Raw genomic sequence first — 57,069 nt, forward strand, 5'->3', positions numbered from 1 at the left:
ACACTCTGAATTCATTGGACATCCTCCGGTCACCATCCTTTCCATGACAAACTGTATTTCATCCATTTATATGACTAAAGGGTATTTTACCGTTTCTACTTATGAATATCAAGAGGGCTGAATGATGTGAAAAATGACGTAATTAATCAAAAAACTAGTATCCTTTTAACCTTTTTGTATAAAAAATCCATATTTTGTCCAAAATGCTAGTAGAACACTCCATAAATCACTGCCACACGATATTTTATATAGTTATTTATTTTAAAAGTTACCAGAAAGGGAGTATGTAGAAATGAAGGTTCGTCAAGACGCCTGGACAGAAGAAGATGATTTGCTTTTGGCAGAAACGGTGTTGCGCCATGTGCGGGAAGGCAGCACTCAGCTTAATGCTTTTGAAGAGGTAGGAGATAAGTTGAATCGCACTTCTGCAGCGTGCGGATTCCGCTGGAATGCAGTTGTCCGCCATAATTATGATAAAGCGCTATCCCTTGCCAAGAAACAGCGTAAGCAGCGGCAAAGGATCCTTGGAAAAGATCAAGGAGGAAAAAAACGGCTTCTTTATACACCGCCGTCCCCAACGATTTCCGACATAATGGTTCCCCATGTGCAAGAAGAGGAACTAGAGTTGAAATCCGAAGTCGATACTACCAATTATGAAGCAGCAGAGGAATTCGTTGTGGCAGAAGCCCTCGCTCCTAGGTCACAGCACACACCAGTTATTTTGGAAACGGCCATGAGCCTTGATACCGTCATCGCCTATTTAGAATCCATGAACGGCCGCATGCTTCAAGCCGAAGTATTAAAAACCGAAAATGAAAGATTGAAGCTTGAAATTAAAGGGCTGAAAAAGCGAAACGAAGAATTGGAGAATAAAATCAGCCACCTAGAACAAAACAGCGGCTTGATGCAGGAAGATTATGAAACTTTGATGAATATCATGAATCGGGCAAGAAAACTGGTCTTGTTAGAGGAAGAGGAACGTCCGGCAACTAAGTTCAAGATGGACCGGAATGGCAATTTGGAAAAAATGGCCGAGTAATAAGATAATGTGGGGTTCTGTTATATAGTTCAACCACATGCCAGGGGCCGTTTCATCCCTATTTATCCGAAAAAGGGAGCCAACAAGGCTCTTTTTTTCATTGTTTCAAGAAAGAAGGAATACTATCTCCGCCTATCATACAGTCCTTTTACAGTTTCAGTGAATGCTAAAGTCGTATTAAATATTAAATGAAAGAAGCCATTCCTGACTTAATGGAACGGCTTCTTTCAGATCAATCCTTTAATGCATCGAATACTTTATCATTGCGTTCGACCACTCTCGTCAAGTACGCCTCATACAACGGCCATTCCTCAGCGGAAAGTGTGTCAGAGAATATCCTTTCGCTATGTTCCTTCAATACTTGAAGGAATCTGAGCATCACGTCTTGAACACGCAATTGCACACCCAACAATTCGGTTAGGGATGCCATTACCGAAGGGACGATATCAGGATAAGCGAATTTGGTTTCTGCATTTCCTTTAGCTGCATCATAAAAACCCTTCACGAGACTGGCACGTTCAGCCCCGCTTCCATTGACACACAAATAGATTTGCACCGCTACGCCATTGCGGATCCTGCGTTGGGATATACCGGCAAACTTTTGCCCATTTATACTTAAATCATAACTGCCGGGACAATAGGAACCGACGATTTCCCGCGCCTCCATCTTGACTGGGAAATCGGAAAACATCAATTGGACAAGCTTCCACATCGCATCATATCCACGATTGATTTCAATTTTCTGCTCGTTTTCAGGAAAAATGAGCGAAAAATTAAGGACCCCCTCATCCAGGACGACTGCAAGCCCTCCGGAATTCCTCACGATGGCCCGGAAACCATGTTCCTCCAAATGTTCCAAGCCCTTTTTAAGAAAAGGCAACTTCGTATCCTGTATACCCATAACGATGGTTCGGTGGTGTACCCACGCCCTGGCTACGGCCGCTGATTTACCTGACCCAACGGAAGCGCAAAATGTATCATCCATCGCAAAGGAATCCAGAGCAGGAAACTGAGGCCCAACGGAAGATTGATCAATAATCCTCCACTCTTGCTGCATTAATAATGAATCTGTCTCACCCATACGAATCTCCCTCTACATTTAATCCTCAAGCTGCCTATTGATACTGCGCCACAAATCCCTGTGCCGCTGTAATGACAGCCAGTTTATATACATCCTCTTCACTGCATCCCCTCGAAAGATCGTTCACCGGACGATTCAGCCCCTGAAGGATCGGACCGACCGCTTCGAAGCCACCCAAGCGCTGCACCATCTTATAGCTAATGTTCCCAGCTTCGAGACTTGGGAAAATAAAAACATTGGCATCCCCCTGAATAAGGGAATCCGGTGCTTTCTTCCTTGCCACAGAAGGAACGAAGGCTGCGTCAAACTGAAATTCCCCATCAAGAATGACTTCAGGGTCCATTTCTTTTGCCAAATCGACGGCATCAACCACTTTTAAGGTCTCGGGGGATGTTGCCGAACCCTTTGTCGAAAAGCTCAGCATCGCCACGCGCGGTTCGATATCGAACATTAATGCAGTCTTCGCACTTTCTATAGCAATTTCAGCCAGGTCCTGGGAACTTGGGTTTATATTGATCGCACAATCCGCGAATACATATTTCTCTTCCTCCCGGACCATGATGAACACTCCCGAGGTTTTTTGGACGCCTGGCTTTGTTTTAATGATCTTTAAGGCTGGACGAACCGTATCGGCAGTCGAATGCGTTGCGCCACTAACCATTCCATGTGCCAGTTTCATATGGACGAGCATGGTTCCAAAATAGTTCTCATCCATTAAGGTTTCACGTGCTTGTACATCGGTCGCTTTACCATCACGGACCTTCACAAACGCTTCAACCATTTCATCCATCATGATATAATTCTTCGGATCATATATTTCGATTGCATCAAGGGAGATCTTTAAGTCTTTTGCCTTCTCTTGAATCAACCCGATATCCCCGATCAATACCGGTGTCACCAGTTTAGCTTGGGCAAGCCTGCCTGCTGCTCCCAAAATCCGTTCATCCAACCCTTCCGGAAAAACGATCTTTAAATTATGCCCCATAATTTTCGATTCCAATATTTCAAATAAATCACTCATTGGCTCTTCCTCCTTTTTAGATACGTTTCCCCCATTTTTTCTATATTTAACCATCCGGTAAAATCCATTGTCGTCTTCTTTTAAGAATACTCCAGCAGTCAGGTAAATTCCAGCCCTCCGCAAATTTGAAAATTACAGAAACACCGAAAAACAGTGATGGTGTTTGCGGGTTGATATAAATTTCCTTATACTGAAACTATGCTATATTAAAAGTTATAATAAGACTTAGGAGTGATTGTAATGAGTGAAGCAGCACAAACACTGGACGGCTGGTATTGTTTACATGATTTCCGCCTGATCGACTGGGCTTCTTGGAAAACGTTATCAAGTGACGAACGCCAATTGGCCATCTCGGAATTCCAAGGTTTACTGGATAAATGGAATATGACTCAAAGCGACAATGAAGGCAGCCATGCCCTATATTCCATCGTTGGTCAGAAAGCGGACTTCATGCTCATGTTTGCCCGTCCGACCATGGAAGAATTGAATGCAATCGAAAACGAATTCAACAAAACGAAGCTTGCCGAATATACAATTCCCGCTTATTCATACGTTTCGGTCGTGGAATTAAGCAATTACTTAGCTGGCGGAGATGGTGAGGACCCATACCAGAACCCTCATGTTCGTTCCAGACTTTATCCGATACTGCCAAAAGCGAAACATGTATGCTTCTATCCAATGGACAAGCGTCGTGATGGCGATGATAACTGGTATATGCTTTCCATGGAAGAGCGCAAAGGCTTAATGCGTTCCCACGGCTTGATTGGCCGCAGTTATGCGGGTAAAGTAAAACAAATCATTTCAGGTTCTGTCGGTTTTGACGATTATGAATGGGGCGTGACTCTATTCGCAGATGATGTCCTTCAATTCAAAAAATTAATCTATGAAATGCGTTTTGATGAAGTGAGTGCACGCTACGCTGCATTTGGCTCTTTCTTTGTAGGCAATATCCTGCCTGAAGAAAATGTATCTTCATTCCTATACGTTTAAGACGAAGGGCTTCCGGTTTCCGGAGGCTTTTTTTCCGTCCGCCCCTTTTTATTTTTTCCCCGGCTGTGGAATAAATCCAATCCCCATCCCATACATTTTCAATAGTGATGAATTTATTTTTTCACAGTCCCATTCAGCTTCAGGAAAATTGATCAAGGCAATTCCTGACTCCAGCGAGGTGAAGGAACGTTACTTCTATTCATTAGCCGGCAAGAGGATATGGCTTTTATCATGAACGGCAGCCGTTATGTATCGCTTAACATTCATTGTGGTTTTTTAAGCCACCCGGGGATTGTCCAGAAAACATATACAATACTACCGGTCGCTATAAATCGCACTGTTTCTCCCAGTCCACACTCTCGGATTATCCAAATTCCACAGCATCAACTAAACCTTGAATTCAGGAGGGAATGCAATGTCACAAAATAATCCTTATGGTAATTACCCGTACGGAGGAAGCCCTTATTACCCCTATGAAAGTAATGAGCCTGAACTAAGGCAGCAGAATCCTAACCAGCAGCAGGGTTACCCGCAGCAAGGATACCAACAACCGCCATACCAGCCACAACAGCCCACTATGGCCGGCACGCCACAACAAATGCCGATGCAGGTGAGTCCAGCCACTTCCGGACCGCAGATACCTGGCATGCTTCCGGTCGAACAATCATACATCGAGAACATCTTGCGTTTGAATAAAGGGAAATTAGCCACTGTTTATACAACGTTTGAAAACAACAAGGAATGGAATGCCAAGATCTTCAAAGGAATCATCGAGGCTGCAGGACGCGATCACTTAATCATAAGCGATCCTCAAACGGGAAAACGATACTTAATCCCGATGGTATACTTAGATTATATAACGTTTGATGAGGAAATCGAATATGAATATCCATTCGGGGGCGCTGGGCTTACCACCTATTCCCCAAGGTGAAGGAAATTCAATAAAGAAGAGCCTCGGAATCCATTTGATTCCGAGGCTCTTCTTATATTGGCATGACTTTTTCCAAAAAGATCGATCAGCTCAGTTTGTAGAGGTTCGGAAAACATTCCACCTTCAACTCATCAGGTATGGTTTCTATCTATATGTAATAACAAAGTTGATTGGAGAAAAAGGTGCGAGCCCGCCTCTGGATAAGCGAGTGCCTGCAGCGGTAATGTCCGTGCAAATTGTACAATCCATAAAAAAAACTGCAGGCAAACTCGATTTCTTCGAATTTGTCTACAGCCTCAGCTGACCTTACAAGTATTTATACGCAGCAATGATCATTAAGACCCAAGCAACCAAGAAAGAAACTCCGCCAAGCGGTGTGATGGCACCAAGGACTTTGATTTGCGTAACGCTTAGAACGAATAGGCTTCCGGAAAATAGGATAATTCCTATTAGCATAAGCCAGCCGGACCAGTTGATCAGCGGACTATCAATTTTCCCAGCCAATAAACCGAGCACCAATAAACCCACCGCGTGGAACATTTGATATTGAACAGCGGTTTGCCAAGTTTCCAAATATTTATCAGGAATTTTCCCTTCCAGTCCGTGCGCACCGAATGCACCAAGTGCCACTGCAATAAACCCATTCAATGCACCTAATATGATGAACAGTTTCAATTATTTCGCTCCCCTTCCCTAATTTAAAAATCGAACAAGGACTCCCCATTGGCCTCATCCATTTTAACCGGTTCTACATTCGGTGTAGCCGACATGACGGGCTGGGTCAATGTGATTGGCTTCTGTATGCTGATGTTCGCAGCTTTTTCATCAACCATCACTTCACAAAGGGACTTAATGGCCATAACATACCCTTGCACCTTATCCTCTGAATTTGCCTGTTTCGCTTTTAAAACAAGCTCTTCGATTTTATCCAACATTTGTCTTGATGAAATATCCAACTTTACCACCTCGTCTATATACAGGTCAAAACTATCATAACTAGCATAGCAAAAATCAGAGAAGAAAACACCTTGCATATTTCCTACCTTTTAATTGGCTTTGCTTGGAATTTCAAGCATGGCTCTCCTGAAGAACGAAAGACATCAAGAGAAGGCTGGTTTGATGTTTTGAATTGAAAAGCACGGCAGCCTTTTGGAAAACTCAGATCCCAAGTTATATAGAAATGACGGCACGCCATACAATTCACCCGTTTCGTTCTATTGCCGATATCATCGGTTCGGGATTTTCCAATCAATTGGAGATTCCCCCATTTCCATCAGCAATTGATTTGTTTTGGAAAATGGTTTGGTGCCAAAGAAACCACGGGATGCCGACAGCGGACTCGGATGTACGGACTTAATGATTTTGTGGCGGGCTTCATCAATCAAAGGGATTTTGGTTTGAGCAGGTTTCCCCCACAGGATGAATACAACCGGTTTCGGGCGGTCATTCAATAGGCGGATAATTTGATTCGTAAAGATTTCCCATCCTTTTCCGCGGTGTGAGTGCGCCTCTCCCTCACGGACAGTCAAGACGGTATTCAATAGAAGCACTCCCTGTTTTGCCCATTCGACCAGGTAACCATTATCCGGTACATCATAGCCAAGATCGGTGTGTAATTCTTTAAAGATATTTCTTAATGAGGGCGGGATGCGCACCTCCGGCTTAACTGAAAAACTAAGGCCATGTGCCTGACCCTCGCCATGGTAAGGGTCCTGTCCAAGGATGACAACCTTTACATCTTCAAAAGGAGTATAGTGAAGCGCATTGAAAATATCGTCCTGATCCGGATGAATGACTTGCTGACTGTACTCTTGCTTTATGAATTCCCATAGCTCCTGGTAATATTCTTTTTTGAACTCCTCTTTCAATAGAGGCCACCAATCATTTGTTAAAAACTGCTTTGCCATCTGCCACAGCCCCTCTCCGCTTTTTGAAACTATATTATATCAAACTTCATCGCCTTGCCTTTTTCCATAGATTACGATTTATGTTTCTATATACCCCAAAAAGGGGAAAATAGAAAGTTAGCAAGCAAATTAACCATGTTGGAGGCTTTCCTATGAAAAAGTGGTACAAAAGAAAACGATTTTATCTGCTTGTCAGCTTTTTGACCGTCATTGCAATCGTCATTGCCTATAACAGCTACAAGCCGCTTCCCGATGGCATTTCTTATGAAGGGAAAGTTCATCATGTCGAGGATATCGATTTCATCTATGACCTTTCCTATCACGATGAACAAGGGAATCTGCAACATGAGCAGCGAATTTTCCAAACCATAAATCAAGCCATAGAAGAGGCTGATTCTTATATCGTAATCGATATGTTTTTGTTTAATGCTTTTTATGATGAAAAGATAAACTTCCCGAAGTTAACCGAGACGCTGGGGATAATCTGGTTGAACAGAAGAAAAAGAAACCTGACCTCCAGATTATATTCATTACTGATGAAGTGAATACTTCCTATAATGCCTACCAGTTAGAGGCATTGGAAACGATGAAGAAAAATGGAATTGATGTCATTGTTACCAACTTGGACCGCCTCCGGGATCCGAATCCTCTCTATTCAGGTGTGTATCGGACCTTTTTCCAATGGTTCGGTGAAAACGGGAAAGGCTGGATCGTCAATCCAATGGCTAAAAGCGCACCAAAGGTCACCTTGCGTTCTTATCTTAGACTGATGAATATCAAAGCCAATCACAGAAAAGTGGTCGCGACTGAAAAAACGGCCATCATCTCATCTGCCAATCCTCATGACGCAAGTGGATTCCATTCCAATATTGCCTTCCAGATGGACGGGAATATAATCGGCGATTTCGTTAAAGCCGAGGAAGCCGCTTCGAAATTCTCGGGAGGACCAAGGTCATTTCCTGATTTCAAGGAGAAATCAGCAGATAAAGGGCCAATATCGGTACAACTGCTAACGGAAGGAAAAATCAATAAACATGTCCTAAAGGCAATTAAGGATGCCGAAAATGGTGACAAGATCCATCTTGCCATGTTCTACATTGCCGATCGCGAGGTTGTCGAGGCATTAACGGATGCAGCTAAACGGGGTGTGAAGATTGAAATGATATTGGATCCGAATCAAAACGCATTCGGAAGCGAAAAAATCGGGCTGCCCAATCTTCCGGTTGCCGCCGAATTCGAAAAACTGGGGGATGAAAACATCTCGATCCGCTGGTATAAAACAGCTAAAGAACAGTTCCATACAAAATTGATGATGATCCAAAAAGCTAATGAAACGGTCATTCTTGGAGGATCGGCTAATTATACTTCACGAAATCTAGATGACTATAACCTTGAAGCGAATGTTGAAATCCATGCTCCAAATGATGGGGACGTTTCCAAGGATGTCGACAGCTATTTCCATAGACTTTGGACAAATCAAAACGGAACATACACGGTGGATTACAGTGAATACCAAAAGAAACTGCCTGTCTTCAAATACTTGACCTACCGCATACAGAAGGTATTCCGCTTCACCACTTACTAAATATTTTCTGATATAAATGTTTAACAGGGCCCAATTGAGGTTATATACTACTATAGCCAATCAACAACTGTAATAAGCAAGATTCCATTTACCTATATTCAAGAAAATCTTAATAAAATTCAAGGAGGAGTTTATATGTATCAAGTACATGTAGTAGAAAACGGTTTACAAGCAAAGGAAAAAATCGATGAATTAGTTACGTCAGGTTATACGAAAGACGATGTATATTTGTTTGCCCATGATAAAACCCGTTCTAAACACCTTACCGAGAATACAAATACAGAAGATGTAGGCATGAAGGAACAAGGTTTCCTTGATACCGTCGGAAATCTCTTTAAATCTCGCGGAGATGAACTTCGTAATCGAATGAGCAACCTTGGCCTTAGTGATATGGAGGCAGAACGTTACGAGGAAGTACTTGACGAAGGAAAAGTAGTCATCGTTGCTTCCAAACAAGATAACAAAGACGGGGTCACACACTAAAACCCGTACCATTACCCTATATGGATTCATAAAAAAGCGAGGACCCAAAACCTGGGGCCTCGTTTTTTTATGATCATTATCCCAGGATGCTTTGGTACGCGGCCTTTGCATGGACCATATCCTTCGTACCGTGAATCAACGCCCGGCCATCCTTGAAAATGACGATACGTTCCCCAGCTTTTTCACAGGAGAGAAGAAATGGATTGAATTTCACCAAATAACCGCTGCCGTCCAGATCTTTGGCTAATTTTTCGAGTTGCAGTTCCAGAGGTTTTGGCGGTCTTACCTGTACAGTGTCCCTCCCGCAAAGAACAGCCGTTTTCGTTGCATTTTCCATTGTTAAAAAGGGGTATGTCCTTTGCTCTCCGCATGAGAGACAATCTCTCTTTTTCGCTTTTGTCAATTTAACGGTTTGGTATTGATTTCTCCACAGATCAAAAGAAACAAGTGCAGGCCGTACCGATTCCCAATCTTCAACAAGGATTTTCAAAGCCTCGGCAGTTTGGTGTGCCACTACCATCGTAACAGCCGGTGATATGATCCCTCCTGTGTCACAGGTCATTCCTTGAATCGGGATCGCTTTAAGCAAACAGTGCAAACATGGAGTCTGCCCGGGAAGGATCGTCAAAGTCATGCCCACGCTCCCCACACAAGCTCCATAAATCCACGGAATATGAAGCTTTTGTGATAAATCATTAATAATCATCCGTGTCTCAAAGTTGTCGGTTGCATCCAATATCAAATCAACATCACCAAGCAGCTGTTCGAGATTCTGGGCAGTTGCGTCCATGATGATCGCATTCACCTCAACTTCATGATTGATATCCAATAAATGACGCTTTGCCGCCTCTGCTTTTGGCAGTTTCTCCGCGACATCCCGTTCCGTATACATTTGTTGGCGCTGTAAATTACTGGTCTCGACATAATCCCTGTCGACAATGGTAAGCTTCCCTACTCCTGCACGAGTAAGGGCCTCGGCATTAGCAGATCCCAAAGCCCCTGCACCAAGAAGCAAGACATGCTTGTTCATAATCTTCAATTGGCCCCCTTCACCAACGGGTGCGAATAAAGTCTGCCTTGAATATCGCTCTTTCACCGTGATCCCTCCCTTCCGGATCCTTCACCCTCCACTTACTGGCGGAATGAAAGCAACTGTATCTCCATCAGATAAAATCGTGTCATCATCGGCAAATTCCTCATTGACCGCTGTCATCACGGTTTCAAGACCTTCCAATTTAAAATCCACCTTCATCTTTGCTTTTAGCTGGGCAACACTCACTCCATTTCCTTCTATTGAAACAGTCTCTTTGCCTAGCTCATCTTTCAAATGGGCAAATAAAAGTACATTAATCATCAATATCCCCCTCTTCCGGTTTCCCTGATGGATATGGAACGGTTTCCAACTGGTTTCCTACCCATGTCTCCCCATCTTCCCAGTGTTCTTTTTTCCAAATCGGGACGATTTCTTTAATTCTTTCGATCGCAAACCTATTCGCCTCATATGCATCATTTCTGTGCGGCGTACTAACGGCAATAACCACTGCGATATCCGTGATTTCAAGTTTACCTACACGATGGGTGATCGCCGTTTCTGCATCAGGCCAACGCTCCTTGATCTCAGATCCGATTTGCTCCAATTTCTTGATGGCCATCGGTACATACGCTTCGTAAATTAGGAAGAGGGTCTTTTTTCCTTCCGTCATTTCCCTCACTGTACCAATAAAGGTCGTGACGGCACCTGCATTTCGACTGACTACTTTATCAATCACTTCCTGGATGACAATCGGCTCTTTTGAAATATTATAATTCATGTCTACCATCCTTTATATAATTCAGTTTGATCAATATAATCTGCCTTTTGATAATCTTCCCTCGTATTCATATTGAAAAAAAGGTAGTGAAATTGTTCAGGATTCTCGCGATATAACGTAAAGTCGGTTTCTTTCATGATTTTCACCGAGATCTTTTCCAAGAATAGGCTCATTTTTAATTCATGCTTTAATAAACACTCCGTCAGTACAGGAAGACACCTTTTATGGTAAACCGCAAAAAGCGGCTGGAGCCTGCCATTTATTTCTGGAATGACAGCATCGAATCCAGGTTCATAATGGGTAATGATTTCCTTGATGGCAGCTGCACTCACAAACGGCATATCGCACGCTGCAAGGAACTGAAGCTCCGTTTTCGATGAGGTCAGCCCTGCATGCAATCCGCCAAGAGGTCCTTGATCTTTATGTAAATCCGGAATGAGCGGAAGTTGCAGAAAATGATATTCTTCAAATGTATTCGTAATGACCATAATGTTTTCTGACACCTTTTTCAATTCGGATGCCACTCTTGAAATGTTCACAATGCCGCCTACGGTCAAAAGTGCCTTATTCACTCCCATACGGCTTGATTTCCCGCCAGCTAAAAGCAACATGGTCCATTCCATAGAAATCAACCTCCCTTTTTGGGTTTAATCCAGCATCGAACGGAAAAGCTATACTAAATGTGTCTCCACTATATTTAAATATATTAAATCAAATTTGAAAATAATGACACTTTCACAACCTTTGCTTTGTCCATCAAAAGATGGAAGTAGGGGCTGACATCCATCCAATTTCCTTAATTACAGGTTCGAAAAATGACTTATGCGAGGCGATTGCCCTTCCTTCGCCAAGACACTCATATTAGGCTGAAAACTAAGTTTTACATAAAAGAAATTTTGGTATATTCTAAAAATAGGATATTAACTGGTATGCTGATAATATCGATATCTAATTCTCCTGAGGAGGTCACATAATGACTATGAAAAGAGCTATGACGGTTGCCGGATCTGATTCGAGCGGCGGCGCAGGTCTTCAAGCAGATTTAAAGACATTCCAAGAATTCGGCGTTTACGGTATGTCCGCTTTAACGACAATCGTGACGATGGATCCGAAGAATGGCTGGGCCCATAATGTATTCCCTACACCTGTCGAAGTTTTGGAAGCCCAAATCGAAACGATTCTATCAATAGGCATTGAAGCCATGAAGACAGGAATGCTTGGATCAGTGGAAATCATTGAACTTGTTGCCCGTAAAATAGATGAGTTGAAGCTGGACAAAGTCGTAATCGATCCAGTTATGGTATGTAAAGGTGAAGATGAAGTATTGCACCCTGAAACGGCTGTAGCACTGCGCGAACTGCTTGTTCCACGTGCAACTGTAGTCACACCTAACCTGTTCGAGGCCGCTCAGTTAGCGGGAACTGCTCCTATCAAGACGATTGATGATATGAGGGCTGCAGCTGAAAAGGTTCATGCACTTGGTGCAAAATATGTCTTGATCAAAGGCGGTAATAAGCTTGATCATGATAAAGCCATCGACCTTTTATATGATGGACAAGAATTTGAAATCCTTGAATCGGAAAAAATCGAAACGACCAATACACATGGTGCCGGCTGTTCATCTTCTGCCGCCATCGCAGCTCAATTGGCTGAAGGGAAAAGCCCGCGTGAGGCTATCCTCATTTCCAAAGACTTCATCACCGAAGCGGTTCGCCATTCTTGGAAAATGAATGACTATGTCGGACCCGTCAATCATGGCGCATACCATAAATATGGGGTTGCGGAAAAAACACAAAAATAAAACATCAAGTTTAATGGCCGCTCAAATTCATCGAGCGGCCTTTTTCGCTTTTTTTGTTTTTATCTAGTAAAATAGAAAGAAGGAAAAGCTTATCTAGCCGCCCAGTTAAGGAGGAAATTATCGAATGAAACCTATAGACCGTACAGAGGTGCAAAATGCCATTGATTCTTTCGCCGGACAAGATGTATATCTTCACCTTGAAACGACAAATGGCGCCTATGCCACTCATGTAGATGAAGCTTTCTTCTCGGCAGGTGCTTATATTCGTAACGCTTTTATTCAGTATGAACATGGCAAGATAGTTGGGGATGGACCCTATCGCATCGGCTTGAAGCTCAATATTGGCTGGGTATATGCAGAAGGCGTTAACCACTTCGAAATGGATGAACAGGGGAGATTGCTATTGGCAGGCCTTGATTTTTCCGGAAAGCTTGCTGTCTCCATGCAGCTCAGTCCCACTCCCTTTGAATGATGACAACTTGCTTGATATATATCATATGATGATTCCGATGAAAACTCCCATTCACCGATAAACATACTTACTGTAAGTAGTACGGAAGGAGAAATATACCTTGGAAAAAGAACGCCATGTATTAGTTATATTCCCACATCCCGATGATGAAGCCTTCTCGGTCTCCGGAACGCTTGCCCTTCATAGAGAAGCGGGCACTCCTGTCACCTATTTATGCTTAACTTTAGGAGAAATGGGACGTAATTTAGGAAACCCTCCATTCGCAACAAGGGAATCACTTCCTAAAATTCGTAAAAAGGAATTAATCGATGCTGCAAATGCGATTGGCATCCAAGATTTACGCATGCTTGGATTGCGTGATAAGACGATTGAATTCGAAGATGATGAAAAGCTGACTTCATTATTTACCGATGCCATCAATGAATTAAATCCATCATTGATCATTACGTTTTACCCAGGATACAGTGTCCACCCGGATCATGAAGCGACAGCACGGGCTGTAGTTCGGGCCGTGGAAAGAATGGAAGAGAAAGAGAGACCTAAACTTCATTGTGTCGCCTTCTCGAATAACTGCATTGACGAATTGGGACAGCCCGACATCGTCCATGATATCACTGCCGTCGAAGAAAAAAAGGTAGCCACATTCACTGCCCACCGTTCGCAAACGGAAGCAATGGTGATCGATTGGAAAGAGAAATTCGAGAATCAGGATGCAGATTTCCTTGACTGGATCCGCAAAGAAAGATTATGGACCTATAAATTTTAAGAAAACCGCCAATAAGGCGGTTTTCTTTGTTTAGGCATAAAAAAACGCCTGTGGATTACAGGCGGAGAAAAGGGGGATACTTTGGAAAATCAATCATAATATAAGCATCCCCAAAATTTTTCTTTTTATACAATCCTATTGAAAAAATTTAGGCAGACAAGCGTTCCTCATGCTGCATTTTCACTCTTGCCGATGCTTTTTTCCCATGTGCCAAGTAATAAATGCCAATAAGTACGAATGCAAAAACCGACATTCCCATGAATAACCCTTTGAACCCTGTAAATGGAATAAGGAATCCCAATAAGAATGGGCCAACACCAATACCGAAGTCATACATTGTAAAAAATGTGGATGTGGCTAATCCCATCCGATTTGATGGGGCTTCCTTGATGGAAATCGCTTGACAGCTTGATTGGAATGTACCGTACCCCACTCCGATCAAGGCGCCGGCAATCAGGAGCGTGATACCATGATGAGATTGACTGAGGATGACCATACCGACGGCAAATAGCAAAAGCGATGGGTAAATAACTGCATTTTCCCCCTTCACATCAAACATCCGTCCTGTAAACGGACGGGACGCCAAAAGGAAAACAGCAAAAACGACAAAGAAGAAGCTCGCCGCATCCATTAAATCCATTTCCTTCGCAAAAGACGTTAAATAGGACAAAATGCTCGAATAGGTAAATCCGGCAAATCCGATAAAAATGGAAATGGGCAGTGCCCTTTTTTCAAAATAATCGCTGATTTTAAATCCTTTTTGTGGTGAAGCTCCGCCCTTATCCCCTTCAGGCACATTCATGAATAATGATGCAACTAAAGAAAATGCGGCAAATAAGGAGGCTGCATAGAAAATGATGGAGTAACTGAAATGCTGTGTAATCAGCAATCCAATGAACGGACCGAATGCCATTGCCAAGTTGGTACTCATGGCAAAGTAACCTGTACCTTCCCCGCGTCTTTCATTCGGAATGATATCTGCAGCAATCGTGCCAGTTGCCGTAGTGGCAAGGCCAAAAGCAAAACCGTGAATAAGCCGATCGACTAATAAGAGGGATAAACTATTCACCAGGAAATATCCAATTGATGCAATCAGGAATAGAACCAACGAGCCAAGCAACATCTTTCTGCGGCCGATCTTGTCAATTTTTTTCCCTGCAATCGGTCTGACAAGCACAGCCCCAAGAACAAAAATACTTGAAGCAAGCCCTGCTTGTGCTTGCGAAGCATGAAAATTATCCATCGTATAAATGGTCAATGTCACCATCAGGACATAAAAAGTTAAAAATAGAAAAAAGTTCGCAGACGAAACAATCAGAAAGTCTTTCGTCCACAATTTCGGTTTGTGATTCATTTCAATCCTTCTTCCTTACTATTGTTTTAATTTTTCCTTCAGGAAAATCAACGTTCGTAACGTTGCCTCCCGGTCTTCTTCAGCCAAACCGCTCATTAATTGAAGTTCAAATTCCTCAACTACCTTTTTGGCCTCTTGATAAGTCCTTAAACCTGACTCCGTTAACTGTATTCTCCGTTCCCGTTTATCTTTTCCTGGAACTTGTTCAATCAACTCAAGTTCTTCCAATCGGTTTACCGTCCTGGTTACCGTCGGTTTCTCCACATCTAAATAAGTGCTTATATCAACAAGCGTAGAACAGCCGAACTGACTTAGATAATATACAATCGACCATTGGGAATGATAAAGATCAACCTTGGCCAATTGTTCATTTAACTTTTTCGTAAATGACCTTGAAAATTGTAAGTTATGATGAAAAAAACCATTTTGAAAGGACAAAGGTATTCCTCCTGTAAAGTAGTTACCTAGGTAACTATACACCTATTCATTAAAAATGTCTAGCCCTCAGGAAGAACGAAAATAATCGTAGACACTGTTTCCTTAGCTTCTCCACGACTTCCAAGACAAAAAAATCCCTTTTTCAGTAGATTGGGGATCTTACTCGTGAGTTTCACACTTTTACTCGTGAGTTTTGCGCTTTTACTCGTGAGTTTCACACTTTTACTCGTCAATTTCGCGCTTTTACTCGTGGGTTTTGGGGCCATACACAAAAAGGAAACCCCGCTAGCGGGGTTCCCGAATATATACTCCATTTCTTCTCACTGATAACATCAAGGCATATTTAACCGAGATAGCGACAAACGATATAGCTTATCATCCTTTTCACCAGGATTTCCTCGCCCGTCCGTATTGTTGCTTATGAAATATATGTATTCTTCATCAACGAATACATCACGTATCCTTCCTGAGCCCGTGATGATATTGGTCAGTTTTCCGCTCTTTACATCGTAACTCTTTAGCGCTTCGCCCCTTAAGGCTGCAAAATACAGCTTTCCGTCAAAATAGGCCATGCCTGAAGGAGCCCATGTATTTTCACCGGAATGAATCAATGGTTTTACCATATCCGGTTTTTGCTCATCGCCCTGTATGTCTGGCCAGCCATAGTTCTTACCCGGGTCAATTTTATTTAGTTCATCGTGAGCCGAATCTCCGTGCTCACTTTCATACAACTGTCCTGATTCATCCCAAGCCAGACCTTGTGGATTGCGGTGACCGTATGAATAGACGTATGAGTTCCCGAAAGGATTATCTTTAGGAATGGTGCCATCCAGGTTCAGGCGCAGAATTTTCCCGCCTAAAGATTCTATGTCCTGTGCGATTTCAGACTTTCTTGCATCACCTGTTGCTGCATATAGCTTATCATCCGGTCCAATCTTGATCCTGCCGCCATGGTGGAAGTCCCCGCTTGGTATTCCGTCGATTAAGGTCCCCATCTCCTGCCAAATATCATCACTTTTTTCTAAAATGACGATGCGATTGATGGAATCCCCGCCCTCTTCATAAGTATAATAGGCGAAAGCTTGCCCGCTCTTAGAGAAATCGGGAGCTAGCAAAAATCCAAGCAATCCAGCTTCCGCTTTAGCTGACAATGTCTTTTTAAGATTGACCTTTTGCCGTGTCATCTTATTCTTGTCCCATTCGACGATGGTTCCTGTCCGCTCTGACACATACATTGTGTTCCCATTCTTCTGAATCGACCATGGAGCCTGCAGGTTCGTTACCAACACATCCGGATCTTCCCCTAATGCGCCTGTCACTTCTTTGTCAGGATTCGGCCTGTTTTTGCTTTCGTCATCATTCCTGTTGCAACCAGTTAAAAACAATGTAGCCATAAGGAAAAATAAGAGCAATTTTTTCAAAGGTCTTTTCCCCCTTTGATTCATGAGTTTAATAGGCTGACTGTTTAAGTACCTTTAAAATGGCCTCCGCGACGCCTGATTCATCATTATTTCCTGTTACTTCATCGCACAGATTTTTAATTTCGAGCGGGGCATTTCCCATTGCGACAGACAAACCTACCCGTTCAAACATGGATACATCATTATAATTATCCCCAATAGCCATGGTTTCCTGCATCGAGCCGGATTTTCCATTTACATATGTTTCAAGTGCCGTACCTTTTTGAGCCGTTTCACTCATGATTTCTACATTTTCACGTCCTGATGAAGTGACTGTAACTCCTTGTCCTTCCAATTTCGCAGCAATTTGATTTAATAAAGTTAAATCCTTTGAGAAGCTGAGAATTTTATAATATTCCTCATTCGAACGGCTGAATAACTCGGAATAATCGGAAATGGAAGTTACCTGCCCCAGCTGTAAACGCTGCTCTGCAAATTTTCGCATACCCTCAGGGTCAATGTCGGGATTGGCTGTAACGAATACATCAACCAAAACAGATATTGCGTTTTCATAGTCTTTGGAATAAATCCCCTGACTCGTATATATTTCGAAATAAATCCCTTGTTCTTCGAGGAATCCAGCGACCATTTTAGCAGTGGCTGCTGACATTGGTTTGGAAGCGGCAATCTTCCCTTCCTCCGTGAAGAGGGCAGCACCATTTACACAGATGACAGGGCAAACGATGCCTGCTTCATCTAAAGCGAACCTCGCTTCCACATAAGATCTTCCAGTAGCAATGATCACTTCCACTCCCTCGTTTTGCGCCCTCTGGATTGCTTGTTTATTTTCCTCACTGACCTTTTGCATTTTGTTTAGCAATGTTCCGTCCATATCAATCGCAATCGTCTTTATCAATTCAATCCGCCCCTTTTTTTCAATATAATCCCTATTTTAACCGAAAGGGCGTGGATAAACACGTTTAACAAACCCGTATATATTCTTGGTGTGGCTTCGGGGATTAAAAAATATAAATAAACTGCGCCTAATTAAGGCAGGCGCAGTTTATTTTCTTAATGTAGAATCGTTTTTCTATCGACATCTTGAGCCCGTTCAGTAATCTGTTCATTGATGTCTTTTTGAATATCATCGATGGCTGTAAAATCCATTGCTTTCACATAAATCTTTTCGAGTTCGTCATGAAGCTCTTTTGCCTTAGCCAGATTTGCTGTCGCTTCATTCATTTTCGTGCGGTACCTGGTGGAAACATCCTTTAATTGATCGGCATATATTTCATCTGTTCCAGGCAAAATGGCCGTTTTATATATATCAATGATTTCATCCCCTCCACAACTAGGGAAATATTCATGAGGCGATGTGCTGTCAAAAATGGCGATCCCCACCTCCCGGACGATTACCATGTCCAAGCTATGCGGATCGAAGCCACAATGATATATTTCCACATCAAAGCCCCTTTGCTCCGCAGCCTTTGCAATCTTCTTCAGCATCGTTGATTTCCCTGAACCTGGACGACCCTTTAAAAAGTACCGTTTTTGTATTCCCTCAGTAATATTGGGGATGAAATCAACTGCACCCGTTGGTGTAGCTGCACCTAAGAATCGGTGACGAACATCCGACTTCTTATTAAGGACGATATCTCTATAAAAGCTTTCAATCAATTTATTGGTCAACCCATTCAATTTTGCGAAATCAATATTTGACTTGTAAATGTCTTCCCATTCATCATGTATCTTTAATGCTTCAGCGAATAGGGCATATGCTTTCTCGAAACTCTTGCTTCTCGCATTCGTCAACTTTATGATGGCCGCTCTTTCAGAAGCCAGCTGCTGGGAATCCCAGGCAGCCCCAAGATTGACATATTCCTCAATCGCCCCTGGTGCCTTCGGTTCAATCACATGCGGCGCAGTCCCATCCACGATACCGATTTTCAAAGCCGGTATGATTACTCCATCAATGGAATCATTATCGGACGAACAATGTAAATACTCGATGTCATAGTCTTTATCCAGCCATTCTTGGCCGATTTTTTTCATAATGGTCGATTTACCGGAACCAGGTCCGCCTTTTAATATGAATAATCTTTCCAGACCTTTTAAATTTGAATCATATAAACTATAAAAACCTTTAGCCGTATTGCCTCCAGCAAAATAATTCATCACTTTTCCTGTCACTTTCACACTCTCCCTCACAATAAAAATGTGATCTTCAAGACAGCGTATGAAGAAAAGGCCTAATAGGTGAATACCTAAAGGTAAACAATTTATTTTATTAGGGCTGCAGGTTCCGCTTGTGTGACTTCCAGGAATTCTGACGGTTTTAAAACGATCTGTGTACCGATTTTCCCCCCACTTACGATGATTTCAGTCAGGTTTGCTGCACTTTCATCGATAAAGGTCGGGTATTGTTTTTTCATTCCGATCGGGGAACAGCCTCCTCGAATGTACCCTGTGTATTTTTGCAGATCTTTAACCGCAAGCATTTCAATTTTTTTTGCACCTGCGGCCTTCGCTGCTTTTTTCAAGTCCAATTCGGTAGCTACAGGAATGACAAATACGTAAAGCTGCTGCGGTCCGTTATGGGTGACAAGCGTTTTAAAAACGGTTTCTGGCGCTTTTCCAATCTTGTCAGCAACAGTGATCCCATCAATTTTTCCATCGCGGGCATCATAACTCATCATGCCATACTCTATACGTTTGTTATCAAGAATTCGCATTGCATTCGTTTTACTGGCTCCCATAAGAAAATTCCCCTTATCGTTTTCTTCCATCTTACCATTATAATTACCAGGCAAAAAGAAAAGCACAGTGCTTATGCATCTGTGCCTTTAGACTATAGACAAATTCGAGGAAAAGCCTGTCTGCCTCAGTTTTTATTAATAAAAGTTCCAGTTGTTTTCTGTGAATTCCGCCCTCTTTTTTTCGACAAATTGAAGCACAGTGCTTATTCATCCTAAGAGTCATTCTAAATGGCGTCTTTGGAAATCCGCTATCCTCTTGTAGTCACCTTCCAATTGCCTGCTCAAGGATAAATAAATCGACATCAATTCCTCATACACTTTAACGTTCTCTTCGATCGGGACAAGTTCATTCGTTTCACCAACCATACCCTCAACCTCATAAAGGCTTTCGATTTCGCCTAAAGCATATAATCCAAGAACGGCGGCACCTAAGCTCGAACTCTCGAAGCTTTCTGGGATTGTCACGTTTTGATTGAATATATCAGCCATGATTTGGCGCCAGAGCTTCGAACGGACAAATCCGCCGCTTGCATGAATCTTCTCGGGAGCACCAGTCAATTCCTTTACGGCTATAAGGACACTGTACAAGTTATACATCACACCCTCCAGTACTGCCCGGACCATATGGTCACGAGTGTGATGAAGCGCCAGTCCAAAGAAGGAGCCCCTTGCATCGGCACTCCATAATGGTGCCCGTTCCCCTGCCATATACGGATGGAATATCAACCCATCAGAACCAGGTGCAATAATAGAAGCCATATCCGTCAGAATCTCATAGGAGTCCTGTCCCGAAGCCTTCGCTTTTTCGATTTCCACACGGCCCAATTGATCGCGTGCCCATCGGAAGGTGATTCCCCCATTGTTGACGGGTCCGCCGATTACCCAATGATTCTCAGTAAGGGCATAGCAGAATGTCCGGCCTTTGGGATCGGTAAGCGGCCTGTCACTGATGGTTCTTACCGCACCGCTCGTTCCGATTGTCACTGCCAGAACGCCAGGCTTGATTGCGTTTTGACCTAAGTTGGCAAGCACTCCATCACTCGCTCCAATCACAAACGGTGTACCAGCATGAATGTTCATTTTTGCAGCTAATTCCTCACTTAAGCCTGAGAGGATATGCGTTGTAGGGACAAGCATCGGCAGCTTATCAGCCCCAATTCCAGCAATGGTGAGTGCCTCTTCATCCCAATTCAGGTCATTCATGTTGAACATGCCCGTTGCAGAAGCGAGTGAATGATCCATTACATACTCATTGAAAAATTTATAGATGATGTATTCTTTAATTCCTATAAATTTGTCCGTTTCGTTAAAAATCCCGGCATGCTCATTTCTTAACCACATTACTTTCGTGATTGGGGACATTGGGTGAATAGGTGTTCCCGTCCTGTGATACAATTGCATTCCCTGTTCTGAAGCCTTCAATTTCTCCGCATAGGCAACACTTCGATTATCCGCCCATGTAATGCTATTCGTAAGCGGAATGCCGTCCTTACCCATTGCGATCAAGCTATGCATCGCCGAACTGAACGATATCAAGCCCAGTTCTTGCTTTTCTATTCCGCTTGCAATCATGACCTCGCCAATTGCTATGATGACCGCTTTATATATTTCTTCGGGCTCTTGTTCCGCAACGGAAGGAGTCGGACTGTGCAGAGGATATCCCCTTGAACAAGATTGGACAACTTCCCCCCCTTTTGTAAAAAGAACAACTTTCGTACTCGTCGTGCCAATATCGATCCCCATCATATAACCTGAATGTTTCATATATACATCATGCTCCTTTCTCTTAAACAATTGAATTCAATAGTAAGATTAGGATAAGTGAAACGACTGAGATAATCATTTCCATAACCGTTCAAGACTTTATCGTTTGTGCGACTGCCGACCATCCTAAATCTGCTCCATTCACATGTGATGGAGCAATGGACCAGAATTCACTATAACACCAGGACAGCAGATATGATCGGCAGGCAGCTTAATATTTATCATGGCTGTAACGAGCCAGCCCAACAATATCAAAGGATGTCGCTAGACTGACCTGCAATGGCTTCATTCATCAGCTCTTGCCATACATTTTTAAATGCACCGCCCGCTCCAATAATCTAGATGATGAAGGCAGCGGACATGAATTGGTTTTGCACCCCTTTATTAAAACCTCTAGCGCAACCTAATGCAAAGAATGAAACCATGAGGCGCAATGATTTTTTTTCCGATGAAATCAACCCATCATTCCATGTTGAATCTTCACCAAAGGTCCGATCAACATTACCAAGAGTATTACCTACCCCTGTCTGAACAGCATCTGCAACATCCCGAATATCCATACCTGTGATGATCCCTAAAGTGACGGAAGTGAGCAGTAACGCAATATATGGGTTTCATTTTACTTTGGCAGGATAAAATCGGGCAACAAGCCCGCCTATCCAAATAAACCAAACATCTTATTCAAGCTTTCACTCTAAATAGGATAAGGAAACCATCAAGGTAAGATCTCATGAAAAAAGCATCGAACCCGTTCATTATGAACTAAACTCGATGCCTGATTCAGTCATGAATCGATCAACCGCCAATAAAAAGAGGACCGGATCTTTGCTTGATTTCTTCCTCAAGTTGTTCAGGATAGGCAATGAGGAAGCAGGTGGATGGTCCTGATGATTTTTCAATATCGACTTTATTGCTTATATGCACAGAAACACCTTCACCACTTTGATCCAGATGCTCCCATTCATACGCTATCCCTTTTGAGCCGACTGGAAGTGCCTGAACACCTTCCATTTCACATAAGCTTTTATATAAAGATAATGGCGCGACCCACTCTTGCTGTTCCATTACTTCTTCGCCAACGAGCGGCCTGCCGATCAGAGCGATTTTCCGTAAGGGCTGTTGCTTTTTAACACGTTCATTCACTCGTTTACCAATCACCATAAGACCAAGTGCTGACTGAAGAAGCGGCATGTTACTTTCTGTGCTGCCAGTGATGGGAAGATCCTCCATTCCCAATTCATTCATCCCCTTCCTGACACCCCTGGTCAAGTCCTCCCAGGCTTCATCGCCGCAGAAATTATTTAGAACGACGGATACGGGGATTCCGCCAACGCCCAGGCATTCCATGACGGCAACCCGAAAGGAATAATATCCAACGACCTCATAAGGGACATGGACAAGATCTTTTTCCTTCAGTCCGATCCCGCCGCTATTGTCACTTGAGACGATCAAGGAATCTGATTCGGAAAATGGCAAAATCAATGAATCACTCATTCTGCTAATCCATCTTTAAAAATGATTTTTTTCAAAACAGGCTCCAAGCGCGGCAATAAAAGGACTGCCAATACTATATTTACCGCCGTCGCCACCGTTAAGCCCGGAACCAATAACGTGTAAAAGCCAGGGCTGATCAGAAATGCGAAAGGCAGGGCCAAAACGAAGGCATTACTGATAAAGAAGAGAAAAAATGCGCCTACTTTTTTCCCTTTTATATATAAAATGCTAAACAGCCATGTCAGGACAGCCATTTCGACCATGATCAAAAAATGGAATGGACCAAGTGTCATGCCGCCGATGAACGCTGAAATGATATGACCAAGCCCAGCAACTATAGCTCCCGATACCGGGCCAAGTATGACAGCCGCCAAAAGGGCCGGGAAACTATCCAAAGCGATGCTTCCGATCGGTGAAGGAATTTTAATCATTGCCCCTACCGCCGATAAGGCGATGAATATAGCAATTGCACTAATTTTTCTTACGTCCATGTTTACTCTTTTTCCTTTCTTTTCCCTCCTCGGAACACATTTGCGCTGCGGATATATTCCACATCTTTTACACCAAGACGGAAATTGATCACACGTGCAACAGCAAAGAAGTAATCCGACAAACGATTTAAATATTGAAGTGATAATGGTGAAACGGCCGCACCCGACTTGATCAATGAAACGACCAATCGTTCTGCCCTTCTTGTCACGGTTCGGGCAATGTGAATCGTTGCAGCCGCTTTTGAACCGCCAGGCAAGATAAACTTTTCCAGTTCCGGCGCTTCAAGTATGAAGGCATCTATCCGTTCTTCCAAATAGGTAATGGTCTCTTCCGTCAGCTTTTGCGGGGCTTTCTCGGAAACGGTTGCCAAATCTCCTCCGCAGTCAAATAACTCATGCTGGATTTTCTCTAGATCTGCCAGTACATCCGTAAATATCGCAGGATCCAATTCTGTCACCGCAAGACCGATATAGCTATTCACTTCATCCACCGTTCCATAAGATTCAACACGAATGTCATCCTTGTCAAGCCGACCTCCGATTACGCTGGTTTGTCCCTTATCCCCTGTACGTGTATAGATCTTCATCCCAATTACCTCCTCTACTTTATTCGCTGGTTAATTCCATACCAGATGATATCAACGCGCTTTGATATGGATGCTACATCTTGATAGATCCATCCGCAGGCATCGCGCCATCTGCGGTCTCTTGCTTCCATCGGGACAATTCCCTTGGAAATATCAGAACCGATCACAATGCAGCTGTGTTCATCCCTTTCTTTCTCCCATATTCGCCAATCAGCCATGATTTCCTTCCATCTTTTTCGAATCGAATCTGAATCCATCTTTTCTGCATCTTGTTGAATCCATGCATCCAAACCTTGCAATACAACTGTCCTGCCTTGGAAATCAATCAATTCCGGCTGTTCTTCTCGATAACCGGATAACCAAAGGACATCTTTTTCCAAACCATACAATTGCTTTACCCATTTAGTTTTCCCATTATAGGCGCCTCCTGTAACAAAGTGCAGCGTTCTCCCCTCCTTAAGCTGTTCCGGTCTTCCCATATCAGCTCATATCCCCTGCCATGGGAAATTCCCCAATCAAAAAAGGACTTTTCCTTCGGGGCATAGCGGACCAATAAATCACGAATTACCCCTCCATGGGTCATTAGGGCAAAGCGGTTTTCCTTACAGGCAATCAATTGTTTCCAGCCATTATTCACACGTTCGGAAAATGCCGGATAACTTTCGCCCCCAGGCACCAGTGCCTCCATGGGACGTTCCAGCCAATTAAGATAATCTCCATCTGTCTTCAACTCATGATACGTCCGCCCTTCCCAACTGCCGAAGTTCATCTCACGGAACAAAGGGTTTTTGATTGGAACTGCATGTGGAAACAGCAGGCGTGCAGTTTCCACACATCGGGACAAATCACTGCTGAAAATTTTTTCATACTGTGGGTACGAGCCCCTTAAGCCCAGTATTTCCTTTTCTCCTTCTGTACTTAATGGAGAATCCGTCCAGCCTAAATAGGCCTTTCGTTCATTGGCTACTGTCAGCCCATGGCGAAGTAATGTAATAGCCACAATATCAGCCATAACCAAAGTTCAACCCCTTCCACGGATGCCCCCAGGACATCCCCCGTTATCCCACCGAACCAACTGACGATTTTACGTTTTATATAAACCAGGAAAAACACGGCAGCCAGACACATGATGAAAAATAAGGGGACAAGCTTAAAATCAATGATCCAGGCGAACACCAGACTTACAAGAAGGTACAGCCAATAAATGGGCAAACTGCTTTTCATCACTGCACTTTGAAAAAAGGCACCGAGCCCCTCCTTTTTAGCGAGCGGCATCCGGATGAGTAAATAACCCATCACACATTTGCTTAAGAGCGGAAGGGCAATGATCAAGAAATATGTCCATTCATTTACCCTTTCAACAATTTCATAGATAAATAGAAACCGTGCGGCCAATAGGACTATGACGGAGATGACACCGAAGGCACCTGTCCTGGAATCCTTCATGATTTCCAATCGCCGCTCTTTATCCTGATAGGAAAAAAAAGCGTCACTTGCATCGATCCAGCCATCGAGATGCAAACCTCCCGTTAATGCCATGGTCAAAAACCAAAGGAAAAAGGCAATCGAAAGCGATGACAAGGGGGTCCATTCCACTAGTGCATACAAAACGCCGCCCAATATCAAGCCTAGCAAAAGACCTACTAATGGAAAGGTTTGAATGGCACGGTGAATATATTTCTTCTCCATCGGAAGCTGTTTCTTTATTGGAAAGACTGTAAAGAACTGCAGGTTAATTAAAAAACCGATCACTCCGCTCATTCCTGCATGCACCCTTTCTTCCGCAATGGAATTCCCGCTTCCACTAAATAGGCTTCATCGGCCATCCCGACGATCGTTTGATGAAGCAACCCCAGTGTTTTTCCGTATATATGAAGGAAATCATCCTGGAAAATCGGTTCCTGTACCAATTCATTGCTCACGACTATTAAACAATTGGATTGTTTTTTTATCTCATTGATTCCGGTTATTATTTTTGAAAAAACGCTATTTAAGAATTCTTCTTCAAGCGGAAGGCCAGGACCAAATAGTTCGTTATCAAGCAGGGTTGTCAGACAATCGAGCAGAATTATGGAATCCTGATCAATATCCGCCCCTATTCTTGTAATATCCGTTGCGTATTCGGAGGTCTTCCACGCAATCGGGCTGCTTTCCCTATCTTTCCGGTGCCTAAGGATGCGTTCACCCATCTCAGCGTCACTGACTCGGCCACAGGCGAGGTAATGCAAGTTCCCATCCATCTGGAGTGCATACTCCAGGGCTTTTCTTTCCGCGAAGCTGCTTTTTCCAGAACGGACACCCCCGGTTATAAAACAGAGCCTTGCTTTCTCCACTGTCTTACCCCCTCCATCAGTGCTTCGTTATCATGTTCACTCTTCACTGCAAACCGAAGCCACCTTCCATCCAAGCCCGGAAAATTATAGGTATGGCGCGGTACGATTCCTTTTTTCAGCAAAAAGGGGAAAAGGGATAAAGATTCATCTTTCACCAAATAAAAATTAACTGTGCTATCGGAGACATCCAACCCCTGCTCCTCATAAAACGGGAATAGTCTTTGCTTTTGCCATGCAATATAGTCTCTTGTTTTTCTCATATAGGCTTCTTCTGCAAGACAGATTTTCCCTACTTCAAGTGCCACATGGTTGACGCTCCAATGCGGTTTATAATTCCTTACCCGTTTTATGATGTCAGGTGACGCAAGCAAATAGCCTAGTCTCAAACCGGGGATCGCAAAGATTTTAGTCATTGATCTTAGTATGAGTAAATGTGGAAATGCATGGATTAAAGAAGCATAGCTAAAGGCATCCTCCGTGAAATCATAAAAAGCCTCATCCAGGACAACCAGGCAATCCGCTTTTTGGCATTCAATGATCAATTCCCTAACTGTATCCCGCTTAAATGAAACTCCAGTCGGATTATTAGGCGTACATAAGAAAATGGCATCGTATTCGGGTAATCTTGGAATCAATCGTTCCAAGTCCAATTGCCACCCAGGAGCATCAAGCTGGTGAAAATCGACCTTACATCCTGCTGCCAAACAAGCTTCAGCATATTCCGCAAATGCCGGCTGTATGATCAGCACCCTTTGATTGGCTAATCCGTTCGCTACCAGCATGATGATTTCAGCACCACCGTTCCCCATCAAAACGGATTCCTTGGGAAGTGCTTCTTTTTTTGCAATTGATTTTGTCAGTTCAATGGCATGCGGATCTGGATATTGAAGGATTCCTTCGAAAAACTCAGACCACTGTTCCTTTATGCGTAAAGGCGGACCCAATGGGTTGATGTTGGCACTGAAGTCGAGAACCGATTCAGGCATTTCGATTTCCAGCGCTTCATAAAGATAATGAGGATTAGAGCCATGAGAAGGTAACGTCAAGAGTAATTCCCCCTAACCATAGCATCAGCAGAAATAGAAAAGATGACCGATGCATGATGGTAATCGTTTGTGGTATATGTTTTGCTTCCAATCGAACAAGCGGAACTCCCATCCTCGCACGGTCGGAAACAATTCCTTTGTACATGTTCCGACCTCCAAGCTGGATTCCCAAAATGGCCGCAACGCCTGCTTCACACCACCCGCTATTCGGGCTTGGATGTTTTTTTGCGTCATTGAATAATATCTTCCATCTGGCGCCGAATCCATGATAGCCGGATTTCGAGCTCAGCAACATCAGGAATCCGGTGAGGCGGCTGGGAATCCAGTTGACGATATCATCGAGTTTAGCTGAAGCCCAGCCGAATTGCCCATATTTATCATTCTTGTACCCTACCATGGAATCGCAGGTATTAATCGCCCTGTACACCATCGCGAGCGGCGCACCGCCGATAGCTGCCCAAAATAATGGCGCTGTAATCCCATCACTGGTATTTTCCGCTACGGTTTCCACGGTGCCCCTGACGATTTCTGGTTCATCAAGATCAGCCGTATCACGGCCAACGATATAGGAAAGCTTTACCCTCGCTTCAGGGAAATCCCGTTCATTAAGCGGAAGGCAAACATCCATCCCAGCTTGCTTCAAGCCCTTCTGAGCTATCGTTGTGGAAATGACAACAGCTTCCCAAAGGATACCTGCAAGCGGATGGATTAGATAAGCCAAATAAACGGTAAGAAGTGTAATCAATAACACCGCCGATAGGACGATGATCAACATGAAGAGCCCTTTCCGTTTCTTATATGCCCCTTTATTGAATGCCAGATCCAACTTGCTGATCAGCGTTCCTATCCATTTGACTGGATGCGGCCAATTTGGCGGATCTCCAATTAATAAATCAAGGAAAAACGCCAGCGTAACCGCAAAAAGATGATGATAAATCATAATTCCTCAATCCGCTTCCGATTATTCTTCAATGCTTCCACTGTACAATCATATACACCGCGACTGATCAGCTTCCCTAACGGAGTGATGGTGCCTGCATATTGAAGCTTTGCCCCTCTTTGAGTTGCCGCAATCAACATGCTGTCTGTCGATGTTCCTGTTGCACAAGTATTTGTCACCTTATCCATGACAAGCAAATCATGAAGCGCTTTTACTTTTGCTTCGGTCGCAGTCACTATACTGTGGATATATGCCTCTTCTGCCAAATGCCCATTTACGAATATCCATGTATTTATCGTTCCTGGAGCGGAACTCCAAGAGTGCCGGTCAGCTAATGAAGCGTCGATGGCATTCCCCACACCGGCCGTCACAATGATAAAAACCGAGAAATCTTCAGCTCTTAATAGCCTGAATGCAACCGTATCGAGAAAGACAGCTGTCATCATCCCTACCGTTTCCTGAGGCTCAAAACCATGAGCTGTTAAATAGTCGGCCATTTCAACATGATGATCCTCGCAATCATAACCATGATGGACGTGCCTATTCACAAAATACTTATGCCAGCCCGTCCCTGAACCAGTCACTCCAGAAGACATCGTTCTAAGCGGGATCGGAGACTTCAATTGAATCATCTCAAATCCGACTGTCAAATAAGAATCATCAATTTCCAACGGGATCGTATCCTGGCCATGCTTTTCCGGAACGATGAACATTTGCGGTTTCGGAAGGGCGGGATGCGGATGTTTTTCGATCGTCGTATGATATACACCCTGAATCCGTTCCTGTTGAAGCACTTCATTCGGCACATCAACAACCTGAATCTGCCCTTTCTCAAGCAGCATAAGCCGATCACAATATAATCCAGCCAAATTCAAATCATGAAAAATTGAAATAACGGTCAACTTCTGCTCTTTTGCCATTTTCCTCATTAGATCAAGAAGATCTTTTTGATAGGAAAGATCCAAATGGTTCGTAGGTTCATCCAAAAAAAGGATTTCCGGCTCTTGGGCAAGGGCCTGTGCCAGAAGGACCCTCTGTCTTTCCCCTCCTGATAATCGATCGAAATGAAGATCCTGAAAATCAGCTACTCCCGTTTGTTCCATCACCCGCTGGACAATCGATTCATCTTCTGCGGACCAACTATGGAACCAACCTGATAGATGGGCATATCGCCCAAGCGAGACCGTCTCTTTTACTGTATAGGAGAAAGCTAATGAGGAATGTTGAGGGAGCACGGCAATGACCTGTGCAAGTTGCTTTGACGAATAATCCTTCAAATCCCTGCCGCTTATCCGTACGCTTCCGCCTTTATAATCGAGCACCCCGCTAAGCATACTTAAAAGCGTCGTTTTCCCGCTGCCATTAGGACCAAGAATCCCGAATAATTCCCCCTTATGTACATCAAAAGAGACAGAGTCCAAAACAGCTTTGTTGTGATATCCACCTGTTAACCCTTTTACTTCAAGCATCCGTTTTACCCTTCTCTCCGTCTCTTTAATAAAATCAGCGCAAATGCAGGTGCCCCGATAAGTGAGGTGATCACCCCGATCGGCAGTTCCGATGGGGCAATGATCGTTCGTGCTACAAAATCGGCCAATATCAAGAATCCGCCTCCTATCAGCAATGACAACGGAAGCAAATGTTTATGGTCAGGTCCCCAAATCTTACGGACAAAATGAGGAATGACCAATCCTACAAAACCAATCGCCCCTGAAACGGCAACGGCTGCCCCTGTCAATGACGAACCGGCTATCAAGATCCACATTTTCCGCCGCTTGACATTCACACCTAAGTGTTTTGCCCGGTCTTCCCCGAAAGTCATCGCATTCAATTCTTTTGTATTCATGATCAAGGTCAACGAACCAATGATAAAAAACGGCAAAATGATTACGATATAATTCCATCCGCGCATTGAAACGCTTCCCATCAGCCAGCCGATGATTTGTCTTAATTCATCACCCGTCAGCGCAATCATCAATGAAATGAAGGCACTTAAAAACGAGCTGAAAATGATTCCCGTTAAGATGATCGTTTCCACTTTCATCGATCGATCCATTTTTTTTGCAAAAGTCAGTACGCAGAGCATCGTGAGCACTGAACATAAGATACTCAATGCCGGAAGGGTATATAAACCGATGAATGGCAGTGATATATTCAAAAATATGGTCAATACGGCTCCGACCGATGCACCTGATGAAATACCTAATGTGTAAGGATCAGCGAGCGGGTTCCGGAGCAGTCCCTGAAAAGCCGCACCCGCAATCGCAAGTGATGCCCCAACCAAACCAGCGAGCAGCACCCGCGGCAAGCGGATGTTCATCACGATATTCGTAAGCATCACATCCGGATCGGCAGAAATCGGCAAGTGGAAAATCTCCTTGCCGATTATTTGCATAAGTACGGGAATCGGTACTGGCACCGAACCAAAGGAAATGCCTATCGTCATTGCGAATAACAAAATGAACAACGCAATCAAATAAGCAAACGCCCATTTAGTTGTCAAATTGGTTCGGATAGACTGCTTTGGCAAGTTCCTCTACTCCCTCTATTAAGCGTGGACCGGAACGGGTCACCAAGTCAGAATGGACATCAAAGACTTGGCCATCCTTAACAGCATTTACGTCTTGCCATCCTTTTCGGGCCTTCACTTCACTTACTGCATCTTTCGTATAATAACCATACGTTGTAATGATGACATCAGGATTTGCAGCAATCATCGACTCTTCATCAATTTTTGCCCAACCGTCCAAATCAGCAGCGGCATTATCCGCTGAAATAATAGTAAGCATCTCATTCATGAAAGTATTTTTCCCAGGTGTGTATATTTCCGGTGAAGGCGAAACTTCCACTAAAACGGTCTTCCTATCCTCTTTCTTTACGGATTTGGCTTTTTCCTGGATATCCTTGAGCTTCGTTTTCATATCCGCAACGATTTCATTTGCCTTATCATGTTCTCCCGTTGCCTTTCCAATCATTTCAATAGATTCATAGACTTGGTCAAAGCTTTGTGCATCATTGACTACGAGTACATCTATTCCAGCATCCTTAAGCTGCTGCAACCCCTCATTTGAATTATGGGCACTTGATGCATGCGCAAGAACAAGGTCAGGCTTCATGGAGACAATCAGCTCCGTGTTCATTTCCATTCCGCCTACTTTTTCAATTTCTTTCGTTTCCTCCGGGTAATTATCATTGTCGGAAACACCAACGACCTTTTTACCCAAACCAAGTGCAAAGACCACTTCCGTATTACTTGGTATCAACGAAACAATTTTCTTCGGTTCTTTTTCTATCGTTACTTTTTCCCCACTTGCATCTTTAATCGTAATCGGGAAAGCTTCGTGTTGAGCATGATTCGTTTGCTCTTTTTCTTTTTCTTTTCCTTCATCAGCAGCGCCACCGCAGCCAACCATCATGCCTGCAGTAAGTAACATTAACAGTATCAGACCAAAAATCTTCTTCATTTTCATTCCCCACAATCTTTTTATTAATTTCTTCATACCTAATAGAGAAAACCAATCCTGGAAGATGCCTGAAAACAAAAAGCATCTCCCGTTAAACGGAAGATGCTTGCATGGCAACAATATCAATACGGACTCTTCATAGGGTCTGCCACACACCTTCCCATCCGCGTAGGTTACAGGTGTACGAATTCTGGCAGGTCTCCTGGCTCATGGTCATCGTCAACGGCACCTTCCCATATCTCATACAGTGGTACACAGCCGTCAGCTCCCATATACAGTGGCGGGACCGCTTTGGCATTTCACCAACTTCCCTTTTAAGTCATTAAGACACCAAATCGTTCATATGTATATAATTTTCACTGCCTTCATTATACACCATGTAAGAATCGATTATTATATGATTTTTCTGAACAAGTGCGAAATGACCCTTCCAACTTCAGTGCTTTGAAGCATTTTCAATCAGCGACGCAAACCCATTGACCGATAACCCTGGTGAAATCCGAACTCGATGCAGAGCATGCATCCCTTGGTCGCTTGAAGCTCCCCCAGGTTCGGTAGTGACTGCCATCTTGTATCCAGCCTCTTCTGACAGCCTGAGACTCTCTTCGTTATACCTGCCAACCGGATAGGAAAGCACTGTCGTGTCCTGATCGAGGATACGGTCGAACAACACCTTCGACTGGACCATTTCCGCTTCTTGCTGCTCTGCCGTCATGCGGTTCAGCTCCAAATGGTTGATGGTATGGCTTTCAATTGAAATCCCATCCCTGCTCATCTCCAACATTTGATTTTCAGTCAGGTGATGACCTTTATCAATGGACTTTCCTATCATGAAGACAGTTGCTTTCATATCATTTTCTTTTAATATCGGGAATGCCTCCGTGTAGTTATCTGTATAGCCATCATCAAAAGTAAGCCAGACGCACTTCTCACTTGGCATCCGATTCTCGGTTAAAACGAGGAATGCTTCCTCAGGGGATAAGGTATAGTAACCATTCTCCCGAAGCCACGCCATCTGTGATCGGAATTCCTCCCTTGGAACCCGGAGGCCATTACCTTGGGAAATGCTGTGATACATCAATATCGGAAGCTGGACCGGGGACTCGGCCTTTATCCAGTCTCCCGTATCGATTTGCCCCTCCGAATCCTGCCCGCTCCCATTCTCAGCCGCTTCGGCCACTTCAATGTCATCTTCCGCAATCGGTGCAGCCGTCTTTGTGCCTATCCCCTCTAAAATCCCTTGTGTGCATCCAGGTAAAATCAAAATCCCCAGCAATGCCGCCATCCTTAAAACTCTATATTTTTTCACTATCATTCTCCTGATTTTTTATAGTATAATAGTACCAGATAACCAGCGAATAATAAAGTATTCCATTTAATGAAAAAAGAGGAAAAACGAGAGCTTAGCGATGCGCTGAACATTCTTGAGGATTTTTTTTCATAAGTATGTGCTATTAGCTTGAAAAGTTTGCCTATAAGAAATATAATAAATAAGTCGTCGACTTTAACATATGTCCCAGTAGCTCAGCAGGATAGAGCGACAGCCTCCTAAGCTGTAGGTCGTAGGTTCGATTCCTATCTGGGACGCTAATTATAAACCCCTGTTACAAGCGGTCCTTCCGCTGAGTAACAGGGGTTTTTTCTGTTGATTTTTTTGATGGAAAACGCAGGTCTCAAAGCTGAATTATTTCATCAAGCCATATAGATATAAAATCTGATTGCAATACTATGCAGAAAGCTTGGAAATATTGGCGAACAAGAATACAAACTGTTTGATAGCAAAAAAAGGCTTATTTATCACATCGATATATAAAAATACTGATTTCTGGATATAATCAAGTTTTTTTATAATATATGTTTTAACCTGTCCAATCCGGGTATACAAATACTGTAAGACATTCTCACCAAAGGAGATGATAGTGCATGATGAGTACAATCAGAAGCCAATGGAACAAAGAGAATGACGCAGCGGTGTTTAGTCCCGGCGATCAGCGTTAGAGTCAATGGAATGTTAGATGATGATCAAGCATGGGAATTACTAGTCTTCTCATCCAAAGGAGGAGGATACGATCATGAGTATTTACAGCCTATGGAATCCAGAGAATGATGAAGCAATTTTCAGTCCGGGTGATCAGAAGCCATTCAGTACGCTCATACGAGTAGATTCGGATAAACACACACACACTGACAAAACACTTGAATATGAATTACATGGCACCGTACTGAATGAAATTTAGTCGAAGCGGTAATATCCCGAAAAAGGATGGAGCGATTGCTCCATCCTTTTACTTTTATTTATCGAATTTCAGTTTTGCCAAGGCATCTGCCAATGCAGTATTGATCGGCTCTTCTTTATTTTGCTTTTTCATATAATTGGATACTTCATTTTTGGATACTTTTTGATTTTTATTTTGCCCTCTTCGTTTATTGTAAGAAGATAGTTTTTCGTGAAAACCGCATTTACAGGTGAATGTCTGTGCTTCTCCTTGACCGCGCATTTCCATCTTTTTATGACATTGCGGGCATCTGGCATTTGTTACACGTGAAACACTTTTTTTGTGGCCGCAATCACGATCTTGACAGACAAGCATTTTTCCTTTTTTACCATTCACTTCTAGCATCAGCTTGCCGCAATCAGGACATTTCGTTCCTGACACGTTATCATGCTTGAATTTTTGATCACTATTTTTGATTTCATGGACGATATTTTTGGCGTAGGCGCGCATATCGCCGATGAAAGCCTGTTTTGGCAGCTTTCCTTTTGCTATCGCAGTTAACTTTTGCTCCCATTGAGCTGTCAAAGCTGGAGAACGCAAGTCTTCAGGTGCCAGTTGAAGAAGTTGTTTCCCTTTCGAGGTGACATGCAGGCCCTTTCCTCTCTTCTCGATCAGGAAGCTATTGAACAGTTTTTCAATGACATCCGCACGTGTTGCAACAGTTCCAATCCCGCCAGTTTCACCAAGAGTCTTGATGAGCTCTTTGCTTTCCCCTGCCATGAAACGAGCAGGATTCTCCATTGCCGAAAGAAGCGACCCTTCATTGAATGGTTCCGGCGGTTTCGTTTCACCCTCTGTTTGTTTCACAGTCGAAATGGTTAAACTGTCTCCTTTTTGAACGTTCGGAAGCAATTGCTCCGCAAGGCCATCCTTAGCTTCTTCCTCATCGAATTGATGATCATAAACTTCCTTCCAACCTGACTTCAGGATGACCTTCCCTTTTGCCATGAACATCTCCTGCCCCATTTTTGCGGTGATGGTCGTTTGTTCATATTCAAAAGGCGGCATCAATACAGCAAGGAACCTTTTAACGACCAAATCATAGATTTTCGATTCTTTGTCGCTCAGTTTTCCCGGCAGCGGCGTTTGCTCAGTGGGGATGATTGCATGGTGATCAGAAACCTTGCTATCGTCCACGAACGATTTATTTGCTTTAATCGGGCTGCGCAGGATCCTCGATGCATACTGGGCATATGGTTTAATGCTTACAGCCTGTAATCTTTCTTTTAGCGTATCAACCAAATCCGTTGATAAAAAGCGTGAATCCGTCCTTGGATAAGTCAAGACCTTATGGCTTTCATATAAGCGCTGCATGATCGATAACGTCTCCTTCGCCGAATAGCCGAATTTCTTATTGGCGTCCCGTTGAAGTTCTGTTAAATCATATAAAGAAGGGGAAAAACTTTTCTTATGTGCCTTGTTCACTTCAACCACTTCTGCACTTTTCCCCTTAACGGCTGCAAGAACCTTTTCTGCCTTGTTTTTATCAAATGTACGGATGTCTTTTGATTGGGCATCTTGCCAGACGAGGCGCAAATTGGGTTCTGCAATTGCCGAAACTCCATAATATTTCTTAGGCTGGAATTGTTTTATTTCCTCTTCTTTTTTTGCAATCATCGCAAGTGTCGGCGTTTGGACCCTCCCGCAAGATAACTGGGCATTGTGCTTGGTCGTTAGGGCACGTGTCGCGTTCATCCCAACGATCCAGTCCGCTTCCGCCCTTGCTACAGCAGAGGCAAATAGGTTTTCATACTCCTTGCCGTCTTTCAGATTTTTAAATCCATCTTTAATCGCTTTATCCGTTACAGAGGAAATCCAAAGCCGCTTGACCGGCTTCTTCACATTCGCTTTTTCGAGAATCCAGCGTGCAACAAGTTCCCCTTCACGGCCTGCATATCTCTATGATGATGTACAATAAAAATACGTACAATATTAAAGAACACCAAAGGAGCTTTATTATTAGGTTTCTTAGGGAGGCAGGTGGTAATAACCTCATAAAATCTATTGCACATAAATATAAAAAGGAGGTAACGAAACTTGGGAGATATCATCTCAGCATATTGTGCAAATGAACACTTTAAATTTACAACTCATCCTATTTGGATTGATTATGTCATTGGAGAGAATCAGAATATTAAAGAGAAAAAACACCTTTGTTTAATTACTATTAAAGATATTGAAAAAGATACTTATGTAATTCATCATCTTAGTAACTTTATCATCGATAAATGGGGATACAAGTTGTTTAACACACAGAAGAAACACGCTACAAATACAGTAAAGTTTTTAAACTACTTAATAAATCATTATCCAAGTTTAAAAATCAAGAATCTAACTGAACTAACTGTTACACATGGATCAACATATTTAAGTTGGTTAGGTACTAATAAAGTTTCTCAAGAAACCGTTAAAGATGCCGAAAGAACTTTAAAACAATTCTATATTTGGGGAATTAACAAATCACTATTACCTAAAGTTAGTTTATCTGATTTCAAACAAGAAAAAACAGAGCACAATAACTGGTATTTTAATTCCCCTTTTAAAGTAGTTTATCCACAAAAGAAGATTAAAGAAGTCGAACACATTCTACCATTTGAATTTATACCTTTATTTTTAGAGATTGCCTCTACTCATACTCCTAGAATTGCATTAGGGATATATTTTCAAATCTTTGGAGGATTACGAATATCTGAAGTGGTGAATCTAAAAAGAACACAGGTTTCAAAAGCTATTGCAAACAGAGAGATTATTTTAAAAGTAGAGAACCAGAATTTCAGGACAGATTTAAAAGAGCATGCTTCTGTTAAAAAGACACGTTCTCAGGTTGTATTAGATGTTAATGGTTGGGGAGCTGCATTAATCCGTCAACATTTAAATTTATACTCTTCTAAATCAACTAATGCTTTATTTTTAAACAACGGTGACCAACCAATGTCAGGTAGAAGTTATAGACAGTACTTTGATAAATGTAAAGCGAAATTAATATCTACCTTAGAAGAGTCAAACAATATTGACCATCGTTTAGTAGCACAACATTTAAAAAGCATTAAATGGTCTACTCATATAGGACGAGGAACATTTACAAATCTCATAGCAAATGAAGCAGAGAATCCTTATGAAATTGCACATTTAAGAGGTGATTCTAGTTTAGAGTCTGCACTCTCCTATATGGTATCAACACCTAGAATGCATAAAAAAATTGAAAATAAGCTAGATCTTATGCATGAAAACTACATCCCTAAGCTTATCGAAAGGAAATCCAATAGTCATGGTTCATTTGAATAAAGATTATTATTCAATTAGAGAAGTCTCAAAAATCCTTAATAGGAGTATTACTGCAATTTATAATAATATTTATTCGAAAGCGTCTAAGCATAAAATAAATGCAGAGAAAATAAATGGCCAAGTATCTATATCAAAAGAAGAACTAGCTAAATACAAGCAATTTTTACACGAACGTGATGGCATTGTAGAAATCGATTGTGAATATGCGATTAAAAAAATCTCTATTGAAACCAAACAAAATATATTGTTTATTGAAACTCAATATCTATTTTTAGAGTATTCACGTGTTTACTTTAATAAAAGTACAGGCTCTACGACTTATAAGAAAGCTACTATTGCTCAATTTATTAACTTTCATAACAAATTACAAAATAACTTACATAGAGAAGTCTTTGAAACGGATATTGAGGAATTAAACAAATTATTTTTAAAAGAAACATTGTTCACTTCTAAGGAAAGACTGATTTTTACTCGTTTTCTATCATATGTTTTTGATCAAAAGAATATATCACAAAAGAATAAAATATTAGCTGTCCAAAAGAACAACCGGAATGAACAAGAAATTTATTCAGCTTCAACTTTTAATCAAATATATAAACATGTACAAAATATAGAACTTCATTTCGAAAAGAGCCTTAGTAAAAGAAAATATGTGAATATGTGGGTTTATGTAACTTTACTATGTTGCGACTTTATTCGAGGAAGTGATTTAATTCTTAACACGCCTATCTTGAATTTAAAAGAACTTGATATCCAAGAATCAGATTTTCATTCTAATAATTTCAAATTAAATAAACATCAAGTTCAAACAGTAATCAAAACTTTGTATCTTTCATATAGAAATAAGCGTGCTTCTAAAACTGGTGAGCTACTTACTTTCTTAGTGCCCTCAAATTTAGAGCAACCACTTGCTTATGCATTAGTTTTAGCAGAACGATTAAGAGAAGACAATACGCTTCAGTTAGACACCTTTATCGAAGGTAAATACCGCAAAATAAGGACTCAAGGTGGAGACGCTCATTTAAAATTCTTTGACGATTATAAAGATTTTGAAGGATTTAGATTTAGTAGTTTAATAATGAACCGTTCTTTAGCAACATACTTATATGGGTCTGTAACTGAAGGAGATGGTTACGATTCTGAATTAGCACTTACTTTAGCAAAAAATGCAAGATCACATAAAAACGAAGATAGCACAAAAGCTTATATACAAATGATGAATAAAGATGGCTCTATTGGAAGAGTTTCCACTAATATTTTCAGAAGAGGAAATTTTGGATGGTTATATGAACAATTATTAAGATTTACGTTTACTGATAACTATAAAATCTTAAGCCTAGAAGATAGGACAACTATTATTGAAGGGATAAAAGAACACTTCCCTCTTAAAGAAACTGAGTCAATAGCTGCTTATATTACTAATTATTTATCCCCTTCTGCTATAGAGGAGTCTAATGATGATACAGTAGAAAATGTAATAAATTCAATCTATGAAAAACGTTTAAAAGTGATACATCAAGTTATGCGTTTAAATACGCAGCAATTACACAAGTTATTTTCAAAACTATCAAATCATTCTATGCCATCTAAAACTGATCACGCTCAATGTTTAGTTTTTCCTAATTGTGCTTATCCAGCTTTAATGAATTGTATGTATTGCGAATATGTCCTTCCACAAAATTTAATTCTAATCCAATTAAATCAAGAACTTTTAAGACTCTTAACCTCCATACAGGAAAGTGAAAATGAAAACCTTTTAAAAAGGCAAAGTCGCTTTTTATTGCAATGTTTATTGATATTAAGCGAAGCAAATAACACTTTCGGTAAAAATCATGTAAAAGCTTATGTAGATGTAAATAAAATAAATAATTTATTAAAACAGTATGCTTATAAAATTTATATACCAGGAGTTAATGATGGAGATTAGAAAAACTTTAAATGAATCAGATTTTTATAAAGTAGAATCTATTCAACAAGTTTCTAAAAATGACTTGTTATTAAGTGATTACAAAAAGATTTTTGATGATTTAGTCGAAAGTGAAATTATAAAAAACAGCCTTTTTGAAGATAATATCTGGTTTGTTTATGATTCTTTATCGCAATTAGATTTACATTTGAAATTTAATTTAATTAGTTATCCAAAAATAAATGAACATTTAAAGTTTTATCTATTGCTTAGGCTTATATCAGGCAAGACTCCTAAAACTATTTATGATGAAATAGCTTCATTAAGAAATGTTATACTCGGTTCGCGAGGTTTTGAAGATTTAACTCAATTAAAAAGTTTACTGGCTGAGAATATTATGAAATATAAATATCTTGGTTATCACATGGTTAGTACTACATCTAATTTCATTGATTTTTATAGGACTGATAATCACCAAGAGATCCTTAATATTTGCTCTAGTATGCCTAGGCAGCCTAAAACAACCAGAGATTTACCTGATTTTCAAGATGTACTTGAATTAGATGATATCATTAACCATTATTTTAAAAATAATGATGTAGAAGAAGTTATAGGGTATATACCAATCCTAGTCTGGTGGCTACTAACTAATACGCTTCCAATGCGTCCAAGTGAGCTTTTGAAACTAAAAAAGAACTGCCTATCTTATGATGACAGTGAAAACGAGCCCTATACTATTTCTGTCCCTCGTATAAAAAATAAGTCTTCTGAAATCGGCTTTTCCATAAAGTATGATTCAGTTGCAATTGATCGAAAAACATATGAACTTTTAACTGAAGCTAAAGATAAAGTAAATATTTATTTTCCTAATTCGGAATACTTTTTTCCATCAGAAATGTTCAGCATAAATTCTAAAGTTAGAGGGCAAAAGAAGAATCCAATAATGAATTTACGAGATTTTAATGATTTAAAAGATCGATTCTATAAAAAAATCGCAGAAGAAAAATATCGGCGATACAAATTAGAACGTGTGAAAGCTGGTGATACTCGACATTTCGCTATCATTAATATGTGTTTACAAGGTTTTAGTATGCATAATGTGGCTACACTAGCCGGTCATAGTGAACTTAAAATTACGCAAGGTTATTTCAGTCATGCTAAACATTTCGCACAATCGTATGTATATAGGTTAGCTCAACTAAAACTTGAAACTAATATTAGCTATAAAATGGACAGCTCTATTGTAGGTTGGAAAAAATATATTGTTCATAAATCTTTAATTGAGAGGAATAAGCTAAACGAATCGCATGTAGGTATAGTTCAATATGGTTTTTGTTCAGAGCTTAAAGATAATTTTCCGAACACTTGTATTGAATTTTGTGAGTTTTGTCCAAAATACATTTTCTCTCCTAGTGTTAATGAAAGAGAAGAAGCAATAAAATGGCTTTCTCATCACTCTAAAGATTTAGAAAAACGAATTGAAGAGTCAATTGCGCTCTTAGAGAGTTTATTTTCCTTACCACAAAGATATGGTCACGATTTAAATACAGCAGAAAGAAAATCAGCAGCTAGAAAATTTCATCATTATATTGAATTAAAATCTAAAGTAGATGCTGATATTGCAGGTGATATGAATGGTAAATCCTAAAAGAGGTAAACCACAAAAATGGTCTGATGAGGATTTAAAGCAATTTGCTTTAGAAATTAAATACAAACAACCTAATCGTAAATTAACATCTTTATTATTAGAAAAGGAAACCGGGATAGGTAGAAATACTTGGAGTAGACGAATGAAAGAATTCATCGATCAATTAAATTCACCTGTCCACATTCCTAAACTTGATGAAAGTGGTATTATAACAATTCCTAGCGTTGAAGAACTATTTTTAAAATACGGTACTAATACAATAGAGTTAAAAAATGAAATTGCAAAGCTTTTAAATATTATTAGCGATCTATATACTGACGCTAAACAATTACAAACACTTAAGGAATCTACGCATAAAATGCAGTTAGAAATGGATCAACTAAAAGAAAAGCTATCCAAAACAACGGATCAGAAAGTACACTTAGAAACACTTTATAATCAAATTGTTGCTGAAAGTTATTTTCCTCATTTATACGGACGTTCAGAAAAGTTAAAACAAGCTAATGTGAAGGCAGAAATTATTCCTTTGCCAGTTCAAAAGACAAAAACATTAGAATTAGATACTCCGTTTAATATCTTTCAAAATGAGTTGAATCTTAAAAGTAAACAAGAAACAAATATTAGTGAATTAAATAAAATGTTTAATTTAGATATAGAATAGATTAAAAGTTCACGTTAATAAATATAAAGTTATCTATAAATTATTTAAGAAAATAGTAATAATTATAATTAAAAAAGGTTAGAGCCTTGCTACATAAAATTCAGTAAGGCTCTTTATAGTTACCTGATTCTTTCATAAGTAGCTTTGAAATAAAGATTAATTAAATTAATACTAGTAACCTTTATAAACGAACAAAAGAAAAGAGCATGCTTTGAGAAAAGATTAATCAAAACATGCCCTTATATATTTTATTGGATTCTACTTTTATAATTGATTATTTTTGTGTTCCTTAATGAGCTAACGCACCCGTTATTCACTAAAAGAAAATTTTAAAATCACCTTTTAACATCTCTAAACAACAAAGATGACTGCAAGTCCTGTTAATAAAGCAATACTTAAAAACAACATCATTCCAAAATCCAGATCTTTTATCTCTTTAAAATGATCTCGTATCAAATAAAGTAAAGGTATTGCCAAAAGTGTTGGAATACCTTTACCTGCCTTACCAAAAATATCAGTAAAAAAAATACTTTCCATTGAACCCATTACTAGGCCACTTAAAAGAAACAAATAAAAAAAACATAAGAAAACCCGAATACTAGCACCTCCTACAAATTACCCTACCTTTTCTGTTACTGTTCTTCCACTTACCTGCCCCGATAGTTCATTACGAACAAAATTAAAGGACCCTTGGTCCCTTAAAAATACTTTCTATATAAGTCTCTCCGCAAAGCACCACTTAGATATGCATAAATTTTTGTGGTTTCACTTTTTTCATGACCCATTAAATTTTGAATCACTTCTAGAGGGGCTCCATTATTCAATAAATTTGTGGCGTAACTATGTCTAAGCTGGTGGGGATGAATGCTCTTTTTAATGTCCGTTCTTTTTGCTACCAGTTTTATAATGTTTCTCGCTTGAGAAATACTCATTCGATGGGGTGCACGTGTTGTCACAAATAGTGCTTCCTCCTGATCTTTTCGCTCATTTAAATATCGCTTCAACCATATTTCACAACGAGTATTGAAATATACTTCTCGTTCTTTATGTCCTTTACCTAATACGATTGCTGATTGATTAGAGAAGTTGATTGAGTCCCTATCTAGCGTTATTGCTTCACCAATTCTGCATCCTGTTGAATACATAAATTCAAATAAAGCATTTTCAAATGTTGTATGACAAGCTTCCCGCAAATGCTCAATTTCCTCTTCAGACAAGTATTTTGGTACCCTTAATTCTAATTTTGGTTCCTTGATTTTGGAAGCAGGATTTCCATTAATTAAATTTTCATCCTGAGCCCATCTAAATAAAGATTTAATAAATCGAATTCTGTGACCCAGACTGGATGGCTTAAGCTTTTCAGCTGCTTTTCCCAGATAAACTTTAAGAGAATTAGTTGAAAGTTCTTGAATGGATATATTTCCAAAACTATTCACCAACAAGTTAAATTGGACATAATAGGCCTTTAATGTTTGTTGAGAATAACCTTGGATTTGCTTATCTGCCTTATATAAACCCCATACATCAGTTAAGATCATACCTGTTTCTCCCCAATCTATTATATTAATAGACAGTATAGACAAAAGAAGAACTATTATACTAGATTAGTAGATTTTTAATTAAATAATAACACCTGTTAGTTAAAGAAGAAAAAGCTGCCTTAAGACAGCTCCGATCTTCAGCTAACGCACCTTTAGTTGAATAAGATTTATTCATATTCAGTATTCAACAATATCATCAGGATGACAATCTAACGCCTTACAAAAGCATATACTTAATAACACCACCCCTGCTCATTTTTGAATATTTCTTGCTTTTGCTACTTAGAAAGGCGACGTTCATTTAATATCAATTAGATAAAACCAAACAAATCTACTTAAATTGGTAATTGCACCTTAAATAACAAGAGCCGACACTGATTGTTTAATAATGCGTCGGCTCTCAATTGATTTTAGTATAATAAATTATTTTTAGTTTATTAACTCTTCTACTTCCTTTATTAATATATGGGGCTTTACCTCTAACACCTTACAAATTGAAAATATCGTAGATATACTTGGTTGTCTTTGTGCTCTTTCAAGTAAACCAATATAAGTTCGATCTAATTCACAGTGTAGGGCTAAATATTCTTGTGAAAGATTAGCTGCTTTTCTATGTTTACGTAATACTTGACCAAATGCTTCTGAGACTTCCATGACATCACCTCTTAGTTAATTAACTAAGAAAAATGCCATCCCCTTCGACCGACTATAGTCATCAAAACATACTGATGATACAATATTAAGCAATTAAAATAAAATTTTGTCTGGGAAGGTTTAAATGATGACTTATAAAAAATATGACGAGCAGTTTAAAAAACGTATTGTTAAATTACATATTGAGGGTAAATCTGTTCCAGATTTAGGGGCCGAATATGGAATATCCCCTACTTCTATTTACACATGGGTTAAGATTTATTCAAATATAGAAACTACAATTTCTCCTAAAAAGTTAAATGAGATTTCTAAAGAAAATATACGCTTAAAAAAAGAAGTTGAAATTCTCAAACAAGCGATGTCTATTATGTCCTCTAAATAGGAGTCTATAGACAATTACCTCCTTGAAATTATGTTATATTAGACGGTAAATAGTTAGTAAGGGAGTTTGAACAAATGTCAAAAAGTGTGGTAATTGCTGAAAAGCCTTCAGTTGCACGTGATATTGCAAATGTATTGAAGTGTAATAAAAAAGGCAATGGATTTTTAGAAGGCGATAAATACATCGTTACGTGGGCATTAGGACATTTAGTTACACTAGCAGATCCAGAGGCATACGATATTAAATATAAAACATGGAAATTAGAAGACCTTCCTATGCTTCCTGAACACATGAAGTTAGTTGTCATGAAACAAACTGGAAAGCAATTCAATACTGTTAAAACACAATTAAATCGCAGTGATGTGAATGAAATAATTGTGGCTACTGATGCAGGGAGAGAAGGAGAATTAGTTGCACGTTGGATTATTGATAAAGCAAAAGTTCATAAGCCTATCAAACGTCTCTGGATTTCTTCTGTAACAGATAAAGCTATTAAAGATGGATTCAATAACTTAAAACCTGGTAAAGCTTATGAAGACTTATATATCTCTGCAGTAGCACGTTCGGAAGCAGACTGGTATATCGGTTTAAATGCAACTCGTGCTTTAACAACAAAATTTAATGCACAATTAAATTGTGGGCGTGTTCAAACACCAACAGTTGCAATGGTTGCAGCACGTGAAGATGAAATTACGAATTTCAAACCTCAAACATATTATGGAATTGAAGCCCAAACAGATGGACTTAATTTATCGTGGCAAGATGCAAACGGAAATAGTCGTAGCTTTAATAAAGAAATGACTGATGCAATCGTGAAATCACTTGGAAGTAAAGATGCGACTGTTGTTGCCATTGACCGCAAAGCAAAGAAAACATTCGCACCTGCTCTATATGATTTAACAGAGTTACAACGTGATGGGAATAAACTCTTTGGCTATTCTGCTAAAGAAACATTGAACATTATGCAAAAACTGTACGAGCAACACAAAGTCTTAACTTATCCCCGTACAGATTCACGTTATTTATCCTCAGATATAGTTAGTACGCTTCCAGAGCGTTTAAAAGCATGTGCTATAGGTGAATATCGTCCTCTTGCAAATAAAGTGTTAAATAAGCCTATTAAAGCGTCAAAAGGGTTTGTAGATGATAGTAAAGTAAGTGATCACCATGCAATTATTCCAACTGAAGGTTATGTAAATTTTTCATCCTTCACTGACAAAGAACGCAAAATCTACGACCTTGTCGTGAAACGCTTCTTAGCTGTTTTATTCCCTGCATTTGAATATGAGCAATTAACAGTGCAAACGAAAATCGGTGATCAAAAGTTTATTGCTAAAGGAAAATCAGTGATTAATTCTGGCTGGAAGGAAGTTTATGAAAACCATTTTGATGATGAAGAATCAACAGATGATATAAAAGAGCAGCTATTACCTCGTATTCAAAAAGACGATGTAATAAAGACAAAATTAATCACTCAAACGTCAGGCCAAACAAAGCCCCCAGCACGCTTTACTGAGGCGACTTTACTATCAGCAATGGAAAACCCTACGAAATATATGAAAACAAACGATAAGAAGCTTGTAGACACGTTAAAATCAACTGGTGGACTCGGTACAGTAGCCACTCGTGCTGATATCATTGATAAATTATTTAATTCGTTCTTATTCGAAAAACGTGGCGGTAAGGAAATCTATATCACTTCTAAGGGACGTCAGCTTTTAGATTTAGTGCCAGAAAAATTGAAATCTCCTGCGACAACAGCTGAATGGGAACAAAAGCTTGAACTAATCGCAAAAGGGAAACTGAAAAAAGATGCGTTCATCAATGAAATGAAAGATTACACAAAAGAGATTGTCAGTGAAATTAAAGTTAGCGATAAAAAGTATAAACATGACAATATCTCAACAAAATCTTGTCCAGACTGTGGTAAGCCAATGCTTGAAGTGAACAGCAAGAAAGGTAAAATGCTGGTCTGCCAAGATCGTGAATGTGGTCATAAAAAGAACGTGGCACGCGTAACCAACGCACGCTGCCCTCAATGTAAAAAGAAAATGGAACTACGTGGTGAAGGCGACGGTCAAATCTTCACATGTAAATGTGGATATCGCGAGAAACTATCTGCTTTTGAAGCAAGACGAAAAAAAGAGTCTGGTGGAAAAGTGGATAAACGCTCTGTACAAAAGTACTTAAAACAGCAAGAAAAAGAAGCTGAACCGATTAATAATCCATTTGCAGATTTATTAAAAGGGATGAAGTTTGATAAATAAACCTAGTTCTTAATTAAATATTGGAGTTTAAGCTTTTTTAAGCTAGCTGTAAAACATGAAGAACTCTTCACCTACCTCTCTAGATTTTATAGGGTGAGGAGTAGATTTGAAATAAAGTTTGATCAAGTTAATACAAGAAACCTTGATAAATGAATAAATAGAAAGGGCATGTTTTGAAAAAAGATAAATCAAAACATGCCCTTATACTATTTAATTGGATTATTCTTTTATAAAAAAGATTTATCATTTTTGTGTTCCATAATCAACTAACGCACCCGTTAGCTTAAGTAACTTTGTTCACAATCTCTTGTAGTTTCTTTCAGTTGTTTTCCATCTAATTGAAGAATGTTCCTATATCGTTCAATCGTCGTTTCACTAGTAGCATGTATTAATCTATGTACATCTTCATGCACGATTACAAGATTACTAAATTCATCTGTACCACCCATATGTCTGGGTAATTTATGGTGACAGTGCAGCTTGTCGGATTTCAAAAATTCCCCTGTTACTGCACATTTGCCTAGTTGCATAGAGTACCTTGAAATTCTGTTATCCGCAAATTCTAAGTTGTCTTTACCGTAAGGTTTATGTTACATTATTTTTTTGTCGAATTTCAAAAAAAAGCTGAAATAAAAATTAGGAAATTTATAGGATTGAATATCACTTATTAATATTTCATTCATTTCTTAACGGTATTATGACAATTTGTAACAATTTTATTGCAAAAACATTAACTTCCAAGTATATTAAAATATGTAAATATTTTTAAAAAGAGGCTACATAATATTTACAATTAGGGGGGGAAATATGAAAAAAGTAAAATCTATTCTCTGTTTAGCAATTATCTGTTTGAGTTTTCCATTTGTGGCACAAGCAGCTATTAAATACCCAGCTGTTGGAGCGCTCGCTGTTGATGCTGGAGAAAGTGATACTAAGGTTTTCTGTCGTATATGGGACCATAAGGCTTTTGGCAGTAGAGATGATGGAAAAAATTATGCAGTATTAGCAAAAGTTAAAGTTGGTAATACTGTATATTCATCTGGTTGGAAAATAGGGGAAGCATTTAAAAGTGCAAATAGAGTATGGTATGCTAATGAAACTTCTGATTATGATTATAAAAGTATAACGACAAAATATAAATCAGATTATAGTAATTGGGGAGATTCATATTAATAGTATTTAAAAGGTTATTATCACGTATTATGTGGCCAATAAAAAAATAGTTGGATAAATATATCCAACTCAGATTGTAGAAAAACCCCTAATTTTCAAAATGAGATATTGAAAAAGGGGTTTTTTGATGTTTTATTTGTCCTATTACCACAACATACGGGTATTAATTCATTGATACACCACTATATTTTGTAGTAAATAGATATGAAAAAAGCTGTCGAGACTTTCTCGACAGCCTGAGTTGGATAAATATACTATTTTTTACATTTAAAATATATACTAGTGTTTTGCGGTAATGAACTATACATATTAACTAGATTCTTTCAAAAATAGGCCCTTTTTAGGGCTTTTGGTAAAAATGCAAGAGTCAAGTAATTAAGCTAATGATATATATATTATAAGAAGATGGAAGGAATATATATGAAAAAAATATATATAATTTATTTGACTGGTTTAATGATTATATTCTCCTATATCTACACTAACTCTATTTATGAAATCTATGGGCTTAATAATATAGGAGATTCCTCATTAAATGAATATAAAGTAGATTATGAAACAGGTCAAGATTTATTAAAAGTCTATAAAGGACTTATTGAAGAGAACGTAGATTTTCAGATAGTAAAAAATCCAATGTCAGAAGATGGAAAAACCTATTATGATATTTACCATACAGATATAAACTCAGTAAAACAATATGTTGGGATTTCCAATAATATTTATCGGTATTTTAAAATGACAGAAGATGAGTTTATAGATAGTTCTGGATATTTTAGTGCAAATTTATCCGATAACCAAATGGTAGAACTTTCACTAAGGACTGCAGTAGACATTAAACCAGTAAGTAAGAATAGGTTGTCTTACAATCAAATTTTTAATAACAATCTATTACAATTTTTAGTATTAGGTATCACTACCTTTACAATTTTATACATATATACAATATTTAGATTTAAAACAAATGCAGTGAAAAAGTTAAGTGGTTTTTCTCCTACTAAAATAGTTATAACGAATATAAAGGAAACTTTACAAATTCAAGGAATCCTTATAACAATCTTGGTTGTGGGACATTCAGTATTTTATTTAATAACTGATAAATTTTCTTGGACTTATACAATTTTCTTATTTTTATTTTTATCAGTCGTTAGTATGATAATCATTTTGTTATTATTACTATTACAACATTTTGTAAGGAAAACCAATATCGTTGCAGCATTAAAGAATAAAATTTTTTCTAACAGGCTATATATGATTATTAATTTGATTAAGATTATATTAATTCTTTCTGTAACCATTCTAATGAATCTTGTTATTAATTATTACAAAGAGCTAGATGAAGTCTATAAAAAATATGATGACTATAAAATGTTAAATTCCTTGTATTCTTCGCATGGTAGAAATTCAGATGAATATGATAAATTACTCAACAATCCCCAAAGGTTAGAAGAAGTTGCAGACAATGTAAAGAAGATGTACGTCAAAAATATAGATCAAGCGTATGTTATGTTTGATCCAGTTCGTGATAATTTGGATCCAAATTTCCTAGCAAGTCGTGGAATATCGCGAGAAGAAGTAATGAATAATGAAAGAAACAATTTAATTTTAAATAAAAATTATATAGAAAACTATACTGACATTAAAATGGATTGGGATTTTAATGAGGATACCCCTACAATTCTTGTTCCTGAAAAATATAGAGATAGTGAAGAGGATATAAAAAAATATTTTATAGAAAGGTATAATACCACATTAAACTATAATACAAGATATGATATTAAAGGTAAGGAAGTTAGTATTGATGATTTACAAATTATTTATATTAACAATGGATATAAATATAAAATATTAAGTTCAATTCCCTATGAAGATGAGGTAGATATCGAACTTACTGATTCTATTATCATGCTTGATAATGGAAGTTTTGGAAGTGGTTTTTATTTCGATATGCTAGGATCTTCCCAGCTGGCTTTTAAGTTAAATGATAGGGAAGAATTTAAAAGTATGTTGATTCAGTATGATTTAGATAATCTATATATGGCACATAACTTGTTGACCCCGTTTGAATCTATTTTCAGTGGTTATGAATTTCTATTTGACCAAGCAAAGCTTTTTGTATTCTTATTTATCATTGTATTAATTTTTATCATTTATATATCAAATTATATAGATATGATTGTAAATGGTAGAAGTTATGCTGCAAGATATATGCAAGGGTATCATTTACTAAAGAATTTAAGGGCTAATTTAGTAATGATTATTTTTATGATCGGTGTTTCGAGTGTTTTGTATATTTTAAATGTAAATATTTTCATTTATTTGTTGTTTATCTTATATGATTTGGCATCTATGCTTTATTTGTATAATAAGCTAATAGTTAAAGACGTATATAAAGTAATGAATGGTGGGAATTAACTTGGAGATAGTAAGATTAGAAAACATATGTCAGGAGTTTAATGGAAATACGGTAATTGAAAACATTAACTTTTCTATAAATGATGGTGAAATGGTAGCAATCATGGGTAAGAGTGGTAAGGGCAAAACTACACTATTAAATATAATGGGATTAATCTCAAAACCATCTGAGGGAGATTTATATTTATTTAATAAAAAGAATGTTGATATCCACTCGAAAGAGGCAATGTTATTAAGACGTAATAAGATTGGTTATTTATTTCAAAATTATGGTTTGGTAGAAGATGAGACAGTAAAATGGAATTTAAATATTGCATTAGAGTACAAAAAGTTGTCTAAAAATGAAAGAGTACAAAAAATTAAAGAAGCACTAAAAATGCTCCATTTAGAGAAACTTATGGATAAACATGTATATAAGCTAAGTGGAGGGGAACAACAGAGAATAGCAATGCTAAAACTATATTTACAAGAAAGCCAACTCATACTAGCAGATGAGCCTACAGGCTCCTTAGATATAGAAAATCGGGATGTCATTATTCAAATGTTAAAGGATTTTAATAACGAGGGTAACACAATTGTTATTGTTACCCATGATAATCATATTGCTCAAACTTGTAGTAGAGTCATTAATATATAAAGAGGGGCACCAACATTTCGCGGAAAACATTTTCTGCGTTTTGTTGGTGGTATCCCTAAAATCATTGTACCATATTGGAAATATGTTCCTGTTTTGAGGCTGTTAATTCCTTTCCTGAGAATAACAGCCTTTTTTATTTAAACAGAGTATAAGACTGCCAGTTAGATTAATAAGCAACAGATCTAAAGTTCATCCAATGTAACAAAACCTCTATAATTATCAAGCTGAGCTTCTAATGTCTCATATTCCTGGTAATGAAATAAAGCACCCGTTAGTTTAAGTAAAATCCTTCACAAGGCTTTCAATTGGAAATTGGGTACCCATCTCTTATAGCTCTAACTATGACTTCATAATCCTTCATGCCATGCTTTTGGGCGATTTGAGCCAAAGAATAGGCCAGTTCATTCCGTTGTTCTTCCTCTATCGGCACATGGACTTTAATCGTTTTGTTATTTGGATTGACTCCGAGCGATTTAATATCATATTCATTAAATACCTTATTGCTTTCTTCCATGAATGCTCGGCTCTGTTCTTCCTTTTTCTGATTGTCTAAGTAATCATAGACTACAAAAAGTATATACGCAGCCATCAGCACACCTAACCCTAGAAAAACTCGTTTTTTTAATTTCTTCACTTTATATCTCCTTGTCCAAAATTCTGTCTCTTTTACATCCTTTTTAACTTTATCATATTTATCTATTTGTAGAACTATCTGGTATTTAGATGAATAAAAGCGACATAAAATAGGCTTCTCTCTTATTAAACTAAACTGCCCCGTTAGTGCCTTAAGGCTGCTTAAGCAACCTACCTTATTGAAGTAAAGCACCCGTTAGTTCCATAAAATTATCAGTCGTTATCTTCCGCCCAAAGGATACCTATATTATTTTTATCTATTACTAAGACTCCTGTATCAAATGTGGAGTCTGTGATAGATTGCCATCCTCTTAGCCTAAAGAAGCCATCATCCTCATCGAAGTCACCATTAGTATAATAAATAGCATTAGATAGAAATTCGTTTAAGAAATAATTGCTTAACATATTTGCTAAAGGCTTAGTTTCTAATTCAATATCATAAGCCATGTCCATTGATAAAATATATTCAAGGATTTTTTTAGCAATACTTTGGTCAATCTGCTTCCAATTTCCTTTTATCCTCTTAGGTTTAAGACCAAGTTCTTTCAAGAACAGTTCTTTTGCAATTTCATTTGTTGTAGTATTTACGAATTGATTCATGTCTTTGAAACTGCAAGTTACACTACCTGAATTTCTTTTGGCTAACAAAATTTCATTAAATTCTTCATGATTCTTAATCATAAAATTAACATCCTTTTATAGTATTTTTATACTTTTTCACGTCTTTCTTATAGCTTATATCCTAACAAAAAATTCATTAATATTCTTCAACTAACCTGCCCCTTTAGTTCATTAAGAAAAAAGTGTTACTTTAAAATAAATTTTGATCAAAGATCTCCCTTTAACTGTTACTTTAGGCGGTAATTTGCGTATATATAAAGTGCTATTTTGCATGCTAGATCCATTTAAAAGCTTAAGTACGTTTGTTTGAAACTAAGAGCCGAGACTAATTAATTAGTCTCGGCTCTTGATATTTACGATAGAATAGAAGTAATAATATTATGCCTATAATTTTCAGTGGACGCATCTTTAACACTAGGCAGAAAAGTTTAAAACGAAGTGAGCAGGGAGGCAAATAGGTGAAGAAATGGATCATAATATTAGTGGTGATTATTATAGCGTTAGGAACGTATTTCGCTTGGCCTAAAACGCATTTAAAAGAGCCAGTTGTCATGTCGGTTCAATTTGACGAAGCTGCTAAAACTCTAGCAGTCTCCTATATAGTTGAGCAAGATGATAGTACGTATGTAATGGAAATTGCACACGATACAAAAGGTTTTTATCCTCCTAATTCGAACGATAATGGGGATGGGGAAACGGATTATACACAAGTACTAGCAAAGCAAAATGGCTATGAGCTGCGAGAAGATATTGTTGAACTGTCAGACGATCAACTCACGTATTTTCTATCTCTAGAAGGACGTGTAGTACCCGTTGACATTTCGTTTGAAGCCTATTCACCAATTGAGACAATACTCGTGCTTTTATTGAAAGATGAGGCTGTTGAGGTAACAAAGAAAGATGAAGCACTTCTCTATACATTTACAGCACCCGAAGATATAACAATTGATTCGATTGGCCACTATGACAGCGTAGCGTCGATTTTCTTTGAAGAAGCTGAGTTCCCCTTAGTTCTTACAAGAGGACAATCTATCGATGTTCTCATTCACGAGCCGTATAAACTTAGCTCACACGATGAGCTGCTCCTTGAAATCACTACGACAAAAGATCAGTCGTTTACAAAGCATTTCCGTTTGACGCAGTCCATTCCAAAAGGATACTTAAAGCAAATCGTGAACGAAGCGAATGTGGAATAGACTTAATAGAAGTGAGCTAACTAGTCACTGTTCAACGAATGGCTAATTTGAAAAATTGGCAGAAATCTTATGTGACCACTTTGGATAATAAGATTTTGGCTAAGTTTTGAAATAAAGATTTATCAAAAGGTCCTCTTAAACCCCCATATTAGCGTAAATAAAAAGAATCCATTTTGAAAAAAGATTGTTCAAAATGGATTCTTTTCTTGTGATTTAGTATACAGTTTTTATAAAATAGTATGATTATTTTCAGATCCTTAATGAACTAACGCACCCGTTAGTTTAAGTACAAACCTTCACAATCTTGCTAACCTGCCCCGTTAGGTCCATAAAAAAGAAACTGTCCCAATCAATCTATGTTCTTTAACTAATGCGACTCGTTGAAGAACCAACCTAGTTTTTACTTTTTCGACTATAAAAAAAAGAAATGAGAAGATAAGTACCATAGAGGCAAGTAATAAAAAATATTATAAGTTCTAAATTAACTGTTCCAGACTTAAACCAAATAGTTAACGCAGCTAAAATGACCGCTATAAGGCAGGCGATAAAACTTTGAGTATGTGGTTTCAACATCAAAACCTCCTGTTCTGTTCTTAAAGACTTACCTTAACCTGTATTAGCTTATTTTTCTATTGGAAATGTTTCTCAATTTCACTCAACTAACCTGCCCTTTTAGTTGTATAAAAAAAGGAGCTGTTTCCAGCCCCATATAGAAGTAATGCACCCTTTTCGTTTAATTATGTGTCTGTTAGTAATATCAGGATGTTAACTGGTTATATCCTTTTAAGGCTGTTTATTAAGAAATGAATAATGCCAACAATCAGAAAAATATAACCAAATCCAATTAACCATTCAGGATTATTCATTTGCGTAGTAAGCTCTTCTAATAGACCTTGAGCAAAACTTGAATAACCAATTGCTAAAAATAGTCCTCCTCCTACTAGATAAAGAATTGCTATACTGTATTTTTTCAATCTAAATTCACCTCAAAAAATATTGTTCTCCTGGCGCTTATTCGTTATATTCGCTTTTATACGTTTCCCAAGTCAATAAAGTTTCAACCCTTATGGAACTATCCTGCCCCTTTAGTTCATTAAGCAAAAAGGCCACCAAATGGCAGCCCCAGTTCTCAACTAACGCACCCGTTAGTTCATTAAGGATATTTTATTTTTTTAACTGCTTATTTAAAAATACAAGAAATACTCTTTGAGATTTTTCCCTTTTTATAATTCTTTTTACACGCATTGTACTTTGTAAATTATGCCTAACATTTCTATTTACAAAAAACAATCGATGATATTTTTCATCTTCGTATATTTCTTTAAACCAAGTATGATTCTTCAGCATTTCTATATTTCGATCAATTTTTCGAGTATCCAAAGAATTATCACCGAATCCTGCGGAAAGAATGCCTAAAAGAAAATCTAACATAGCTTAATTATCCCCTGTTATTGAAGTAAAGAACCCTTTAGCGTAAGAAGAAAAATTGGTCAATAGACATTCCAAAAAATAATAAGGCAGCTACAAACCAAATTATATATTCTTTTTTATTTCTTTTGTTAACTATATAATTTTCAATCCCTATTAAAAGCATCACAAAACCTACTGTAATTTTTAAAATCGTGGAATATGTGTAATAAACTGTGGTATCAATTTCATTTAATGCTTGCAACGAAACAAATATTGCAATGATTGATAATAATATTTGTACAAACATCAGAGGTTTAATTCTGCGTGACAACTTCTCAAAAAAAGTATTCTTAATTTTATCTAGGAAAGAACGCATTTTGCCTATATCCTCCATGTTACTTTGTAGTTACTTCTTCTATCTTAACAAAACACCTTTCTTATTTATCTAGAAAGATGTTCCAACCTTATGGAACTAACCTGCCCCTTTAGTTCCATAAGAAAAAGAGCTGCTGATCAGCTCTTGATAATGAAATAAAGCTCCCGTTGGTTCAACAAGGGTTGGAAAGGGAAAACACTATTCCCATTCATAATCAGTCACCAGCTCAACCTTTTCCGGCATTATTTTTTGAAGAGAGTCTATTGTTGAAAAGTTTTCATCACTTGAGAATGCGGCTATATAATCGCCATCATGCCCTACCCAAAACATAGTGGAACTCTCATTTAAAGTTGCTATCAGGGTATTGGCTATCCATTTTAGTTTAATAAGTCTTGTTCGGTTATTTTTAGTCCTTTTTACGGGATAAGGTGACTCATGTTCCTTTTCCTCTAGTCTGAAGACATCTTGTTTTAAGGACCATAATGATAAGTTCAACATGCTCCCATTCCCGTGTAAATAAGGATAATATTGTTTAAATTGCTGTGGGCTGCGGATAATTGCCTTTACAAAGAACGAGTCTTTGCTACTCCCCTTCATATAATTGAACTCTATATTTTGCTTCTTAAACAGCTCTTCGTACTCTTCTAGTTGAAAATCATAGATTTCCGCCAGTGAATAAATAGGGTAATAGTTTGGGCTCTCCAGCCAATTACAAAAGAATTCTTCATGGGCATCTGTATAATCCCCATCGATATAACAAGAAAAATCTACGATATATTTGAACTCACCGGTTATCTCAAAAGGATAAGTGGCTTCTGGGCCAGGCTCAGTTATTATTTCTTCCGGAGGGAAGTAGCTTATTTCTACCTTCATGTTATTCGCCTCTCTTAAAAGGTTCGGATAGTTACATTTTTATTATATACCACGTGAAAATGTTGTTTTTACTGACTTATTAGAGTATCAGCTTGTTGAACTAACCTGCCCCGATAGTTCCACAAGAAAAAGCTACCCTAAAGACAGCTCCGATCTTCAGCTAAAGCACTTGTTAGTTTAATAATTCCCTATGTAAACTCATAACGGTTTCCAATTAGGATCTTTTATATCGGATTTATTTGGCTTTCTTACAAATTGTAAACTTCTTTCACCTTTAGCCCCAAATTTTTTGAAATTTTGTTGTGCTTCTCTAAAGGAAACATAATTTGCTCCATCCTCATCTGGATGTTCATATTGGTAACCATCATCTTCCCAAAAACAGATTTCACAAATATCATACGTTCCTGGAGGTTCTTCATCTAAAGTTTTATATCCACAGCAAGGACAAGTATATTTCATAAAATCACCTCGATACTTTATATAAATTTCACTAATTCTTTCTTGAGCTAACCTGCCCCGTTAGTGAAAAAGCTGCCTTAAAGACAGCTCCGATCTTCAGCTAAAGCACCCGTTAGTTTAAGAACACTCTTTCACAATCTTAACAATAGATAAAAAAAGCCGTCCTAAAAGACAGCTATTCAAATATATTAGTTTGAAATAGTTGGTACGAGTTTTGAAAATTTGCGATAACAGAAAATAGTTAATGTTAATGGTACTAAACTCCATAGATAAAAATATGTTCCATACTGGTTCCATCTTGCGGTTGTTGTAATCCCGTCAGCGATTTTTATCCCCATAAAATTTAACTGCAAATTCCCCTGTATTTGACTATTTGATAATCCGTAACCTTGCCCTACCATCATAATAAATAATAAGCCGAAGCACCCTGCAAGCCCTAAAAACAACCATCCTACTTTGTTTTTGTTCAAGTTACCCCCTCCTAAAAATGTTTGTCACAAAGAACATTCTACAAATATTGGTAAAATCCTTGTTGAACTAAACCTGCCCCTTTAGTTCCATAAGAAACTCCTATGGCGGCGCTCCTCGCCGCCACCATCTACTACGAAAATCCAAACTCAAAAATAGAGTCTAACCCATTAACCCCTTGACGATAATGGATGATAACAATACAACCAGGCTGAGCTTTTTTTGGTGGATCTTAAG

62 protein-coding genes, 1 tRNA gene, 3 pseudogenes and 1 riboswitch (1 of these 67 only partly in view) are annotated in these 57,069 nt (G+C 39.1%); of the genes and pseudogenes, 21 read left to right on the forward strand and 45 right to left on the reverse strand.

Translation table 11 applies throughout. The annotated features are described in order from the left end of the window. A protein-coding gene (locus tag J7I90_RS14005) for a YuzB family protein (RefSeq protein WP_048683566.1) crosses the window boundary here: on the reverse strand, nt 1–22 show its start. 200 nt of this gene lie to the left of the window's left edge; only the first 22 of its 222 coding nucleotides appear in the window; the start codon lies at nt 20–22; the stop codon falls past the left edge of the window. A gap of 270 nt (nt 23–292) precedes the next feature. Between J7I90_RS14005 and J7I90_RS14010 the strand changes: the two genes are divergently transcribed. Next, the gene (locus tag J7I90_RS14010; protein ID WP_214772399.1) at nt 293–1,039 is read left to right on the forward strand and encodes an RsfA family transcriptional regulator; all 747 of its coding nucleotides are present in this window, start codon (nt 293–295) and stop codon (nt 1,037–1,039) included. 232 nt (nt 1,040–1,271) lie between these two features. On the opposite strand, the gene lipL is transcribed toward J7I90_RS14010, so the two are convergent. Then, nucleotides 1,272–2,120: an octanoyl-[GcvH]:protein N-octanoyltransferase gene (gene lipL, locus J7I90_RS14015; protein ID WP_214772400.1), complete on the reverse strand. Its 849-nt coding sequence runs from the start codon at nt 2,118–2,120 to the stop codon at nt 1,272–1,274. Between the two features lie 34 nt (nt 2,121–2,154). After that, nucleotides 2,155–3,141 (reverse strand): phosphate acetyltransferase, encoded by a 987-nt coding sequence (pta, locus tag J7I90_RS14020; protein ID WP_214772401.1) that lies wholly within the window; start codon nt 3,139–3,141, stop codon nt 2,155–2,157. Nucleotides 3,142–3,381: 240 nt separating this feature from the next. On the opposite strand from pta, the gene hemQ reads away from it, so the two are divergent. Further along, nucleotides 3,382–4,131 carry a hydrogen peroxide-dependent heme synthase gene (hemQ, locus tag J7I90_RS14025; RefSeq protein ID WP_053536913.1) on the forward strand — a complete coding sequence of 250 codons (750 nt, stop codon included), beginning with the start codon at nt 3,382–3,384 and terminating at the stop codon, nt 4,129–4,131. A gap of 415 nt (nt 4,132–4,546) precedes the next feature. Further along, on the forward strand, nt 4,547–5,062 hold the full coding sequence (gerQ, locus tag J7I90_RS14030) for a spore coat protein GerQ (protein WP_214772402.1): 516 nt from the start codon (nt 4,547–4,549) through the stop codon (nt 5,060–5,062). Between the two features lie 306 nt (nt 5,063–5,368). Here gerQ and J7I90_RS14035 read toward each other — a convergent pair whose 3' ends face one another. The 3 genes from J7I90_RS14035 to J7I90_RS14045 form a co-directional block, all read right to left on the reverse strand. Next, nucleotides 5,369–5,737, reverse strand: coding sequence for a DUF423 domain-containing protein (locus J7I90_RS14035; RefSeq protein WP_053536916.1), 369 nt, complete (start codon nt 5,735–5,737; stop codon nt 5,369–5,371). Nucleotides 5,738–5,760: 23 nt separating this feature from the next. After that, a complete protein-coding gene (locus tag J7I90_RS14040) occupies nt 5,761–6,018 on the reverse strand; it encodes a YwdI family protein (protein ID WP_053536917.1) in 258 nt (85 codons plus the stop codon). Between the two features lie 270 nt (nt 6,019–6,288). Then, nucleotides 6,289–6,969: a uracil-DNA glycosylase gene (locus J7I90_RS14045; RefSeq protein ID WP_214772404.1), complete on the reverse strand. Its 681-nt coding sequence runs from the start codon at nt 6,967–6,969 to the stop codon at nt 6,289–6,291. Nucleotides 6,970–7,121: 152 nt separating this feature from the next. Here J7I90_RS14045 and J7I90_RS27405 point away from each other — a divergent pair, with 152 nt between their 5' ends. The 3 genes from J7I90_RS27405 (at nt 7,122) to J7I90_RS14055 (ending at nt 9,037) form a co-directional block, all read left to right on the forward strand. Then, complete coding sequence (locus tag J7I90_RS27405; protein ID WP_251025282.1) at nt 7,122–7,514, forward strand: phospholipase D-like domain-containing protein; 393 nt, start codon at nt 7,122–7,124, stop codon at nt 7,512–7,514. Continuing rightward, nucleotides 7,511–8,554 carry a phospholipase D-like domain-containing protein gene (locus tag J7I90_RS27965; RefSeq protein ID WP_311381007.1) on the forward strand — a complete coding sequence of 348 codons (1,044 nt, stop codon included), beginning with the start codon at nt 7,511–7,513 and terminating at the stop codon, nt 8,552–8,554. Before J7I90_RS27405 ends, J7I90_RS27965 begins: the two co-directional genes overlap by 4 nt. 135 nt (nt 8,555–8,689) lie before the next feature. Next, a complete protein-coding gene (locus J7I90_RS14055; RefSeq protein WP_192207294.1) occupies nt 8,690–9,037 on the forward strand; it encodes a YflT domain-containing protein in 348 nt (115 codons plus the stop codon). 76 nt (nt 9,038–9,113) lie between these two features. On the opposite strand, the gene J7I90_RS14060 is transcribed toward J7I90_RS14055, so the two are convergent. From J7I90_RS14060 to mobA, 4 genes are read right to left on the reverse strand one after another with little or no spacing between them, the layout of a single operon-like run. Continuing rightward, nucleotides 9,114–10,133 (reverse strand): MoeB/ThiF family adenylyltransferase, encoded by a 1,020-nt coding sequence (locus J7I90_RS14060; protein WP_214772406.1) that lies wholly within the window; start codon nt 10,131–10,133, stop codon nt 9,114–9,116. Nucleotides 10,134–10,157: 24 nt separating this feature from the next. Continuing rightward, the gene (gene moaD / locus J7I90_RS14065) at nt 10,158–10,391 is read right to left on the reverse strand and encodes a molybdopterin converting factor subunit 1 (RefSeq protein ID WP_214772407.1); all 234 of its coding nucleotides are present in this window, start codon (nt 10,389–10,391) and stop codon (nt 10,158–10,160) included. Beyond that, nucleotides 10,384–10,848 (reverse strand): molybdenum cofactor biosynthesis protein MoaE, encoded by a 465-nt coding sequence (locus J7I90_RS14070; RefSeq protein ID WP_214772408.1) that lies wholly within the window; start codon nt 10,846–10,848, stop codon nt 10,384–10,386. Before J7I90_RS14070 ends, moaD begins: the two co-directional genes overlap by 8 nt. A gap of 2 nt (nt 10,849–10,850) precedes the next feature. Further along, on the reverse strand, nt 10,851–11,471 hold the full coding sequence (gene mobA, locus J7I90_RS14075; protein WP_214772410.1) for a molybdenum cofactor guanylyltransferase: 621 nt from the start codon (nt 11,469–11,471) through the stop codon (nt 10,851–10,853). A gap of 350 nt (nt 11,472–11,821) precedes the next feature. Here mobA and pdxK point away from each other — a divergent pair, with 350 nt between their 5' ends. The 3 genes from pdxK to bshB2 all read left to right on the forward strand — a co-directional run bounded on the left by pdxK (nt 11,822) and on the right by bshB2 (nt 13,887). Then, complete coding sequence (pdxK, locus tag J7I90_RS14080; protein WP_214772412.1) at nt 11,822–12,649, forward strand: pyridoxine/pyridoxal/pyridoxamine kinase; 828 nt, start codon at nt 11,822–11,824, stop codon at nt 12,647–12,649. A 124-nt stretch (nt 12,650–12,773) separates the two neighbouring features. After that, complete coding sequence (locus J7I90_RS14085; protein ID WP_034315946.1) at nt 12,774–13,121, forward strand: YojF family protein; 348 nt, start codon at nt 12,774–12,776, stop codon at nt 13,119–13,121. 100 nt (nt 13,122–13,221) lie between these two features. Further along, the gene (bshB2, locus tag J7I90_RS14090; RefSeq protein WP_034315960.1) at nt 13,222–13,887 is read left to right on the forward strand and encodes a bacillithiol biosynthesis deacetylase BshB2; all 666 of its coding nucleotides are present in this window, start codon (nt 13,222–13,224) and stop codon (nt 13,885–13,887) included. Nucleotides 13,888–14,035: 148 nt separating this feature from the next. On the opposite strand, the gene J7I90_RS14095 is transcribed toward bshB2, so the two are convergent. From J7I90_RS14095 to J7I90_RS14195, 22 genes and pseudogenes are all read right to left on the reverse strand, one after another. Next, nucleotides 14,036–15,241 (reverse strand): MFS transporter, encoded by a 1,206-nt coding sequence (locus J7I90_RS14095; RefSeq protein WP_214772415.1) that lies wholly within the window; start codon nt 15,239–15,241, stop codon nt 14,036–14,038. Between the two features lie 18 nt (nt 15,242–15,259). After that, nucleotides 15,260–15,679 carry a MarR family winged helix-turn-helix transcriptional regulator gene (locus tag J7I90_RS14100; RefSeq protein ID WP_214772416.1) on the reverse strand — a complete coding sequence of 140 codons (420 nt, stop codon included), beginning with the start codon at nt 15,677–15,679 and terminating at the stop codon, nt 15,260–15,262. A 332-nt stretch (nt 15,680–16,011) separates the two neighbouring features. After that, nucleotides 16,012–17,100 carry a PQQ-dependent sugar dehydrogenase gene (locus tag J7I90_RS14105; protein WP_251025283.1) on the reverse strand — a complete coding sequence of 363 codons (1,089 nt, stop codon included), beginning with the start codon at nt 17,098–17,100 and terminating at the stop codon, nt 16,012–16,014. A 28-nt stretch (nt 17,101–17,128) separates the two neighbouring features. Then, entirely contained in the window at nt 17,129–17,995 is an 867-nt protein-coding gene (locus J7I90_RS14110; protein ID WP_214772418.1) for a Cof-type HAD-IIB family hydrolase, read from the reverse strand. A 155-nt stretch (nt 17,996–18,150) separates the two neighbouring features. After that, nucleotides 18,151–19,269, reverse strand: a complete 1,119-nt coding sequence (locus J7I90_RS14115; RefSeq protein WP_053536930.1) for a PRK06851 family protein — start codon at nt 19,267–19,269, stop codon at nt 18,151–18,153. Between the two features lie 89 nt (nt 19,270–19,358). Further along, the gene (gene ybaK / locus J7I90_RS14120; protein WP_214772618.1) at nt 19,359–19,835 is read right to left on the reverse strand and encodes a Cys-tRNA(Pro) deacylase; all 477 of its coding nucleotides are present in this window, start codon (nt 19,833–19,835) and stop codon (nt 19,359–19,361) included. Nucleotides 19,836–20,054: 219 nt separating this feature from the next. Beyond that, a complete protein-coding gene (gene gntK, locus J7I90_RS14125) occupies nt 20,055–21,599 on the reverse strand; it encodes a gluconokinase (RefSeq protein ID WP_214772419.1) in 1,545 nt (514 codons plus the stop codon). 338 nt (nt 21,600–21,937) lie between these two features. Continuing rightward, nucleotides 21,938–22,204 carry a GntT/GntP/DsdX family permease gene (locus J7I90_RS14130; protein WP_214772619.1) on the reverse strand — a complete coding sequence of 89 codons (267 nt, stop codon included), beginning with the start codon at nt 22,202–22,204 and terminating at the stop codon, nt 21,938–21,940. 190 nt (nt 22,205–22,394) lie between these two features. Next, a complete protein-coding gene (locus tag J7I90_RS14135) occupies nt 22,395–23,093 on the reverse strand; it encodes an ATP-binding protein (protein ID WP_214772420.1) in 699 nt (232 codons plus the stop codon). After that, nucleotides 23,090–23,584, reverse strand: a complete 495-nt coding sequence (locus tag J7I90_RS14140) for an ECF transporter S component (protein ID WP_214772421.1) — start codon at nt 23,582–23,584, stop codon at nt 23,090–23,092. The genes J7I90_RS14135 and J7I90_RS14140 overlap by 4 nt, the downstream gene beginning before the upstream one ends. Before the next feature lie 2 nt (nt 23,585–23,586). Then, on the reverse strand, nt 23,587–24,171 hold the full coding sequence (locus tag J7I90_RS14145; RefSeq protein ID WP_214772423.1) for a cob(I)yrinic acid a,c-diamide adenosyltransferase: 585 nt from the start codon (nt 24,169–24,171) through the stop codon (nt 23,587–23,589). 14 nt (nt 24,172–24,185) lie between these two features. Beyond that, nucleotides 24,186–24,650, reverse strand: a complete 465-nt coding sequence (locus J7I90_RS14150) for a bifunctional adenosylcobinamide kinase/adenosylcobinamide-phosphate guanylyltransferase (protein WP_251025285.1) — start codon at nt 24,648–24,650, stop codon at nt 24,186–24,188. Beyond that, complete coding sequence (locus J7I90_RS14155; protein WP_214772425.1) at nt 24,566–25,183, reverse strand: histidine phosphatase family protein; 618 nt, start codon at nt 25,181–25,183, stop codon at nt 24,566–24,568. The genes J7I90_RS14150 and J7I90_RS14155 overlap by 85 nt, the downstream gene beginning before the upstream one ends. Beyond that, a complete protein-coding gene (cobS, locus tag J7I90_RS14160; RefSeq protein WP_214772427.1) occupies nt 25,141–25,932 on the reverse strand; it encodes an adenosylcobinamide-GDP ribazoletransferase in 792 nt (263 codons plus the stop codon). The genes J7I90_RS14155 and cobS overlap by 43 nt, the downstream gene beginning before the upstream one ends. Further along, a complete protein-coding gene (locus J7I90_RS14165; protein WP_214772429.1) occupies nt 25,929–26,504 on the reverse strand; it encodes a bifunctional adenosylcobinamide kinase/adenosylcobinamide-phosphate guanylyltransferase in 576 nt (191 codons plus the stop codon). Before J7I90_RS14165 ends, cobS begins: the two co-directional genes overlap by 4 nt. Then, nucleotides 26,477–27,550, reverse strand: coding sequence for a threonine-phosphate decarboxylase CobD (gene cobD / locus J7I90_RS14170; protein WP_214772431.1), 1,074 nt, complete (start codon nt 27,548–27,550; stop codon nt 26,477–26,479). The genes J7I90_RS14165 and cobD overlap by 28 nt, the downstream gene beginning before the upstream one ends. Continuing rightward, on the reverse strand, nt 27,525–28,490 hold the full coding sequence (cbiB, locus tag J7I90_RS14175) for an adenosylcobinamide-phosphate synthase CbiB (RefSeq protein ID WP_214772433.1): 966 nt from the start codon (nt 28,488–28,490) through the stop codon (nt 27,525–27,527). The genes cobD and cbiB overlap by 26 nt, the downstream gene beginning before the upstream one ends. Next, complete coding sequence (locus J7I90_RS28260; RefSeq protein WP_483861563.1) at nt 28,487–29,203, reverse strand: adenosylcobinamide amidohydrolase; 717 nt, start codon at nt 29,201–29,203, stop codon at nt 28,487–28,489. Before J7I90_RS28260 ends, cbiB begins: the two co-directional genes overlap by 4 nt. Nucleotides 29,204–29,209: 6 nt before the next feature. Continuing rightward, nucleotides 29,210–29,959, reverse strand: a pseudogene (locus J7I90_RS28265) (heme ABC transporter ATP-binding protein); the annotation flags it as partial. A 5-nt stretch (nt 29,960–29,964) separates the two neighbouring features. Beyond that, nucleotides 29,965–31,020: a FecCD family ABC transporter permease gene (locus J7I90_RS14185; protein ID WP_251025286.1), complete on the reverse strand. Its 1,056-nt coding sequence runs from the start codon at nt 31,018–31,020 to the stop codon at nt 29,965–29,967. After that, entirely contained in the window at nt 30,983–31,954 is a 972-nt protein-coding gene (locus tag J7I90_RS14190; RefSeq protein WP_214772436.1) for an ABC transporter substrate-binding protein, read from the reverse strand. The genes J7I90_RS14185 and J7I90_RS14190 overlap by 38 nt, the downstream gene beginning before the upstream one ends. A gap of 175 nt (nt 31,955–32,129) precedes the next feature. Continuing rightward, a riboswitch (cobalamin riboswitch) is annotated at nt 32,130–32,304 on the reverse strand. A gap of 86 nt (nt 32,305–32,390) precedes the next feature. Further along, on the reverse strand, nt 32,391–33,239 hold the full coding sequence (locus J7I90_RS14195; protein ID WP_214772622.1) for a polysaccharide deacetylase family protein: 849 nt from the start codon (nt 33,237–33,239) through the stop codon (nt 32,391–32,393). A gap of 228 nt (nt 33,240–33,467) precedes the next feature. Between J7I90_RS14195 and J7I90_RS14200 the strand changes: the two genes are divergently transcribed. Continuing rightward, nucleotides 33,468–33,541, forward strand: a tRNA-Arg gene (locus J7I90_RS14200). 485 nt (nt 33,542–34,026) lie between these two features. Next, entirely contained in the window at nt 34,027–34,191 is a 165-nt protein-coding gene (locus J7I90_RS14205; protein WP_156404392.1) for a hypothetical protein, read from the forward strand. A gap of 54 nt (nt 34,192–34,245) precedes the next feature. On the opposite strand, the pseudogene J7I90_RS14210 reads toward J7I90_RS14205, so the two are convergent. Continuing rightward, nucleotides 34,246–36,123 (reverse strand): annotated as a pseudogene (locus J7I90_RS14210) (DNA topoisomerase III); the annotation flags it as partial. Between the two features lie 144 nt (nt 36,124–36,267). Between J7I90_RS14210 and J7I90_RS14215 the strand changes: the two are divergent. Genes J7I90_RS14215 through J7I90_RS14230 form a run of 4 tightly spaced genes read left to right on the forward strand, consistent with a single transcriptional unit; the run spans nt 36,268 to nt 41,730 of the window. Further along, on the forward strand, nt 36,268–37,515 hold the full coding sequence (locus J7I90_RS14215; RefSeq protein WP_214772437.1) for a tyrosine-type recombinase/integrase: 1,248 nt from the start codon (nt 36,268–36,270) through the stop codon (nt 37,513–37,515). After that, complete coding sequence (locus J7I90_RS14220; protein WP_214772627.1) at nt 37,499–39,442, forward strand: helix-turn-helix domain-containing protein; 1,944 nt, start codon at nt 37,499–37,501, stop codon at nt 39,440–39,442. The genes J7I90_RS14215 and J7I90_RS14220 overlap by 17 nt, the downstream gene beginning before the upstream one ends. After that, a complete protein-coding gene (locus tag J7I90_RS14225; protein WP_251025287.1) occupies nt 39,432–41,069 on the forward strand; it encodes a tyrosine-type recombinase/integrase in 1,638 nt (545 codons plus the stop codon). Before J7I90_RS14220 ends, J7I90_RS14225 begins: the two co-directional genes overlap by 11 nt. Next, a complete protein-coding gene (locus J7I90_RS14230; RefSeq protein ID WP_214772438.1) occupies nt 41,056–41,730 on the forward strand; it encodes a hypothetical protein in 675 nt (224 codons plus the stop codon). The genes J7I90_RS14225 and J7I90_RS14230 overlap by 14 nt, the downstream gene beginning before the upstream one ends. A 351-nt stretch (nt 41,731–42,081) precedes the next feature. On the opposite strand, the gene J7I90_RS14235 is transcribed toward J7I90_RS14230, so the two are convergent. From J7I90_RS14235 to J7I90_RS14245, 3 genes are all read right to left on the reverse strand, one after another. Continuing rightward, nucleotides 42,082–42,276 carry a hypothetical protein gene (locus J7I90_RS14235; RefSeq protein WP_214772439.1) on the reverse strand — a complete coding sequence of 65 codons (195 nt, stop codon included), beginning with the start codon at nt 42,274–42,276 and terminating at the stop codon, nt 42,082–42,084. A gap of 152 nt (nt 42,277–42,428) precedes the next feature. Continuing rightward, nucleotides 42,429–43,268 carry a tyrosine-type recombinase/integrase gene (locus J7I90_RS14240; protein ID WP_214772440.1) on the reverse strand — a complete coding sequence of 280 codons (840 nt, stop codon included), beginning with the start codon at nt 43,266–43,268 and terminating at the stop codon, nt 42,429–42,431. Between the two features lie 432 nt (nt 43,269–43,700). Further along, nucleotides 43,701–43,925: a helix-turn-helix domain-containing protein gene (locus tag J7I90_RS14245; protein WP_214772442.1), complete on the reverse strand. Its 225-nt coding sequence runs from the start codon at nt 43,923–43,925 to the stop codon at nt 43,701–43,703. Nucleotides 43,926–44,052: 127 nt separating this feature from the next. Here J7I90_RS14245 and J7I90_RS14250 point away from each other — a divergent pair, with 127 nt between their 5' ends. Together J7I90_RS14250 and J7I90_RS14255 are read left to right on the forward strand one after the other, a co-directional pair. After that, a complete protein-coding gene (locus tag J7I90_RS14250; RefSeq protein ID WP_214772443.1) occupies nt 44,053–44,307 on the forward strand; it encodes a transposase in 255 nt (84 codons plus the stop codon). Between the two features lie 74 nt (nt 44,308–44,381). Further along, nucleotides 44,382–46,574 (forward strand): DNA topoisomerase III, encoded by a 2,193-nt coding sequence (locus J7I90_RS14255; RefSeq protein WP_214772444.1) that lies wholly within the window; start codon nt 44,382–44,384, stop codon nt 46,572–46,574. A gap of 278 nt (nt 46,575–46,852) precedes the next feature. Here J7I90_RS14255 and J7I90_RS14260 read toward each other — a convergent pair. Further along, a pseudogene (locus J7I90_RS14260) lies at nt 46,853–47,146 on the reverse strand (HNH endonuclease signature motif containing protein); the annotation flags it as partial. A gap of 235 nt (nt 47,147–47,381) precedes the next feature. Between J7I90_RS14260 and J7I90_RS14265 the strand changes: the two are divergent. The 3 genes from J7I90_RS14265 to J7I90_RS14275 all read left to right on the forward strand — a co-directional run bounded on the left by J7I90_RS14265 (nt 47,382) and on the right by J7I90_RS14275 (nt 50,796). Beyond that, a complete protein-coding gene (locus tag J7I90_RS14265) occupies nt 47,382–47,747 on the forward strand; it encodes a hypothetical protein (protein WP_214772446.1) in 366 nt (121 codons plus the stop codon). A gap of 420 nt (nt 47,748–48,167) precedes the next feature. Continuing rightward, a complete protein-coding gene (locus tag J7I90_RS14270; RefSeq protein WP_214772447.1) occupies nt 48,168–50,159 on the forward strand; it encodes a hypothetical protein in 1,992 nt (663 codons plus the stop codon). Between the two features lies 1 nt (nt 50,160). Continuing rightward, nucleotides 50,161–50,796 carry a putative bacteriocin export ABC transporter gene (locus J7I90_RS14275; RefSeq protein ID WP_056520936.1) on the forward strand — a complete coding sequence of 212 codons (636 nt, stop codon included), beginning with the start codon at nt 50,161–50,163 and terminating at the stop codon, nt 50,794–50,796. 301 nt (nt 50,797–51,097) lie between these two features. Here the strand turns inward: J7I90_RS14275 and J7I90_RS14280 are convergent, their stop codons facing one another. Together J7I90_RS14280 and J7I90_RS14285 are read right to left on the reverse strand one after the other, a co-directional pair. After that, nucleotides 51,098–51,430, reverse strand: coding sequence for a YolC/YozM family protein (locus J7I90_RS14280; protein WP_057219383.1), 333 nt, complete (start codon nt 51,428–51,430; stop codon nt 51,098–51,100). 212 nt (nt 51,431–51,642) lie between these two features. Next, a complete protein-coding gene (locus J7I90_RS14285; RefSeq protein ID WP_214772448.1) occupies nt 51,643–52,110 on the reverse strand; it encodes a hypothetical protein in 468 nt (155 codons plus the stop codon). A 398-nt stretch (nt 52,111–52,508) separates the two neighbouring features. Between J7I90_RS14285 and J7I90_RS14290 the strand changes: the two genes are divergently transcribed. Beyond that, nucleotides 52,509–53,246, forward strand: coding sequence for a hypothetical protein (locus J7I90_RS14290; RefSeq protein ID WP_214772450.1), 738 nt, complete (start codon nt 52,509–52,511; stop codon nt 53,244–53,246). A 773-nt stretch (nt 53,247–54,019) separates the two neighbouring features. Here the strand turns inward: J7I90_RS14290 and J7I90_RS14295 are convergent. The 6 genes from J7I90_RS14295 to J7I90_RS14320 form a co-directional block, all read right to left on the reverse strand. Further along, on the reverse strand, nt 54,020–54,220 hold the full coding sequence (locus J7I90_RS14295; RefSeq protein WP_214772452.1) for a hypothetical protein: 201 nt from the start codon (nt 54,218–54,220) through the stop codon (nt 54,020–54,022). 190 nt (nt 54,221–54,410) lie between these two features. Then, nucleotides 54,411–54,677: a hypothetical protein gene (locus tag J7I90_RS14300; protein ID WP_214772454.1), complete on the reverse strand. Its 267-nt coding sequence runs from the start codon at nt 54,675–54,677 to the stop codon at nt 54,411–54,413. A gap of 37 nt (nt 54,678–54,714) precedes the next feature. Next, on the reverse strand, nt 54,715–55,050 hold the full coding sequence (locus tag J7I90_RS14305; protein ID WP_214772456.1) for a hypothetical protein: 336 nt from the start codon (nt 55,048–55,050) through the stop codon (nt 54,715–54,717). 180 nt (nt 55,051–55,230) lie between these two features. Next, on the reverse strand, nt 55,231–55,905 hold the full coding sequence (locus tag J7I90_RS14310; protein ID WP_214772458.1) for a hypothetical protein: 675 nt from the start codon (nt 55,903–55,905) through the stop codon (nt 55,231–55,233). Between the two features lie 198 nt (nt 55,906–56,103). Beyond that, nucleotides 56,104–56,364 (reverse strand): CPCC family cysteine-rich protein, encoded by a 261-nt coding sequence (locus J7I90_RS14315; RefSeq protein WP_214772459.1) that lies wholly within the window; start codon nt 56,362–56,364, stop codon nt 56,104–56,106. 188 nt (nt 56,365–56,552) lie between these two features. After that, the gene (locus J7I90_RS14320; protein WP_214772460.1) at nt 56,553–56,834 is read right to left on the reverse strand and encodes a hypothetical protein; all 282 of its coding nucleotides are present in this window, start codon (nt 56,832–56,834) and stop codon (nt 56,553–56,555) included. Between the last annotated feature and the right edge of the window lie 235 nt (nt 56,835–57,069).

Source organism: Bacillus sp. ISL-57 (genome assembly GCF_018613135.1).
Taxonomy (GTDB): domain Bacteria; phylum Bacillota; class Bacilli; order Bacillales; family DSM-1321; genus Peribacillus; species Peribacillus frigoritolerans.

Excerpts from the sequence above, each read along its gene's own strand:
- J7I90_RS14010 (WP_214772399.1), top strand. The coding sequence starts at position 293 with ATGAAGGTTCGTCAAGACGCCTGGACAGAAGAAGATGATTTGCTTTTG.
- lipL (WP_214772400.1), bottom strand. The coding sequence starts at position 2,120 with ATGGGTGAGACAGATTCATTATTAATGCAGCAAGAGTGGAGGATTATT.
- pta (WP_214772401.1), bottom strand. The coding sequence starts at position 3,141 with ATGAGTGATTTATTTGAAATATTGGAATCGAAAATTATGGGGCATAAT.
- hemQ (WP_053536913.1), top strand. The coding sequence starts at position 3,382 with ATGAGTGAAGCAGCACAAACACTGGACGGCTGGTATTGTTTACATGAT.
- gerQ (WP_214772402.1), top strand. The coding sequence starts at position 4,547 with ATGTCACAAAATAATCCTTATGGTAATTACCCGTACGGAGGAAGCCCT.
- J7I90_RS14045 (WP_214772404.1), bottom strand. The coding sequence starts at position 6,969 with ATGGCAAAGCAGTTTTTAACAAATGATTGGTGGCCTCTATTGAAAGAG.
- J7I90_RS27405 (WP_251025282.1), top strand. The coding sequence starts at position 7,122 with ATGAAAAAGTGGTACAAAAGAAAACGATTTTATCTGCTTGTCAGCTTT.
- J7I90_RS14055 (WP_192207294.1), top strand. The coding sequence starts at position 8,690 with ATGTATCAAGTACATGTAGTAGAAAACGGTTTACAAGCAAAGGAAAAA.
- moaD (WP_214772407.1), bottom strand. The coding sequence starts at position 10,391 with ATGATTAATGTACTTTTATTTGCCCATTTGAAAGATGAGCTAGGCAAA.
- J7I90_RS14070 (WP_214772408.1), bottom strand. The coding sequence starts at position 10,848 with ATGAATTATAATATTTCAAAAGAGCCGATTGTCATCCAGGAAGTGATT.
- mobA (WP_214772410.1), bottom strand. The coding sequence starts at position 11,471 with ATGGAATGGACCATGTTGCTTTTAGCTGGCGGGAAATCAAGCCGTATG.
- pdxK (WP_214772412.1), top strand. The coding sequence starts at position 11,822 with ATGACTATGAAAAGAGCTATGACGGTTGCCGGATCTGATTCGAGCGGC.
- J7I90_RS14085 (WP_034315946.1), top strand. The coding sequence starts at position 12,774 with ATGAAACCTATAGACCGTACAGAGGTGCAAAATGCCATTGATTCTTTC.
- J7I90_RS14095 (WP_214772415.1), bottom strand. The coding sequence starts at position 15,241 with ATGAATCACAAACCGAAATTGTGGACGAAAGACTTTCTGATTGTTTCG.
- ybaK (WP_214772618.1), bottom strand. The coding sequence starts at position 19,835 with ATGGGAGCCAGTAAAACGAATGCAATGCGAATTCTTGATAACAAACGT.
- gntK (WP_214772419.1), bottom strand. The coding sequence starts at position 21,599 with ATGAAACATTCAGGTTATATGATGGGGATCGATATTGGCACGACGAGT.
- J7I90_RS14135 (WP_214772420.1), bottom strand. The coding sequence starts at position 23,093 with ATGAGTGATTCATTGATTTTGCCATTTTCCGAATCAGATTCCTTGATC.
- J7I90_RS14140 (WP_214772421.1), bottom strand. The coding sequence starts at position 23,584 with ATGGACGTAAGAAAAATTAGTGCAATTGCTATATTCATCGCCTTATCG.
- J7I90_RS14145 (WP_214772423.1), bottom strand. The coding sequence starts at position 24,171 with ATGAAGATCTATACACGTACAGGGGATAAGGGACAAACCAGCGTAATC.
- J7I90_RS14150 (WP_251025285.1), bottom strand. The coding sequence starts at position 24,650 with ATGGGAAGACCGGAACAGCTTAAGGAGGGGAGAACGCTGCACTTTGTT.
- J7I90_RS14155 (WP_214772425.1), bottom strand. The coding sequence starts at position 25,183 with ATGGCTGATATTGTGGCTATTACATTACTTCGCCATGGGCTGACAGTA.
- cobS (WP_214772427.1), bottom strand. The coding sequence starts at position 25,932 with ATGAGCGGAGTGATCGGTTTTTTAATTAACCTGCAGTTCTTTACAGTC.
- cbiB (WP_214772433.1), bottom strand. The coding sequence starts at position 28,490 with ATGATTTATCATCATCTTTTTGCGGTTACGCTGGCGTTTTTCCTTGAT.
- J7I90_RS28260 (WP_483861563.1), bottom strand. The coding sequence starts at position 29,203 with ATGTTCATCGTTCCGGAAAAGCATGGCCAGGATACGATCCCGTTGGAA.
- J7I90_RS14190 (WP_214772436.1), bottom strand. The coding sequence starts at position 31,954 with ATGAAGAAGATTTTTGGTCTGATACTGTTAATGTTACTTACTGCAGGC.
- J7I90_RS14195 (WP_214772622.1), bottom strand. The coding sequence starts at position 33,239 with ATGGCGGCATTGCTGGGGATTTTGATTTTACCTGGATGCACACAAGGG.
- J7I90_RS14205 (WP_156404392.1), top strand. The coding sequence starts at position 34,027 with ATGAGTATTTACAGCCTATGGAATCCAGAGAATGATGAAGCAATTTTC.
- J7I90_RS14220 (WP_214772627.1), top strand. The coding sequence starts at position 37,499 with ATGGTTCATTTGAATAAAGATTATTATTCAATTAGAGAAGTCTCAAAA.
- J7I90_RS14225 (WP_251025287.1), top strand. The coding sequence starts at position 39,432 with ATGGAGATTAGAAAAACTTTAAATGAATCAGATTTTTATAAAGTAGAA.
- J7I90_RS14230 (WP_214772438.1), top strand. The coding sequence starts at position 41,056 with ATGGTAAATCCTAAAAGAGGTAAACCACAAAAATGGTCTGATGAGGAT.
- J7I90_RS14235 (WP_214772439.1), bottom strand. The coding sequence starts at position 42,276 with ATGGGTTCAATGGAAAGTATTTTTTTTACTGATATTTTTGGTAAGGCA.
- J7I90_RS14240 (WP_214772440.1), bottom strand. The coding sequence starts at position 43,268 with ATGATCTTAACTGATGTATGGGGTTTATATAAGGCAGATAAGCAAATC.
- J7I90_RS14245 (WP_214772442.1), bottom strand. The coding sequence starts at position 43,925 with ATGGAAGTCTCAGAAGCATTTGGTCAAGTATTACGTAAACATAGAAAA.
- J7I90_RS14250 (WP_214772443.1), top strand. The coding sequence starts at position 44,053 with ATGACTTATAAAAAATATGACGAGCAGTTTAAAAAACGTATTGTTAAA.
- J7I90_RS14255 (WP_214772444.1), top strand. The coding sequence starts at position 44,382 with ATGTCAAAAAGTGTGGTAATTGCTGAAAAGCCTTCAGTTGCACGTGAT.
- J7I90_RS14265 (WP_214772446.1), top strand. The coding sequence starts at position 47,382 with ATGAAAAAAGTAAAATCTATTCTCTGTTTAGCAATTATCTGTTTGAGT.
- J7I90_RS14270 (WP_214772447.1), top strand. The coding sequence starts at position 48,168 with ATGAAAAAAATATATATAATTTATTTGACTGGTTTAATGATTATATTC.
- J7I90_RS14285 (WP_214772448.1), bottom strand. The coding sequence starts at position 52,110 with ATGATTAAGAATCATGAAGAATTTAATGAAATTTTGTTAGCCAAAAGA.
- J7I90_RS14300 (WP_214772454.1), bottom strand. The coding sequence starts at position 54,677 with ATGTTAGATTTTCTTTTAGGCATTCTTTCCGCAGGATTCGGTGATAAT.
- J7I90_RS14305 (WP_214772456.1), bottom strand. The coding sequence starts at position 55,050 with ATGGAGGATATAGGCAAAATGCGTTCTTTCCTAGATAAAATTAAGAAT.
- J7I90_RS14310 (WP_214772458.1), bottom strand. The coding sequence starts at position 55,905 with ATGAAGGTAGAAATAAGCTACTTCCCTCCGGAAGAAATAATAACTGAG.
- J7I90_RS14315 (WP_214772459.1), bottom strand. The coding sequence starts at position 56,364 with ATGAAATATACTTGTCCTTGCTGTGGATATAAAACTTTAGATGAAGAA.